Origin of the sequence: Neiella marina, from assembly GCF_002165625.1 — a bacterium.
Taxonomy (GTDB): Bacteria; Pseudomonadota; Gammaproteobacteria; order Enterobacterales; family Neiellaceae; genus Neiella; species Neiella marina.
Map to the genome: position 1 here is coordinate 57,672 of NZ_NGNS01000015.1, position 46,108 is coordinate 103,779.

Consider the following 46,108-nt stretch of genomic DNA (forward strand, 5'->3'; position numbering starts at 1 on the left):
GTACTTGTGAAAAAATTACCGGCGGCGTAGTCGCTAAGGTCAAACCGGCGAAGAGTTAAACCAACAGCAACTAGCCATGACGCTAAATCGCATTAATGGTGTGGGGCTCGGTTTGCGAGCGCCACACCTGCACCAAGTGTTACGTCAACGACCAAAGGTCGATTGGTTTGAAGCTCATTCGTGCAATTATTTGGGATTTGGCCCGGCGCGAAACTTGCTGCTCGCCATTGCCGAACACTATCCCATCAGTCTTCACGGCGTTAGCCTCAACCTCGGCAGTACCGATCCGCTCGATAATCAGTACATCCGCACGTTGAAGATGCTGGCCGATGATAGCCAAGCACTAATGGTGTCCGATCACATTTGTTTCACCGCACTCGATGGCCACCACTTTCACGACCTGTTGCCGATACCATTTCACCCACAATCGTTGAATCATTTGGTCAGTCGAGTCCAACATACTCAAGATATCTTGCAGCGACCATTGCTGTTGGAAAATGCCACCCGCTACTTTCAACACCCGCAACAGACCATGTCCGGAGGCGAATTTCTAACGCAGCTATGCCAACGCAGCGGCTGTCAATTACTGTTTGATATCAGCAATGCATTCATCAATGATCACAACGGTATGACCCTCCTGAGTGAACTATTAGATGAGCTGCCGTTAGAGCACATTACCGAGCTGCATCTGGGTGGCTACCGTCAAGGCCCGTGGGGATTGGTGGATACGCATGATACCCAAGTATCGGATTCAGTGTGGCAACTTTACCAGCAACAGTTCCGGTTTGCCGGTATCCCGCTGTTAATCGAGTGGGATAGCGAACTGCCTGAGCTAGATGAGTTGCTTTTGCAGTACCATCGGGCACAGCGCCAATTCCAGCAATTGTGTTTAGCTCCGACAGGGTTGGTCTGATGCCTAGCAATCATTACCACCAGCAACTGACAGCGATTGCCCAAGGTATCACCTCGATAGAGGAGCAGCAGAACCAACCGAAGGGCCATCTGTCGCAGTATCAAAACAACTATGCACAAAGCCACCAAAGCGCCCTTTTTACAACCTACCCAGTGACATGCCAACTGCTTGGTTTTGATATCTTTGCTGCGCTGGCAAAGGTCTATTGCCAACATTTCCCGCCAACACATTGGGACATCAATCATTACGGCGACGACTTTGCCGCATTGATTGCCAGCCAATCGAAAAGCGCCAAAGCCAAGGCATTCGATTGGCTCGCCATTGCCGCGGTAGCGCGCTTTGAGCGCTTGCTCTCAGTCATTTATTACCCAGCATTGGCAGAGCAAAGCGCCGAGCAACAAGTTCCTGTGGCGATGACGACATTGATTGAACGTGTTGATCCACAACTGCAGCTGTTACGCAGCTGCCATCGATACCTTAGAATCGACCCATCGCTAACGCTTAACTCCAACTGGCGCCTGATCAGTCGAGGGTTTCAGTTGCTGTTATTGCCGCTTACACCGTAAAGCTCTACAACTCGCCGCCATGCGCTGCTAAACTATCGCTCCTTTGCCAGTCTGACGAGATTTTGTTGCCATGCGCACCAGTCAATATCTGTTATCTACTCTTAAAGAAACACCTGCCGATGCAGAGGTGATCAGCCACCAGCTGATGCTGCGCGCGGGTATGATCCGTAAAGTTGCTGCCGGCCTTTATAACTGGTTGCCAAGCGGCTTGCGCGTGCTGCGCAAAGTCGAGCAAGTGGTTCGCGAAGAAATGAATCGCGCCGGTGCTGTTGAAGTGCTGATGCCAGTTGTACAGCCTGCCGACCTGTGGGAAGAATCAGGTCGTTGGGAAGATTACGGCCCTGAGCTATGCCGCTTGAAAGATCGCCATGAGCGACCATTTGTGTTGGGCCCGACTCACGAGGAAGTGATCACCGCTTTGGTTCGCAATGAAGTGGCAAGCTACAAACAACTGCCGCTTAACTTGTACCAAATTCAGACCAAATTCCGTGATGAAATTCGCCCTCGCTTCGGGGTTATGCGTGGCCGTGAATTCACCATGAAAGATGCCTACTCGTTCCACTTGAGCCAAGAATGTCTGGAGCAAACTTATCAAACCATGTTTGATGCCTACTGCCGGATCTTCGAGCGCTTAGGTCTAGATTACCGCCCTGTTATTGCCGACACAGGCTCGATTGGCGGTAGTGCCAGTCATGAGTTTCATGTTTTAGCTGACAGTGGTGAAGATGATATCGCTTTCTCTGACGGTTCAGATTACGCCGCCAACGTCGAAATGGCCGAAGCAGTCAGCACTACCGAACGCCCAGAAGCTAGCGAAGCGTTGACCGAGTTTGATACTCCGAATGCCAAAACGATTGCTGACCTTGCCGAGCAATTTGGTATTAAAGCTGAAAACAGCATCAAGACGCTGATTGTTAAAGCAGCTGAAGACAGCGAATACGAGCTGGTAGCGCTACTGGTTCGAGGCGATCATGAACTCAATGAAATCAAAGCTGAAAAACTAACAGCTGTTGCAACACCGCTGCAGTTTGCTTCAGACGAGGAAATCAAAGCAGCTGTTGGCGCCCTGCCAGGCTCACTTGGCCCGGTGAAACTACCACTGCCAGTATTCGCCGATAGAGCAGTTGCGGCAATGGCTGATTTTGTCGCTGGCGCCAATGTTGATGGCAAGCACTACAAAGGCATCAACTGGGGCCGTGATTTGGCAGAGCCAGAAGTTGCTGATTTACGCAATGTACAAGCGGGCGATCCAAGCCCTTGTGGACAAGGTCAACTGGATATCAAGCGCGGCATTGAGGTTGGACACATTTTCCAATTGGGTGACAAGTACTCACAAGCAATGAACGCAGGTGTGTTAGGCGAAACCGGCAAACACCAGATCATGACGATGGGTTGCTATGGTATCGGTGTATCTCGCATCGTTGCTGCTGCTATTGAGCAAAACCATGATGATCGCGGCATCATCTGGCCAGATGCTTTGGCTCCTTTCCAGGTGGTGATCATTCCGATGAACATGCACAAATCTCATCGCGTCAAGGAAGTTGCCGACAAGCTGTATGCTGATCTGCAAGCTGCAGGCATTGATGTACTGTTCGATGATCGCAAAGAGCGTCCAGGTGTGATGTTCAATGACATGGAGCTGGTTGGTATACCTCACACCATCATCATTGGTGAGCGAGGTTTGGACAAGCAAGTGGTGGAATATAAGAACCGCCGCGACGGCGAGAAGCACGAAGTTGCAATCGACGGCGCCGTTGCCCATATCCAGTCTGCACTGTCTTAATCAACGGCTAGAGACTGCAATAGCTAACGCCACCTTCGGGTGGCGTTTTTGTTATCTGACACTTCCCTGCGCAATTCAAAGTATCCGGATTAAAGCTGCATCAAACTGCGGGAAACAGCTGCACCAAGCAGCCCATATCAAAGACGCCGAGAAATCGTCCCTGCTGCAGAGACTTTGGTATAGCCGACTGGATTCCGGTCTAATTAGTTCAGGCGCTTCGAGCGTTCCGGAAACAGTCCAAGAGCTGTCAAAAGTGGCTTGGAATTGGTGGCGTCGAGCTTCTGTCGCATGGATGCGACAGTAGAGCCTATATGGGACAACTTTATTAAGTTGTCGCGAAGGCAGGAAGCCGCAGCGGGGCTTTGCAAAGGGCAGGAGCCCGTCGGCAAAGTATTTACGGCGTCTCGACGAAATCAATTGCAAGTCGCTTTCTTGCTGAATCAATTTTATACCCGTCGTTGACGTAAGAATTAGACGCCAAACACTCAAAGCGATTATCAAAGGTCGCACTACCGGCGGGTAACAGCTGCATCAAGCAGCCCATATCAAAGACGCCGTGAAATCATCCCTGATGGCTCCACTGCAGCCTCCCTGCTGCAGAGGCTTAGATATGGCCAACTTGATTCCGCTCTAATTAGTTCAGGCGCTTCGAGCGTTCTGGAAACAGTCCAAGAGCTGTCAAAAGTGGCTTGGAATTGGTGGCGTCGAGCTTCTGTCGCATGGATGCGACAGTAGAGCCTATATGGGACAACTTTATTAAGTTGTCGCGAAGGCAGGAAGCCGCAGCGGGGCTTTGCAAAGGGCAGGAGCCCGTCGGCAAAGTATTTACGGCGTCTCGATGAAATCAATTGTAAGTCGCTTTCTTGCTGAGTCAATTTTTTACCCGATTAAATCAAGGAGCTTACCGTTCGTTCTGAACATCGCCGCTCCTGTGCTTCCCTGCACCCGCGGCATACCTTTCGTCCTGAACATAAAAAAGGCCGCTGAAATCAGCGGCCAAATAAAGGAAGTGCAAGTACTTATGGTTAGAATTTGTAGCTAGCGCCAACCGCGTAGCGAGCAGAGCCTTGAGTTGCGCTTAGCATTTGCTCTTTATAGCGGCCGTGAATGCGTTGCTCTTCTTCCAGCACGTTCAAGCCTTCAAAGAAGATGCTCAACTGGTCATTCACTTCGTAGCTCACGCTGATGTCCAACTGACCATAAGATTCTGTGAACTGAGGAGCTGGACCACCGGCTTCAGCTTGACCGGTCGCTGACAAGAAGTCATCACGCCAGTTGTATGCTGCCCGCGCTTGCAGACCATCTTTGTCGTAGAACACAGAGAAGTTTGCAGAGTCACTCAAGCCAGGTAACGCGAACTGCTCATCAGTTGCTTCAACATCGTACTCAGTGTCACCGCTCACGAAAGTAGCGTTAGCCTGGAAACCAAAACCTGTATCCCAGAACCAGTGCTGCCATGCGATTTCCCAACCGTGAGTGCGGAGATCTTCAACGTTGTTCGGACGGTTAACCAACCAAGTCACAACTGGATCATCGTCACTCTGGCGAATCACAGTGTTGTCACCAACTTGCTCGCCGTAGCCATTATCAACCAACCACTGGAACACGTTTTCGTCAGTTGCTGGAACACCGTCAGCTGCTAGTTCAGAGCGAGCCAATTCAGCGCGTGGACCAATGTATGGGTCGCGCAAATCGTCATATTGAACTTCGCTGATAGTGGTTTGCAGGAAGTTTTCTACGTCTTTGTTAAACCAGCCTGCAGATACATAGCTCGCTTCGTCATAGTAGTATTCTAAAGACAAGTCGAGGTTATCAGAACTGAAAGGCTCCAACCCTGGGTTACCAGAGAAACCAGTACGAGAACCAGGCTTCGGCTGGTTAGTCAAAGAGTTAGTCGCTTTCATCTGGCCCAGCGTTGGACGTGTGATGGTCTTACTCAAAGAAACACGAGCAATTAAGTCTTCAACGATTTCCAAGTTAATATCAAGGTTCGGTAGGAACTCGCTGTAGTCACTTGTTTCGTTGGTGTAAGTCTGCTCTTCAGATTTTTGGGTAAACCACTCTTGACCAGAAATCCACTGAACTTCTTCAGCCACAGTTTGCAAGCTGCTCGCAGTGACGTCGGTTTGCTCGTAACGGCCACCCAGCAACACATTCAATGGCATTTCCATGACTTCAGTTTCAACACTCAACTGAATGTAAGCACTCGTTGTTTCTTCTTGCACCGTGTGGTCATCTTGCCATGGTGCAGCAACATACTGGACGCCAAATAGTTCTTCGGCTTTAGCCATCGAAGTCTTTTGGTTGTAGGTGTAGTAGTAAGGGATACGAATATCATTACCACCACCAGAGAAGTCACCCAAGAAGTCATTGCCTAACAGCACCAACTCCATGTCTTCTTCCCAGATACCCAAGTTGGCAGGGTCGTACCAACCAGCGCTTTGTTGGTCATAGCTACCCCAAGCGCGAGTTTCCATATCAGTGTAAGCAACACCAAATTCAATAGTATCGACGATACCTGGAATATCGATGAAGTAGCTACCATCGAACTGATACTGAGTCACATCAGTTTCGTTCTTCGCGGCAACCATACCGGCGAATAGCGAGTTGTAATGCTCTGGTAGGAGGTTGACATCAGTACCCGGAACAGGATCAGTGAATACCGCATCCAGTGTTGGGATTTCAGTGCTAGAGGCATCATAAGTCTTCTTATCGAAGTTGAAACCACCTTTAATGAAGAAGGTACGGTTGGTGCCGTTGCTGAGTGCACCGTTTGACTCAGCAGAAGAGTCATGGGCATCAAAGCTGAGTTCCAAATCATCATTGACTTGCCACTCGACATTCAAGCCCAGAGATTTGTTCTCGTTCTCTGAGGCTTCCATGCTCATGGTGCCTGAGTAGTCACCACCAAATTCAGTGACCACATCAAAGGTACCATTTTCATCAACGTGAGCAGTATCAACACTGTTATAGCCTTGGAACCAAAGACCGAAGCTATCGACGAAGCTTTCATCTTCTAACTTCGAGTAGGTGTAATCCGTAGTGATCACCAAGTTATCCATTGGTGCATATTGGAAAACAACTTGAGCATTGTAACGTTCACGCTCAACATCGGTAGAACTGAAGCCCATGTTACGAGCGTAGAAGTAGTTGCCATTTGGGTTTTGGTTTTCGTCAACCACTTCACCTGCGGCCACTTTGCCTTCTAGCCAACCGGCAAACGCTGAATCTTCAGTATTGAACTGACGCCAACCATCAATACCAGCTTTGGTAATAGTGCTATCGCGCTTTTTGTAGGAGGCAGAGACGCCAAAACCAATTTTGTCGTCCATAAATGTGTTGCTGAAGATACCGGAAACTTCAGGCGTATAGTCATCACCATTGCCATCGACGCTATCATCGACGCTAGTGTCGTGATGCACTTTACCGGTGACTGTCGCAACCAAACCGTCGTTATCAAATGGGCGTGCGGTGCGAATATCGATGGTGGCACCAATACCACCAGAAGGAAGATCGGCACGGCCAGTTTTAGAGACAGCGACCTCGGCAACACTCTCTGAAGCAATGTTGGCAAAATCGAACGAACGAGTTGATTCGCTAGCAGTACCAGAAGTCGGCATAGTCCGACCGTTGAACAAGACTAAGTTGAAGTCCGGGCCAAAACCACGAACAGTCACCTTACTACCTTCACCGTTTACACGGTCAATGGAAACACCGGTGATACGTTGGAGAGATTCAGCCAAGTTGGTATCGGGGAATTTACCGATGTCTTCTGCCGAAATGGCGTCAACAACACCCGCAGAGGTGCGTTTCAAATCCATCGCTTTCGCTTGAGAACTGCGAATACCGGTAACCTGAATAACTTCGGTATCATCCGCTGGAGCTTCCTCGGCGGCTTGAGCTGGAATCAATGCCGCAGCGCCGAGCACCAAAGACAAACTGGCTGCCAGTTTTGTTTTAGTGAACATTGTGTGTTTCATGAACTGTCTCCGTATAGACTTATTTATTCATGAGTGGCGCAAGCACTCATGATTTATAACGGGTTAAAAATCCTACTGCCCATGTGAAGCGCATTTACTTAGCTTGTAACCGCTTACGTAAGCGCTTTCATGATGATGATAAGTTTAAGCCTCGGTGAACAAACAAATCAATGTTCAACGCAGCAGTTAGATCACAAAAACAACAAGTGTGCGACACCACCTCAATAACTCCATCACAAGTACAATCAATGAATTCTCATCCATCCTCCAAATTCAGCATAAAGCACTGTTATAATTAACAATAATCAGAAAACCAAAGAACAAAACAAGTAACAAACAATGGTAACTACATGCAAAATCACAGTGCAAAGTGAGTCCATTAGAGGACGTCGGCACCATTTTTTCTGTCATAAATGAGAGCTAGATCGCTTATCAAAGACGCTCATGTAAGTGCTTACATGGGCATGAGAATAACCTTTCATTGCAGTTTCAATTGCAGCGAACAAAGCGAACCTATTGGCAAAACGTCATCGCAAGGTTATTTTTTAGCAAGCAAAAAAAGCCGCTGTTTCCAGCGGCTTGTTAGCTTCAAGTCTAACGAGTAGCGATTAGAAGGTGTAGCGCGCGCCGATGGCGTAGCGGGCGCTGTTTTCTTGGGCACGCAACATTTGCTCTTTGTAGCGACCATGGATACGCATTTCTTCTTCAAAGATGTTGATGCCTTCGGCAAAGACAGTCAGTTCCTCAGTCACATCGTAACTGATGCTGAAGTCCCACTGGCCATAAGACTCAGTGAACTGAGGCGCTGGACCGCCCGCTTCAGCTTGGCCAGTGCCTGATAAGAAGTCATCACGCCAGTTGTAAGCGATTCGCGCTTGCAAGCCGTCTTTATCGTAGAAGGCTGCGAAGTTAGCCGAATCACTCAATCCAGGCAGTGCGAACTGCTCATCGGTGCGCTCAACATCGTACTCAGTATCACCAGTCACAAAGGTGGCATTAGCAGAAACACCAAATCCAGTATCCCAGAACCAATGCTGAGCAGCGATTTCCCAACCGTGGATGTTCAAATCTTCGACATTGCTTGGTCGGCTAATATTCCATGTGATCACTGGATCGTTGGCACTTTGTGGCACGCGACCGTCAGCGTCACCATAACCATTATCAACTAACCAACCATGAACGGCCTCATCACTTGGTACACCACCGGCGGCAGTAATTTCCTCGCGAGCTTGCTGCGCGGCAGGGCCGACATATGGGTCACGCAAATTGTCATATTCGACCTCAAAGATACGGTTCTGTAAGAAGTTTTCCACTTCTTTATTGAACCAACCGGCTGACACATAGCTCGCTTCACCATAATAGTATTCAACCGAGAAATCGAGGTTGTCCGAGCTGTATGGTTTCAGCGCAGGGTTACCAGAAAACCCAACGCGGCTCCCTACTTTTGGAATAGCAGTCAACGAAGTTGCCGCACGCATCGAGCCTAGGGTCGAGCGAGTGATGGTGTTGCTGTAACTAAAGCGTACTTTTAGATCTTCAATGACTTCCAAGTCGACATCAAGACTTGGCAGAAACTCTTTGTAGTCGGCTGTTTCGCGGTTAAATGTTGAACCAGCAAACTCGGTAGCCCACTCGGTCGGATTCAACCAAACCACGCGCTCGGCATCTTGCTGCAAACTGCGAGCAGTGACATCAGTTTGCTCATAGCGAATACCGGCCAGCACATTAAGGGGCATGTCATTGAATTCACTTTCGAAGTTGAACTGCAAGTAAGCTGACTTGGTTTCTTCTTCAATGTGATGGTCATCAGTAAACGGAATGGCTTTGTATTCAACATCGTACAACTCTTCAGCACGCGCCATGGCTGCGTCTTGATCGTAGCTGTAGTAATAAGGGATCAGCATGTCACTGCCGCCGCCGGAAAAGTCACTGAGGAAGCCTCCACCGAGACTTTCATACGACATATAATCCGCCCACTGCCCTTTGTTGCCATACCAACCGGCATTGATTGGACCGGTGTAACTGGCGCCAGCATGGGTTTCCATTTTCAGGTAAGACAAACCAAAGTCAATTGAGCCCAACGCATCTGAGCTATCGTTTAGCCAGCTACCATCAAACTGAACTTGAGTGACATCGGTTTTGTTCTTGCCGGCGCGAACACCTGCAAACAAGGTAGCGTAATCTTCGGGCTGCAGGTGCGGCTCACCAGCAGGATTCAAATCGACGTAATTAGCGCCCAACAGAGGTATTTCGGTGTTGCGTGCGTCGTACGTTTTATCCGCTACGTTCAACGCACCGGCAATAAAGAACTTGTTATCTGCGCTGTCGCCCAATGTGCCTTCAGCGGTTGCTTCGGAGTCATGAGCATCCAGACGCAGTTCAAGCAGATCGTTGACCTGCCACGTAATGTTCAGGCCAAGTGATTTGTTCTCATTTTCGGACGCATTTTGCTGCATAGTACCTGAGTAGTCGCCGCCGACTTCGGTGGCGTAAACAAAAGTACCATTCTTATCAACTTCCGCTTGCGTTAAGTTTCCTAAACCTGAGAACCATAAACCGAAGGTATCGGCTGCCGATTCATCCTCGAGTTTGGAGTAGGTGTAGTCAAGGGTCACTTCCATGGTGTCCATTGGCGCATACTGCAACACTAACTGGGCATTGGTCCGCTCGCGCTCTGTATTGGTGATACCAAAGCCAATGTTACGAGCATAGAAATAGTTGCCGTATGGGTTTTCGTTCATGTCAGTAAGCGCCACGCTGCCTGCTTCCGCGCGAGCTTTTAGGTCAATGACGTCTTGCGATTCGTCGTCAAACTGACGCCAGCCATCAATCGTTGCGGCGTTAGTGGTGCTATCGCGCTTGACATAAGAGCCAGAAAAACCAACACCGAATTGACCATCCATGAAGGTATTGCTGATCAGGCCCGAAATTTCAGGAGTGTAATCATCGCCATCCTCGACACCGGTATCGTGATGAACCTTGGCACCAACTGTTGCCACCAGGCCATCGTTGTCAAATGGTCGAGCCGTTTGAATATTGATAGTGGCGCCAATGCCACCTGACGCAACATTCGCCTTGCCTGTTTTGTACACTTCAACGCCACTGACACTGTCTGATGACAAATTAGCGAATTCAAATGAGCGGGTCGATTCACCTTCAACCTGTGCAGTTGGCATCACGCGATTGTTCAGTAACACAAGGTTGAAGTCAGGCCCGAAACCTCGAACAGTAACTTTGCTGCCCTCACCATTAACTCGGTCAATCGAAACACCGGTGATACGTTGCAGCGATTCGGCCAAGTTGGTATCCGGAAACTTACCAATATCTTCCGCTGAAATAGCGTCAACAACACCTGCTGATGTGCGTTTGAGATCCATCGCTTTAGCCTGCGAGCTGCGAATACCGGTGACCTGAATGACTTCGGTGTCATCGGCAGGTACTTCTTCAACGGCTTGAGCTGGGAAAAACGTTGCGGCACCAAGAACGATAGAGAGGCTTGCAGCCAACCTAGTTTTGGTGAATTTTGTGTGTTTCATGAAGTGCTCCATTTTATTATTTTTTGTACCGCGTATCTGCGGTTACATATTTTTTTAATGCAGATAAAAATCCTGCTTCCCCCGCAAGCGCTATCTTCTGAATGCAATTACTTGACACCCAACCACCAAGTAAGCGCTTTCACGGCGAGACAAGTCTAATGCTGAAAAGTTCAGCAAAGCAACGCATAAAAAGTACTTAAGATCACACAACCAACAAAGATTCATCAAATAATTAACGAATCAAACAAATGAAAATTTAGAACAAAAACAGCTATCACCAGTCATAGAAAAGCTCACCCCAAAAAAACATAAGCAATTAATTTAATTACAAATAAACCAATTAATCCTCTATTTCCACTGGCTTCATCTGTTGATTAATTACAACATATCGATAATACCCTTACCATTTAATCGAGTAATTTTTACCCAGCAAGTATTATTGATACAAAACACAACTAAGACCCCGTGTAAGCACTTTCTTTTTAGGGCTTCTCGGGGAAGAAACCGAAGCCATTCAGCGGTACTCAATATGCTTGATAAAGACTTTGTACCAAATCAAGGTTTTGCTATTTCTTCAAACAGGTAACAGTTTGATAAGTCATACTTATCTGAGTAATAAATGTTGAACTGACTAAAAAGGAAGACGTTGAGTCTAAAATTCCGCCAACATCAAGCATCGCCACAACCAAAGCCGAATTCAGCTATTGTGCTGACTGGAGGCGGCGCTCGTGCGGCATATCAAGTCGGCGTGTTAAAAGCCATTTCTGAGTGCTTCCCTGGCAGTGGGCGGTTGCCATTTGATATTATTTGCGGCACTTCAGCAGGAGCAATCAATGGCACGGCGCTGTCCTGCTATGCCGCCAATTTCCGGTTGGGTATCAAAAAAATTGAGTGGGTTTGGCGTAACTTTGAAACCGCCAAGGTATATCACTCCGATCTGCGAGGTATATGTCGTCAGCTGTTGTTAAATTTGCTACCCGTCAAAACAGCGCAACCCGATCAAGCTCTGGCAGTGTTAAACAACGCTCCGCTAAAGCAATTATTAACCAGCCTCCTCGACTTATCGCGTATTGAACGCAACATTGACCGTGGTTTTCTCAAAGCAGTATCAGTTAGTGCTTCAAGCTATGCGACAGGGAATTCGGTGTGCTTTTTTCAGGCTGAACCTGAGATTGGAGACTGGTACCGGGTCCGTCGTCGTGGCGTACGAACCCCGTTAACTTTCCAGCATTTGATGGCATCGTCAGCCCTGCCAATGGTGTTTCCAGCAAGTAGAATCGGTAAACGCTACTATGGTGATGGTTCAATTCACCAATTGGCACCGCTAAGCCCTGCAATTCATTTAGGTGCGAGGCGAATATTGGTTGTCGGCACCAGTGACCTGCCCGATCGCCCATCAACCAGCGCGATGCCACCACCAAGTGCCGCTGATATTGCAGGCCACCTGCTTGATACTATTTTCAGTGACAGTTTAAGGGCCGACTTAGAACGGCTACAGCGCATCAACAACACCTTGGCCATGCTCTCTCGGGCTGAACAACAAAAGGTCAACTTGTTTCCTATCCACACCCACGTCATTAACCCGTCAACAGAGTTAAAAGATTTGGCAGCACCCCACTACCCCCGCCTTCCTTCATCGGTGAAAGTACTGCTCAAATTACTAGGGGCGAACCCACAGACAAATACCGCGTTACTAAGTTACTTGTTGTTTGAAAAAGAATATTGTCAACAGCTGATTGAGCTTGGTTATCGAGACGGCTTGCAGCAGCGGCAAGCTGTGCTGCATTTTTTATGTGATAAGTAAATTTTTCCGACATTTTGGCATGCGCCCTGCTTCATAGTTTTCGAAGCGACAATTTTTTGCCGGAGTGAGCCTTTTTATGGATACCATGCAGATGTCTTCATCAGCGTTCGATGCCAACATGGACCAGGCGCGCGCCTCAGTATTTAGCGTTTACTACAATGAACGCCCCAGCTCGTTATTGAGCATTTTGCAAACGGAAATTGAGTTAAAGCCTTTGTTGAGATTGTACCTTGAACAAGCTCGACAACGTGTCAGCCTTGATGGCATTAGCCTATTTTGGAACAACCAACAGTTCCATGTCGGCGATACATCAAAGAGCTACCGTCTCACGGTGGAGTGGACCATCGATGACCATGAACCGGTCAAATTGGCTTATACCAGCCGTCATAAGTTTGACAATCACAAACATCAACAACTGGATTGGCTACAACGCCAACTGCACTTTCCGCTTCGTAACGCATTGCGCTATGAAAGCATGCGACAGCAAGCGCGCACCGATCACTTAACCAACATCGGCAACCGTGGCGCATTTGACGACCATGCTTGTCGATATATGTCACAGGCCAGACGAAGCCGGCAAAACCTTGCCATTGTGTTATTGGATTTGAACGACTTTAAACAGGTCAATGACCATTACGGCCATTTGATGGGTGATCGCGTACTACAAGCCGCCGCCGAATGTTTGCAGGCCGCCATTCGAGGCTCTGATCTACCATTTCGCTTTGGCGGTGATGAGTACGCGGCGTTGCTCATCGATTGTTGCGAGGAAGCTTGCCTGCTGGTGCAACAACGGATCACGGAGCAGTTTGATCAGCACCCTCTGCTGACTAAGCTTGGGATTTCTGCCAGCATCGGTGCTGCGATGTATTCTGCCGCAGACAACATTGAAACTTGGCTAGCTCGCGCTGATGAGGCGATGTATGAAATGAAGCGGAATAAAAAATCGCTCTCAGCTTAACACTTTAACTCGATGTGCCAGCCTGACTCACCGGGTTGGCAGAGATAATCCTTAGCGATCCAATAGCCGACTGCGGCAACACACTCCTCATCGTAAAACACTAATGGGATATGCTGGCGCAACCAAGGCGCTACGGCCATCTCTTGCCAAACTTTCTTGAGCTCTCTAGAGCCGTTTCGATTTGCAGGCCTGACGCGCTTCTTAAGCTGGCCAAAGCGAATCGTCACGGATTGATCATCGGTTGGCTCCCTTAGCCTTTCCGTACCGCTGTCCGTCACAAACGCACGAAGCTTGCCGTTTGGCAGGGTCAATGGCTTCGGCCAATGCCACTCAATCTGCTCGATTGGCCGCTCAGTCTTATCGTTGAGCAAATGAAGCTCATCGCGATAACGACGCAACTGCCAGCCAGCCCAATTGAGCTGAGGCTCAGCATCCTGTTGCGCCAAAGCAACATGTAGCCAAGCTTGCTGTTGCTGAGCATGAGACCACAGCGGAGCCTGACGGAGGCGAAGCCAATGCCGCAGCACCCGATCTCGGCGGCCATGAGACAGCGATTTGAGCGCCCCAATAGACAATGCCGACGCACGTTTGCAGTTGCTGTAATCTTCGGCAGTGAGCTCTTCAAGTACCGTTCGTTCTTGGCCTAATAAACCGACACTGCGACCCGCGGCTTGATTAAAACCTGGCCAACGTTGCTGACACAAGGGCAAGAGTTGATTGCGAATGAAGTTGCGATCAAACTTATCGTCCTGATTACTCTCATCTTCAATCCAGCTCAGTTGCTGAGCTTCAGCAAACTGCTGTAATTCCGAGCGAGACAATTGCAGCATTGGTCGCGCCAGCAAACCGTTGGCAAACGGCATCAAGGCAGGCATGGCAGAGAGGCCATCCAAGCCACTGCCGCGCTTGAGTGACAAAAACAGAGTTTCAATCTGATCATCCTGATGATGGCCAGTTAATACCGCACAGTCAGCACGATCAACCAGTGATTCGAAAACGCGGTAGCGGGCCTCACGAGCCACGGCTTCAAGGCTCTGGCGATTGCCTTTGGCAACCTGAACATGTTCAAAAGTCAACGGAATTGCGAGTTGTTGACAGCTTTTTTGGCAGTGCTGCAACCACTGATCAGCATTGTCAGAAAGACCATGATGAACATGACAAGCGGAGAGTTGGAGATGAGGGTGCTGTAGCTTATAAGCGTGGCAACCATCGAGCAGCGTTTGGGAGTCCAAACCACCGCTATAGGCAATAATGAAGTGATGAACACCACGCCGCTGCAATTCATCGAGCTGGCAAAACAGCGTGGTGAGTATCATCTTGTTTAGCAGTAGCCGTAGCCCATCAAACGCTGATAACGGCGCTCTTTTAGCGCATCACCATCAAACTGCTGCAATTCCTCAAGGTCGGCGCTGATTTGCTTTTTCAACGTCTCGGCCATCAATACTGGATTACGATGAGCACCACCAAGTGGCTCCTCGACAACGTTATCAACTAACTCAAGCTCTTTTAGACGAGGCGCTGTGATCCCCATAGCCTCCGCCGCAGTCGAAGCTTTGTCGGCGCTCTTCCACAAAATAGAAGCACAACCTTCCGGAGAGATCACCGAGTAGGTGCTGTATTGCAGCATGTTGACTTTGTCACCCACGCCAATAGCCAAGGCGCCGCCTGAGCCACCTTCACCAATGACGGTACAGATCACCGGCACATTCAACTGCGCCATTTCTTTTAGATTGCGCGCAATAGCCTCGCTCTGGCCACGTTCTTCGGCACCAACACCAGGATAGGCTCCAGGGGTATCGATAAAGGTGATAATTGGCATATTGAATCGTTCTGCCATTTTCATCAGGCGCAACGCTTTACGGTAGCCTTCAGGGCGAGGCATACCAAAGTTACGTTTAATCTTTTCTTTCGTTTCGCGGCCTTTTTGATGGCCAATGACAACCACCGGCATGCCGTCCAAACGGGCGGTACCGCCAATAAGAGCCTGATCATCGGCATAGGCTCGGTCACCACACTGTTCATCAAATTCAGTGAAAATATTGTCAATGTAATCTTGGGTATATGGGCGCAACGGGTGTCGCGCAACTTGCGCCACTTGCCATGCTGACAGATCAGCGAAGATCTTCTTGGTCAGCTCATAGCTTTTGCCACGCAGCTTTTCCAGCTCTTCATCTAAGTTGACATCAACCGATGTCTCGCTGGAAACGTGCTGTAGTTCTTCAATTTGGGCCTCGAGCTCCGCAATTGGTTGCTCAAAATCCAGGAAATTCAGGTGCATAGCCATTCAATGCAGTCCTATTTTGTAATTTTTATCAGAAGGCCAGAGAGACCTGCTTCGGCCCCATTAAACTTTCTAGTTCACTCATCAGGCGATCCGTTGGCGTTACCCGCCATTGGGTCCCTAATTCTAGTTCAGCCTCAGCAGTGCCGGCATCATAACAGATCCGAACGGGTGTCGTCCCATGTTGCCATTGGCTCAAAACATTTTGTAGTTCAGCTAACCAATCTTGCCGTAAAGCATTTTTGGCCAACTTAATATTCAAACTTGAGCAATGCCGCTCTCGGGCCTGCTCAATGTCTAATATCGAATCGGCCGACATTTTAAGGCCGCCGCTGAAGTCATCAAAGCTGACCTCTCCCTCAACGATCAATATCTTATCTTTGACGCACACTGATTCAAATCGTTCGACCGAATCGCCAAATAAACCAACATCTAAACGTCCGGAGCGGTCATCGATACTCAAAATACAAATCCGCTTGCCTGATTTTTTACTTACCATCATGCGGACGCCAATCACCAAACCAGCCGCTTTCACTTTTTGACCACGATTGGTTGGAGTGACATCTTTGAGGCGATTGGAAGTATAGTTTTTCAATTCCGATAGGTATTGATTGATCGGATGCCCTGTCAAATACAAACCGAGAGTCTCGCGTTCATATTCAAGCCAAACCGATTCCGGCCAAGGGTTAACCGAGGCAAATGCTTGCTGTACTTCTTCCGGTTCTGTGGTCAACAGGCCAAACATATCGCCCTGCCCCAAAGCTTCTGCTTTGTGGTGCTGCTCAGCGGCGCGCATAGCTTCTTGTAAGGTCGCCATTAGCGCAGCCCGATGGGGGCCGAGTTTATCCATCGCGCCAGATTGAATCAGTTTTTCTAAAATTCGACGATTGACTTTTTTCAGATCGATTCGGGCGCAAAAATCGAACAAATCCCGGAATGGGCCATTCGCTTCGCGTTCCTCGATGATGGCTTCGACCGGCCCTTCACCGACGCCTTTGATTGCGCCGATGCCATAAACAATCTCACCTTGCTCGTTAACCGAAAACTTGTAATAGCCTGAGTTCAGATCCGGCGGGCTCAAGGCCAACTGCATCCGCTGGCATTCATCGACCAACGTCACGATCTTATCGGTGTTATCCATATCGGCGGACATCACCGCCGCCATAAAGTAAGCAGGATAGTGAGTTTTTAACCACAGCGTCTGGTAGGAAACCAATGCATAGGCAGCTGAGTGCGATTTATTGAATCCGTATCCGGCGAACTTTTCCACCAGATCGAAAATCTTCATTGCCAGTTCGCCATCGACCCCATTGTCCTGAGCGCCTTGCTCAAAAACGGCACGCTGCTTAGCCATTTCCTCTGGCTTCTTTTTACCCATCGCTCGACGCAACAAGTCAGCGCCACCAAGGGAGTAGCCTGCCAGTACCTGAGCAATCTGCATCACCTGCTCTTGGTACAAAATCACGCCATAAGTTGGCTCCAAAATAGGCTGTAGTGAGTCATGCTGATACTGAGCATCAGGGTAGGAAACTTCTTCACGGCCGTGCTTGCGGTCAATAAAGTTATCCACCATACCCGAGCCCAATGGGCCTGGGCGGAACAATGCCACCAATGCGATGATATCTTCAAAACAGTCGGGTTTAAGTCGCTTGATCAGCTCCTTCATACCGCGAGATTCGAGCTGGAAAACAGCTGTGGTTTCAGCCCGCTTTAACAGATCAAAGCTTACTTTGTCGTCAAGTGGAATCGACTCAATCAGAATGGCCTCTTGGCCCTCGGCCACACGCCGCGGATTGAGCATATCCAATGCCCATTGGATAATGGTCAGCGTTCGCAATCCGAGGAAGTCGAACTTCACCAAGCCGGCTTCTTCAACATCGTTTTTGTCGAACTGGGTCACCGGGTTGTTACCCTCGTCGTCACAGTAAAGTGGCGAAAAATCGGTGATCTTGGTTGGCGAAATTACCACGCCACCAGCGTGCTTACCGGCATTACGTGTCACCCCTTCGAGGGTACGCGCCATGTCGATAATTTCTCGCACTTCTTCATCAGCGTCGTAAAGCTCGGGGAGCTTAGGCTCTGCTTCAAAGGCTTTCGCCAGGGTCATGCCGGGATCAGGCGGTACTAGTTTGGAGATTCGGTCGACAAAGCCATAGGGCTGACCCAATACCCTGCCAACATCGCGAATTGCGGCTTTCGCCGCCATGGTACCAAAGGTAATGATCTGGCTTACTGCATCGCGGCCGTACAGCTCAGCAACGTGATCAATCACTTCGTCGCGCCGATCCATACAGAAGTCGACGTCAAAGTCAGGCATTGAAACCCGCTCTGGGTTCAAGAATCGTTCGAACAGCAAATCAAATTCGAGCGGATCAAGATCGGTAATTTTCTGCGCATAAGCGACCAGTGAGCCAGCACCGGATCCTCGCCCAGGACCGACAGGAATGCCATTGTCCTTGGACCATTGGATAAACTCCATCACGATCAAGAAGTAGCCGGGGAACCCCATCTGGTTAATCACGTCGAGTTCAATTTTCAACCGCTCGTCATATTCGGGTCGACGCTTCGCTCGTTCTTCTGGATCCGGAAACAGGAATTCGAGTCGTTCTTCCAAGCCATCTTCCGACACTTTGACCAGATAATCTTCGATGGTCAGATCGCCGGTAGGAAAGTTTGGCAGAAAGTATTCCCCTAAGCGCACCGATACATTACAGCGCTTAGCAATCTCAACAGTATTGGCAAGGGCTGATGGCACATCGGCAAACAGCTCACACATCTCAGCTTCGGAGCGTAAATACTGTTGTGGTGAGTAGCGTTTAGGTCGGCGTTTATCGGCAATTGCAAAGCCATCATGAATGGCAACACGAACTTCATGAGCCTCAAAGTCGTCTTGTTTTAAAAAGCACACTTCATTGGTCGCAACTACCGGCAACTGTTGTTTTGCTGCCAATTCAACCGCTGCGTGTAAGTAGTCTTCTTCTTGCGGCCGGCCGGTTCGAATCAGTTCGAGATAGTAACGGTCAGGGAAGTAATTTTTGTAAAACGCCACTAACTCTTCGACAAGTTGATGGTTATTTCGCAGCAAGGCTACGCCCATATCACCCTCGCGAGCGCCCGAGAGCACAATCAAGCCCTCGTTGAGCTCAGCGAGCCATTCTTTTTCAATGACGGGTCGGTGCTGCACATGCCCTTGCTCGTATGCTCGTGAAATCAGCAAGGTAATGTTTTTATAGCCGGTGTCATCTAAACAAATGACAGTCAAGCGAGTCAGTTCATCGCCAAACTCTGCCGAGCGCATCCACATATCGGCGCCAATAATCGGCTTAACACCTGCGCCTTGAGCCTTACCGTAAAACCGCACTAGGCCGCAGAGGTTACCTTGGTCAGTTATGGCCATCGCAGGCATGTTTTGCTCGGCAACGGCTTTGATCAAGGCTGGCACCTTATTCATGCCATCGACCATGGAGAAGTCAGAATGGATGCGCAGGTGGACAAATTTAGGGTCAAGGTTATCAGTCATTACGATTTGGCCCTTTCAGTGCTGCTCAAGCACGCGTTGCACTGGCTTGAAACTGCGGCGATGTTGAGGACAGGCGCCATACTCAACCAGCTTTTCCATGTGCAGCTTGGTTGGGTAGCCCTTGTGACGAGCAAATTCATACTGCGGATATTGTTGGTCGAGTTGCGCCATTTCGTCATCACGAGCGACTTTGGCAATGATCGATGCCGCGCTGATGGCTGCTTCAAGGCCATCACCACCAACGACCGCTTTGGCTTCCATTGGCAATTCAGGGCAACGATTACCATCAATTAACACCAACTGGGGCTGCTGTGATAGGCCTGCGACAGCGCGTTGCATGGCCACCATAGTCGCCTGCAAAATATTGATTTCATCGATTTCAGCCGCCTCAGCGCGACCAAGTGACCAACAGAGCGCTTTGCTCTTGATTTCTTCAGCAAGTAATTTGCGCTTCTTTTCCGATAATTTCTTTGAGTCATTCAAGCCTGCAATAGGCTTGGCCGGATCGAGGATCACCGCGGCTGTGACCACAGCCCCCACCAAAGGACCGCGGCCAACTTCATCGACACCTGCGATTAACTTCATGTTCATTCCTTAGCGAGGCGAGTTTGCTTGCGATGATTTAATCAATACATCAATAGCGTCGGTAGCACGGACGCTGGCATCCTGACGAATCAGCCGATGGAGCAACTCAAACTCTGCTTGCAGGTCGGCACTGGGGCTATCTAACTGGCGATTCAACTCAGTAACCAAATTTTCTATCGTCATATCGTATTGAAGATATTCTGGCACCAGTGGTTTATCGGCAAGTAAGTTTGGTAGTGATGCATACTTCACTTTGATCATTCGCTTGGCGATTTGATACGTCAACCAATGGACTTTGTAGGCAACCACCATGGGGCGTTTGACCAGCATTGCTTCAAGCGCCACTGTGCCCGATGCAAGCAATACTGCATTGGCTGCTGCCATGGCGTCTCTGGCATTGCCATCGATGACTGTCACTTTTAGCTGCGGGTAGTTCTCGAGTAATGTTTCTATTTGTTGGCGGCGCTTGCCGTTGGCGGCCGGTACAACAAACTGAAGGTGACCGCGTTGCTGTTGCAGTTGTTGCGCAACTTGTAAAAAGGTGTCGCCTAATTGCGCCACTTCGCCACCGCGACTGCCAGGGAGAATAGCCACAACTTCTTGGGCATCTATCAGGCCTATGCGTTGCCTCGCTTCTGCGCGATCCAATGACATCGGGATTTCATCGGCCAGCGGATGGCCAACAAATTCACAAGCGACGTTATGGTTGTCGTAAAACTGCTTTTCGAACGGCAGCAATGCTAAGACTAAATCGGTCGCTCGATCGATTTTGAAAATACGTTTCTGGCGCCATGCCCATACTGATGGGCTGACGTAATGGACCGTCGCTATACCGGCATCTTTTAATCGCCGCTCGACCCCAAGATTAAAGTCGGGAGCATCAATGCCAACAAATACATCCGGTTGCCAGTCAATAATTTTGGCAACGACATCTTTGCGCAGTTTTAGCAATTCTGGTAATCGGCCTAATACTTCAAACAAGCCCATAACCGACAAGGTTTCCATATCAAACCAAGAGTTAAAGCCAGCTTGAGTCATCTTAGGTCCGCCAATACCAGCAAATTCGGCATTGGGGTAACGGTGTTTGAGCGCCTGTAACAACGAAGCCCCCAGCACATCGCCGGAGGCTTCACCTGCTAATAACGCAATTCGAATCGGACGGTCTACGCCTGCAGTCATATTGTCGTGTTCTACCGAAAAATTAGCGAACAATGCCGCGTGATGATTTCGCCAGGTAATCGACAATGACTTGTACTGCTGGCGATTCCTTGCCCTGCTCTGCAAGAACTGGCAGAGCTTGTTCCGTGGTTAAACCGTCGCGATAGAGCGTCTTATAAGCCTTTCGCAAGGCTTGTATGGCAGGCTTATCAAAGCCACGGCGTTTAAGCCCTTCGTAGTTCATGCCGAAAGCTTCGTTGTGACGCGCCATGACATAAGGTGGAATGTCCTTAAGTACGATAGAGCCAGCGGCGGTAAAGCTATGAGCGCCAACACGGCAAAACTGGTGATAACCACTCATAGCGCCGGCAATAGCCCAGTCTTCAACATGAACATGGCCCGCCAAACCGACGTAATTAGCGAGGATAATATTGTCACCAACGACGCAATCATGGGCAATGTGAACATATGCCATGAATAGGTTATTGCTGCCAACAACGGTTTTTCCTTCGTCTTGAGTGGTGCCGCGGTGGACAGTGACACACTCTCGAAAAATGTTGTTATCACCAATAATTGTTTCGGTTGGCTCGCCGGCATACTTTTTGTCTTGGTTTTCTTCACCAATTGAGACAAATTGAAAAATCCGGTTTCCTTTGCCGATTTTGGTCCGTCCTTTGATCACCACATGCGACGCGACTTCTGTGTCGTCGCCGATCTCTACATCGGCATCAATATAAGTCCATGGACCAATACTGACGTTACTACCAATGCGAGCATTTTCATGAACAAATGCTAGAGGACTAATCAAAACTAAGCTTCCCGTTGTGCACACATAATTTCAGCCGTACAAACAACGGCGCCATCGACCTTGGCAGTCGCATTGAATTTACCCATGCCACGGCGAATCTTAATGAGTTCGACTTCCAAAACTATGGTGTCACCTGGGCCAACCGGCCGTTTAAAACGTGCATTGTCGACACTAGCGAAATAGTACAAGGTGTTTTTGCCCGGCTCTTCCTCGGCTGACTTATAGCTGAGAATGCCCGTTGCTTGGGCCAAGGCTTCGAGCATCAATACACCCGGGAATACCGGTTTCTGTGGAAAGTGGCCGGTAAAAAACGGTTCATTGAAAGTGACGTTTTTGATCGCGTGGAGCCATTTGCCAGGCTCGTAATCGGTGACTTTGTCCACGAGTAAAAACGGGTAGCGATGGGGCAGACAGTTGAGGATCTCCTCAATGTCCAACTGCTTGAGTTCTCTAGTCAAGACTCAATTCCTTATTCTTGTTAAATATCAATCATCTTGGTTCAACTGAGACTCAAGCGCTTTGACACGCGCGAACAAATCTCCCAGTTGATTATAACGGTTCACTCCTCGGCGCCACTCTCTGTTGCCGGTGGCAGGAATACCGCTTGAATATACGCCAGGTTCAGTGATGCTCTTGACGATCATCGAATCACCGGTGACATGAACTCCATCACAAATTTCGATGTGACCATTAATACCCACGCCGCCGCCAATGATGCAGTACTTGCCAATTTTGGTACTACCGGCAACTCCAGACGCTCCGGCAATCGCGGTATAGTCACCAACCTGACAGTTGTGACCAATCTGTACCTGATTATCAATAATAGCGCCTTTACCGATGATGGTGTCATCAAGAGCGCCGCGATCGATGGTCACGCTGGCGCCAATATCGGCTCCTTCGCCGATAATGACTCGGCCCATTTGTGGGATTTTTTCCCAACGCCCCTGGTCATTGGCAAAGCCAAAACCGTCACTACCTAACACGGTATTGCTGTGGACCATCACTTCATCACCGAGCACTGTGTGATGATAAAGCGTCACATTGGGCTTGATGGTGACGCGATGGCCTATTTCAACGCCCACGCCGATATAACTACCGGCGCCAATACTGACATCGTCGCCAACTCGGACATCTGCTTCGATGACCACATTGGGACCGATATGCGCATTGTTGCCAATCGAAGCGGTTGGGTCGATCGTGACGGAAGGGTGAATGCCAGCTTCTGATACTGGGCTATCATCGAGTAATTGCGCCGCTTTAGCGTAACCCAAGTATGGGTTGTCCATTACCAAAGCTCGGCCTGCAACTAATGATTGCTCTTTGGGGCTAACAATCACTGCGAGCGCGTGACAATCTTCGAGTTGCGATTTGTATTTTTTATTGGCTAGAAAGCTAACTTGTTGCCCGTCGGCGTTTTCTAAGGTGTTTAAACCGACAACGACGGCAGAGCCGTCGCCATCGAGAGTTGCACCGATATGTTCTGCAAGCGCAGCGAGTGTAATGCTAGTCATTAAAAGCCAATTACTTTTTGCTCAAGTGTTCGACAACTTTAGCTGAAATATCTGATTCTGGCTTAGCATATAGAATCGATTGGCGATCCAATACAGCTTCGTAGCCTTCTTTCTGGGCAATTTCGCTAATTGCTTTTTGCACAATAACAAAGATTTTCTTGTTTTCTTCGGCTTGACGGCGTTGGCCATCTTGCTGCAGCGCTTTGGCTTTCAATTTCAATGAAGCGTCCATTTCTTGTAACTCACGGCCCACTTTCATTTTCTGCTCTTCAGTCAACAGCGCTTCGTTGCGGCGTGCCTCTTCTTGCTTATCGGCCATTTGCTTTTCCAAACGCTGTATTTCATCAAGACGATCGGCAAATTCACCCTGCAACAATTTGGCAGTTGCTTCGCTTTGTGGAATGTTTTTCACGATGCGGCCTAAATCAACAACCGCGATACCTTTGGCTTGTACTGCGCCAGCCAACATGGCCATTCCTAAAGCAGCAACGGCAACCAATTTTTTCACAATAAACTCCTTAGAGATTAGGACGCCACTTGGTTAGAAGGTTTGTCCGACATTAAACGAGAAAGTTTCTGTTTTATCGCCAGTGTAATCTTCAAGCGGCTTAGCAAAACTGAAGATCATCGGTCCCATTGGTGACAACCATTGAACCGTCAAACCAACTGACGCACGAATTTTACTTGGGTCTGAATAATCGTAAATCTTATCAAGCTGATCACGATGCAAATCTTTATAGCTGTCGTAATCAAACTCAGTATCCCAGAGGTTACCAACATCTAAAAACATACTGGTACGAACCGAGTTTTTATAGGCCTCGTCCATAAATGGAGTTGGTACGATCAATTCCAGCGATGCAACTGCCAACGCATTACCACCAATCGAGCCACTGCTCACCTCAAGAAAATCATCTTCAGGTGGTGATGGAATCACTGCACCGCCGCCAGGGCCTGGACTTGGTGGGATGCTGCCAACCGCTACCCGACGAACACCTCGAGGACCAACACCACGAGACTCAAAGCCGCGCAGACTAGAGCTACCACCGGCACGGAAGTTCTTAAAGAACGGCATGATGTGATCGTGACCATTATTGGAACCATAACCATTGCCGTAGCCAAGTTGAGCAGAGGTAGCAATAACCCAATCATGTCGACGATCGAGCGGCCAGTACTGTCGATAGTTGTAGTTAAGAGTAAAGTAATTCAGGTCACTATTAGGCGTTGTGATCATAGCATTAGCGCTATTCGATGAACCGCTCGTTGGGAACGTTCCTCGGTTCAACGTAATGCGTGACCAACCGGCGTTGAAATCAAAGGTATTGAAGTTCACCTGACCATCAGGATTCGACTCATCACCATAGATCAGGTAGAACTTACGAACTTGGTCGTAATCATCAAGATTCGATAGTTCGTTGTAATTGTAACCAACACCTAAGTTAATTCGATTGTATTCATCGAGCGGGAAACCAAGGCTAGTTGACAAGCCATAGGTAGTATTGTCATAGCTAATCAAGTTAGCGCTACCTGCATCAAATTCCGAGTAGAAGATACGACCGCCAAATGATACCCCGTCCTTGGTAAAGTAAGGGTCAGAGTAACTAAAGTCAGCACGGCGGTTATAGCGGTTGGTGTTGACTTGAGCACCGATCTTATTACCTGTTCCCAAGAAGTTGTTTTGCTGCACACCGGCCTGCAAACTCAGGCCAGAATCAGTACCATAACCCAAACCGGCCGTGAAGGAACCTGAAGGTTGCTCTTTGACGGTGAACTCCAAGTCGACCATATCGTCTTGCTGAGGCAAGCGATTAGTTTCGGACTCAGCAGTCTCGAAGTAACCCAATCGATTGAGTCGATTTTCCGACAGCTCAACGGCTGAATTCGATAACCAAGCACCTTCGAGCTGACGCATTTCTCGACGCAACACCTCATCCTTGGTAATGGTATTACCAGCGAAGTTAATCCGGCGAACATAGATACGCTTGCCTGGGTTGATGTTGACGTTTAGCGTTACTTCGTTGGTCTCGTCATCCAGTTCTGGGAATGTCGTTACTTCTGGGTAGGCATAACCAAAACGACCTAAGTACTTGCTAATTCGCTCTTCAGAGAAAGTGACTTCGGCGGCGTTGTACAAGTCGCCCGGACGTTGGGTAAATAAAGCCTGCATGAGCTCTTTGCGGTTCAACAAGTTACCCGACAACTTCACTTCTTTAACGTGGTAAGGCTCACCTTCCTTAACGTTAATGGAAATGTAAATCGACTTTTTATTCGGCGTCATCGCCACCTGAGTCGATTCAACCTCGAAACGGATGTAACCGCGGTCACGGTAGTAACTGGTTAGAGTTTCTAAATCGCCTTCTAGGGTTTGCTTCTGATAGCGACGATTCCCCATGATATCCCACCATGGCAAGGTATCGCGCAGCTCAAGGGTTTCGAGTAACTCTTGGTCTGAATAGATGGTGTTACCGACAATGTTAATTTGGTCGATTTCAGCCGCATCGCCTTCAGTGAAAACAAACTGGACGCTGACTCGGTTGCGCGGCAGCGGTGTCACAATCGCCTGTACTTTGGCGTTGTATTTACCGATCGAGTAATAGAAATCTGCGAGGCCTTTTTCTACATCAGCGATAACACTACGTTCGAGTGATTCACCGACTTGAATCTTTGATGAGTCGAGGCTTTCTTGAAGTTGCTCATCTTTGATGTCTTTGTTGCCGCTAAACTCAATACTGCTGATGGTTGGCTTTTCGCGAACCTGAATCAACAAGGTGGTTTCGTCTTGAAAGATACGAATATCTTCAAAGTGGTTTGAAGCGTTCAAGCTACGCAGAATGATAGCGGCAGTTTCTGCATCAACCGTATCGCCAACTTGAACAGGTACACTGAGCAAGGCTGCACCGAGTGCAACCCTTTGAAGCCCCTCAATTCGGATATCTTCTACGACAAAAGTATCCTGAGCCTGCACTGAGGCACTGGCAAAGAGCGCTATAGAAGCGATAAGTGCAGATCGAATAGCCATGTTTTCTTATGTTGTCCTTTATACCGCCAAGAGCATTAAAACCGGGAAAAATCATTAAAGAGCGCTAAGCCCATCAACAGCATTAAGGCTGCAGATCCAATACGAAATCCGATCTCCTGAACCTTTTCCGGTACGGGTCGCCCCGATAGAAGCTCAATAAAGTAATAGAGAAGGTGGCCGCCATCAAGCACTGGTAGTGGTAATAAGTTGATTATTCCAATATTGACCGAAATTAGCGCCACAAATCCCAAAAAATAAACAAAGCCGAATGATGCACTGGCACCGGCTCCCTGTGCAATGGAAATTGGCCCACTTAAGTTCTTAACTGAGACATCGCCCGTGATTAGCTTACCAATCATACTGACGCTCAGCGTAACCAGCTGCCAAGTCTTATCCATTGCTTTGCCTATCGCCTCGATCGGGCCATAAGCTAATTCGAACACATAGTGCTCCGGCCAAGGCTCAACGGTTGGCGCTATTCCTAAATAGCCGCGTCCGCCTTTGTCGCCCGGAGTAGCCGAAAGTGTCACGGTGTCGTTATGACGTACGACATCAAATGTCATCACTTGGTTCGGCGATTGTTGAATTAATTTTGCAATATCGATCCATTCAGTTGCAGATTCACCGTTTACCGCAACAATTTGATCGCCAACTTCAAAGCCTGCTTTATGCGCCGGAGTAGCTTCCTCAACTTGCTGAATAACTAATTGGATCTGAGGTCGAAATGGCACCAATCCAAGACTACGGACGGCAGACTCTTTGTCGGGGTCAAATTGCCAATCACGTAGATCGAGTTGATAGGTTATGGGCCGCCCTGCACCAGGATCTTCTGCCTTTAATGTCATAGAATCGCGGCCGATATGAGCGACAAATACGAGATTGACTGCTTCCCAATCTGGCGTCGCGCGACCATCAACTTCGACAATTTGCTGTCGGCCATCAATCCCAGCAAGTGCCGCAGGAGAGTCAGCAACGACACCGTCAATAATTGGCTTAACGGTAGTCACGCCAACCAAGAACATTAACCAATAGGCCGCAACTGCCAGCAACAGGTTTGCTAGGGGCCCTGCAGCGACGATGGCAATGCGTTGCCAAACCGATTTATTGTTGAAAGCCAGATGAGCTTCCTCGGATGACACTTCGTCAACTCGCTCATCGAGCATTTTGACGTAGCCGCCCAAAGGAATCGCTGCAATCACATATTCTGTGCCTGTTTTGCCATGGCGGGTATACAGGGGTTTACCAAAACCGACCGAAAAACGCAGCACCTTGACGCCACAACGTCGTGCCACCCAAAAGTGACCAAACTCGTGAAATGTGATCAGCACGCCAAGTGCCACCACAAAGAAAATTAGATTCCAGAAAAACTCAAACATCACAAGCCTTCGCGTTATCGCTGAGCACAAAACTGCTCGGCTAGCGCTCGCCCATGTTGATCAATCGCCAACACGTCATCGAGCACAGTAATTCGTATATCAGTGCCTGTAGCCATCACTTCGCCATTAACGGCAGCGATATCGGTAAACCCGATTTGTCCCGCCAGAAAACGTGCGACAGAAACTTCGTTCGCTGCATTGAGCAAGGTACAGGATTCCTGATCTTGCTGACAAGCTTCTATCGCAAGTCGCAAGCAAGGGTAACGGTTAAAATCCGGTGGTAAAAATTCCAGTTTAGCGATGTCAGCAAAGTTAAGTGGCTCGACACCGGATTGGCCGCGCTCCGGGAACATCATGGCATGAGCGATTGGTGTACGCATATCGGGCTGGCCAAGCTGCGCCAATACCGAACCATCGCTGTATTGCACCATAGAATGAATCACCGATTGTGGGTGAATCACAACTTCAATTTGCTCAGGTTTAGCATCAAACAAACGGCATGCTTCGATGAACTCGAGGCCTTTGTTCATCATCGTCGCCGAATCGACCGAGATCTTCTGTCCCATCGACCAATTGGGGTGAGCGACTGCCTGCGCCGGTGTTTTGTTAGCAAGTTCTGCAATCGGAGTTTCTCTAAACGGGCCTCCCGATCCGGTCAACAATATTTTGCTCACGCCTTTGCTAAACAGTGGGCCCCGTTGTTTAGCCTGCCATTGTGCTGGCAAGCATTGAAAGATGGCATTGTGCTCACTATCAATCGGCAACAGTTCCGCGCCATTATCACGCACCGCATCCATGAACAACTTACCCGCCGATACCAGCGATTCTTTATTTGCCAACAGTACCCGTTTGCCGGCTTGAGCAGCGGCAAGAGTGGGTAATAACCCGGCGGCGCCAACAATAGCCGCCATAACTTGATCGACTTCACTGGCCGAGGCAACTGCCACCAGACCTTCAGGGCCGGCCAGTATTTGTGTCTGACAACCTTGGCTGGCCACTTGTGCTTGCAGCTTTTGAGCCTGCTGTGGTGTCGCAACCACTGCATATTTAGGCTCAAACGTTAAAATCTGATGATAGAGTTTTTCGACTCGCGAATGACTCGACAAGGCAAATACGGAAAAACGATCAGGGTGACGTTGAATGACATCAAGGGTGCTAACCCCAATTGAGCCGGTTGCACCTAGGATCGTCACTTGTTGCAAAGGCATCATTAAACCGCCCAGTAGATTGCGCCAAGGGTAAAGACCGGAACTGCCGCAGTCAGGCTATCGACACGATCGAGGATGCCGCCATGACCAGGCAAGATTTTCCCGCTGTCTTTAATCCCCGCATCGCGCTTGAGCATGCTTTCGACCAAATCACCAAGCACGCCAGCAATCACGCTGAGGTAACAAAACAACAGATAGATTGCTAAGTTATCTGATGCCGCAGGGAAGTACCATAGTCCGCCAACGACAATCAAACTAGCCAACGCTAACCCACCGAGTAGCCCTTCAACGGTTTTGCCCGGGCTAACTTTAGGTAATAGCTTAGTTTTACCAAAGCGCTTACCGAACATGTAGCCGCCAGTGTCCGCAGCCCATACCAGCAACAAGGACATCAATAACAAAGCAATACCGGCATGGGCTTGTTCTGAAGGTATCGAGCGCAACGCGATCATAGCCAATCCCCAAGGGATTAGGGTCAACCAACCAATCAGAGCCTTCGCAGGCCAACTTCGCCACAAGGGTTGCGCCGAGGGGTAAATCAACACTAAAGCAAGTGCGATGCTCCACCACCCCATGGCCGCCCACAGCGCAATAACAAACCAATCGGTTAATTGTGCACCTTGCCAGTGATTGCCCGAAAGGCTTGGCGCCATCACGGCAGCAACAATAGCAATCGACACGACACCATAGATGGTCCGTAATCGGCGCTTCAAACCACCCATGAGAGTTCCCCACTCCCACGCAGACAGCATTAGTAAGCCACAAATAACAACTTCAAAAGCCGTATCTGAGAGTAGAAAAATTGCCGCTAACGCGACAGGGAGAAGTACCAAAGCGGTAAGAATTCGTAACTTTAACATGGACTCTTCTCCGTGTGATTAAGCATCGGTGCCTTGCACCTGTTCGCCCGTACAGCCAAAGCGCCGCTCACGCTGCATAAAGGACTGAATTGCTTGTTCAAACACGGTTTCATCAAAATCGGGCCATAGAGTATCGGTGAAATAGAACTCAGTATAGGCAGCTTGCCAGATAAGAAAGTTGCTAATGCGGTGATCGCCACCGGTGCGAATCATCAAGTCCGGGTCGGGAACACCGGCCAAGCAAGTGGCATTGGTAAACATTGTCTCATCAATGTCGTTGACATCAAGTTCACCATTTTTAACCTGCTGAGCCAGTCGTTTAGCCGTATCAACTACGTCCCAGCGACCGCCATAGTTGGCAGCAATATTCAGCAGCAACCCCTTGTTGTCAGCCGTTTTGGCTTCCGCTTCCCGGATCTTATGTTGGAGTTTATCGCTAAAGCGAGAAATGTCGCCAATAATGCGCAGGCGAACGTTGTTTTTGTGCAGGCGCTTCACTTCACTAGTCAACACCGTCATGAAGAGTTCCATCAGCACACCAACTTCGGCTTCTGGTCGACGCCAGTTCTCGCTGCTAAAGGCGTATAGAGTGAGCGCCTGTATACCTAGTTGACCTGCATAGCGGACTGCCCGCCGGACAGATTGAACACCGGATTTATGACCAAATACGCGAGGTTTGTTGCGTTGCTGAGCCCAGCGACCATTACCATCCATGATAATTGCAACGTGTTTTATCGGATGCGGTTTATCAGCTTGATCCGGATCTGCCATTCTTATTCCATTTTATTTAACGCACGATATAAAAACGCCGCGCCTTCGGGGTTAGCCATCGAGGTGCGGCGTAGTGGTCAAGTTAACCAAGCAGACAATTAAATTTCAAGCAGTTCCGCTTCTTTCGCCTTAAGCATTTCATCAACTGTCTTGATGAAGCCATCGGTAATCTTTTGAATATCGTCTGCAGCATTACGTTCTTCGTCTTCAGAAATCTCTTTTTCTTTCAACAAAGATTTAAAGTCGCTGTTAGCGTCACGGCGAATATTGCGAATCGCAATTCGGCCACCTTCAGCTTCACCGCGAACCACTTTAATCAGGTCCTTACGACGCTCTTCGGTCAGCGGCGGCAGAGGAATACGAATCACTGTGCCAGCAGAGTTTGGGTTTAGGCCCAAGTCAGAACTCATAATGGCTTTCTCAACGGCTTGGATCATACTCTTATCAAACACAGTCACAGCAAGGGTACGAGAATCCTGAACCGTCACATTACCGACTTGGTTCAGTGGAGTGTCGGCACCGTAGTATGACACGCTAATGTTATCGAGTAGGCTTGGGTGAGCACGACCAGTGCGAATCTTCGCCATTTGCCCTTTCAGCGACTCAATGCTTTTTTCCATGCGAGTTTTCGCATCAGCTTTAATATCGTCAATCACGTTATTGCACCTCTATCCGATAAATTTTCAAGCCACCGCTTATTGCTGGTGGCAAATGAGCGTACCTTCAGGTTCGCCCATCACAATCTGTTTCAGCACACCCGGTTTGTTCATATTGAACACCCGAATTGGCAAGCTGTGGTCACGGGCCAGGGTAAATGCCGCTAGGTCCATCACCTTTAATTCTTTTTCCAGAACGTCGTTGTAGTCCAACGTACTGTATAGCTCAGCGTCTGGATTGGTCACTGGGTCAGCAGAAAACACGCCATCGACCTTAGTGCCTTTTAGTACCACGTCTGCTTCAATCTCAATGCCGCGTAAACAAGCTGCAGAGTCTGTGGTGAAGAACGGGTTGCCGGTACCGGCAGAGAAAATAACAACCCGGCCAGAGCGCAGCAAGCTGATTGCTTCAGCCCAGTTGTATGTGTCACAAACACCGTTGAGCGGAATTGCCGACATCAAACGGGTGGTAACATGATTTCGTGCCAGCGCATCGCGCATCGCCAAACCATTCATCAGCGTCGCAAGCATCCCCATGTGGTCGCCGACAACGCGGTTCATGCCCGCTTTGGCTAGCTTTTCGCCTCGGAACAAGTTGCCACCGCCAATCACTAGGCCGACTTGAATGCCCATTTCAATCAGATCTTTGATTTCCAGAGCCATGCGGTCTAGTACCAGCGGATCAATACCAAAACCTTCCTCTCCCATCAGTGCTTCACCGGAGAGCTTAAGAAGAATGCGACGATAATTGAATTTAGGATTGGTGGTCATGTTTGCTTCCTGTGCGAAGAATGAAGGTGTATCACCGAGGACCGACGATACACCTGAGCAGCTAGAGTATATAGGCTTCCGAGAGAAGCTATAAACTTTATCTTATTTTTTAGAAGCTTCGATTTGCGCAGCTACTTCAGCGGCAAAGTCTTCTTCTTTCTTCTCGATACCTTCACCTACTTCTAAGCGGATGAATGCAGCAACAGAAGCTGACTTTTCTTTCAGCATTTCGCCAACAGACTTCTTAGGCTCCATGATGAAGGCTTGACCAGTAAGAGCGATCTCACCAGTGAACTTCTTCATACGGCCAATAACCATTTTCTCTGCGATTTCTTGAGGCTTGCCTTCGTTCATCGCAATTTCAACCTGAATGGCTTTCTCTTTTTCAACAACGTCAGCTGGAACGTCATCTGGAGTCAAGAAATCAGGCTTAGAGTTACACACGTGCATCGCAACGTGCTTCAGTGTTTCGGCGTCGCCTTCACCAGCAACAACAACACCGATACGGCCGCCGTGCGTGTATGAAGCCAAGTTAGCACCGTCAACGTACTCTAAACGACGAACGTTGATGTTTTCACCGATTTTTGCAACCAGCTGTACACGCTCTTCTTCGAACTTAGCCGCTAAATCTGCAATAGTAGTTTTTGCTTCTGCTGCAGCTGCAGCAACTTTGTTAGCAAAACCTAAGAAGTTTTCGTCTTTAGCAACGAAGTCTGTTTGACAGTTCACTTCAACCAGTGCAGCAAAACCTGCACCTTCAGCGATAAGAATGGTACCTTCAGCCGCGATGTTACCAGCTTTCTTAGCTGCTTTCGCTTGACCGTTCTTACGCATGTTTTCGATTGCTAAATCAATGTCACCGTTAGTTTCAGTTAACGCTTTTTTACAATCCATCATGCCCGCGCCAGTGCGTTCGCGGAGCTCTTTTACCAGGGCAGCAGTAATTGCCATCTCAGTTTTCCTCAGAATTTGGACTATGCAAGGTTATTGCATGGAAAAGGGGTCAGTTCACTGACCCCTTTCACCAAAACAATACGTCTGCTTGGATTAATAAGGCCTTTATCCAGCACTACTTAAGGCGTCTATATCGTTAGCTGCCTCAAGTAGCTTGGCTAGGGAATTAAGCCTTATTTACTCCGCGGCTTCTTCTACGAAGTCGCCTTCTTTAGCAGCAACAGTGTTGCTATCACGACCTTCAATTGCAGCAGCAGCAACAGAGCTGGTGTACAACTGAATAGCACGGATCGCATCATCGTTACCTGGAACAACGTAATCAACACCGGCTGGTGAAGAGTTAGTATCAACCACAGCTACAACTGGGATACCCAGGTTGTTTGCTTCTTTAATGGCGATGTGTTCGTGTTCTGCGTCGATGATGAAGATCGCGTCTGGCAGGCCGCCCATATCTTTGATACCGCCAAGGCTTTTCTCAAGCTTTTCCATTTCACGAGCACGCATCAGCGCCTCTTTCTTGGTGAGCTTTTCGAAAGTACCGTCTTGGCTTTGCGCTTCCAGATCTTTTAGACGCTTGATGGACTGACGAACAGTTTTCCAGTTAGTCAGCATGCCACCCAACCAACGGTGGTTAACATAGTACTGACCAGCACTCAGAGCAGCTTCTTTGATCGCTTCGCCAGCAGCACGCTTGGTGCCAACGAACAGGATCTTGCCGCGCTTAGCTGCAACACCAGAAAGGAAGTTCAAAGCGTCATTGAACATTGGAACAGTTTGCTCAAGGTTGATGATGTGAACCTTGTTGCGAGCACCAAAGATGAAAGGCTTCATCTGTGGGTTCCAGTAGCGAGTTTGGTGACCAAAGTGCACGCCAGCTTTGAGCATGTCGCGCATAGATACGTTTGCCATAATTACCTCTTCATTCGGGTTAGGCCTCCACGCACCCCATATAGCCGACCTCAAAGAGGCACCCCGGTATATGTGTCGATACGTGTGTGTTATTTAAAGCCCATTTAACCTGCATTATCATCAAGCCAAACGGGCAACTCGTTCGATCAATTCACATGATGCGAATCACATTTGCGAATTGTCGGCGCGCTTTATAACATAGTCAGCCATTTTGAACAATCTACTGCCGCTGATTTCAGTGAATTGTTAGCTTGTTCTTGTAAAGAAACCGAACCAGCACCAACCACCCGAGAGTGGCACTCAGTTGGTCGACAACAGGCTTGTGAATGAATATCAAAATAAAGACCGAAGAAGAAATCGAGAAAATGCGCATTGCTGGGCGCTTGGCAGCCGAAGTGCTTGAGATGATCGAGCCCCATGTCAAGGCCGGTATAAGCACAGGTGAGCTGGATCGGATCTGCCATGACTATATCGTCAATGAGCAACAAGCCATCCCTGCGCCTCTCGACTATCACGGTTTTCCCAAGTCTATTTGCACCTCAGTAAATGAAGTGGTTTGTCACGGTATCCCTGATAACGAGCACATCCTAGCGGACGGGGATATCATCAATATCGACATTACCGTGATTAAAGACGGTTACCACGGCGATACCAGCAAGATGTTCTACGTCGGCGAGATATCGCCAGCAGACCGCCGTTTGTGTTTGGCAACTCAGGAGTTTATGTATGAAGCCATTCGCAAAGTGCGCCCAGGGGCATTTTTGGGAGAGATCGGCACCACCATTGAAAACTTAGTGAAGAAAAAGAAAAAAAGTGGCGCTCGCTATACCATTGTTGAGGAATACTGTGGCCATGGTATCGGGGCGACTTTTCACGAAGACCCGCAAGTGGTTCACTACAAGAACAATAGTAAAGTCGAATTGAAGGCCGGCATGTGTTTTACCATTGAGCCAATGATTAATGCAGGCCGCAAACAAACCCGATTAGACAAGGACGATGGTTGGACCGTTTCCACCATTGATGGCAAAAAATCAGCCCAGTGGGAACACACCCTTTTGGTGACTGATACCGGCTGTGAAGTGTTGACTCTTCGCAGCGATGACACCATTGAGCGTGTACTCCACAACCGCTAACACAAGGACATAGAGAATCCGACATGCCGCAGTTTGAAGTCGATTTCAGCCAATACCCCAAAACCGAGCGAGTCATGACGTTTCGGGCCCTTCACGACCAATGCCTTGATTGGCTGAGCTCTCAGTATCATCGAGGGACATCGGTTATTCATTTGGTCAAAGCCCGCAGCCGCTTTATTGATCAACTACTGACCCAACTTTGGTGGCAACTCGATCTGCATGATGTCAGTGATTTATCACTGGTTGCAGTCGGCGGCTATGGTCGAGGAGAATTACACCCTCATTCCGACGTTGATTTGTTGATCCTGAGCCAACGTCCAATAAATGCGGATACTGAAAGCAAGCTTAGCCAGTTTATTACCAACTTATGGGATATTCGATTAGAGGTCGGACATAGCGTCCGTTCGGTGAAGGAATGCTTGTCGCTGGGCAAAGAAGATATCACTATTGCCACCAATTTGATGGAGTCCCGACTCATCTCCGGTGATGAAGTCCCCTATCAACAGCTTGCGCAAGAAGTGAAGTCGCAAAAATTCTGGCCTTCGGACACTTTCTTTCAAGCCAAAATGGCAGAGCAAGTCGCTCGTCATGAGCAATACCACGACACCGCATATAACCTCGAGCCAAACGTCAAAGCGAATCCCGGCGGGCTTCGCGACATTCAAAACATTGGTTGGGTCGTGAAGAACCATTTCGGTGCCGATGAATTGTCTCAGCTAGTAGAGCACGGCTTTCTGACCGTCGACGAGCATGACGAACTCGAGCAATGTCAAAAGTTTCTGTGGCAAGTTCGGTTTGTGCTGCATACGGTCACTAAGCGAGCCGAAGACAGATTACTGTTTGATTATCAAGCCGAAGTAGCAAGAGGGTTAGGCTACTGTGACGATGGTAACCTAGCTGTAGAGAAGATGATGAAGCGGTTGTATCAAACCATTCGTCGTGTCATCGAGCTCAATCAAATGCTGCTGCAACTGTTTGCTGATGCTTTCCTTGACACCTATTACTCTGCTGAAGTCACCGAATTAGACAATGACTTTTTGATGCGCGGCAACAACATTGGCTTGCGTCACCCCAATGTCTTTGACACCCCAGCAAACTTCATTCGCCTGCTGCTACATATTGCAGATCACAGAAATGTTACCGGCGTATCAGCTCACGCAATTCGTCGGCTGCGGGTTAGCCGTCGCCAGCTACGTGGCTACCTGCAAGATGTATCTCAGTGCCGCGAGCTATTTGTGCGTCTGATGCGTCACCCACGCGGACCCGGTCGACCAATTGCGATCATGCACCGTCATGGCATTTTGGCCGCTTACATGCCAGCTTGGGAGCACATTGTTGGTCAAATGCAATTCGACTTGTTCCATGCTTTCACCGTCGATGAGCACACCTACCGAGTGACCAAAAACCTCTATCGCCTAACTCGCTCAGAGTTTGCCGAGCAATTCCCCCATGTCCGCGGGGTAATGGCTCAGATCGAAGAGCCTGATTTACTGTTTCTCGCCGCGCTGTTTCATGACATCGCGAAGGGTCGTGGAGGCGATCACTCAGAGCTCGGCGCGGTTGATGCCATTGAGTTCTGTAAACATCATGGTTACAGCAAAGAGCAAGGTGAATTGGTGGCATGGCTAGTTGAAAAACACTTGTTGATGTCGGTCACCGCTCAGAAACGAGATATTCAAGATCCACAGGTGGTATCAACTTTTGCTCAAAAAGTTGGGTCTCCTGTTCGGTTAAAATACCTCTACTGTCTAACCATTGCCGATATTCGTGCCACCAATGACAACCTTTGGAATGGCTGGAAAGGCTCGCTGTTAAGAGAATTGTACAAGGCAACCTACAATGCCTTGGTTGAGGGTGTTGAACAGAATCTTGATATCGCCAGCCACATTGAATTTACCCAAAGCAAAGCGTTAGAGCTGCTCGATCAAAATATCGAACGCGAGCAAATTGATATCTTGTGGCAACGGTTCAAGCCAGAATATTTCGTTCGCCACACGCCTGAGCAGGTTGCTTGGCACACCATGCGAATTATTGCCCATGGAGATAGTCACGAGCCGCTATTGGCGCTATCAGAAATTGCCGACCGAGATAGCTCAGAACTCTTCATCTATGCGCGCGACAAGGCCAACTTGTTCCTCCATACGGTGAACATTTTGGACCGTAAGAATTTGGACGTATTTGACGCCCAGATTTTGAACACCAAAGACGGCATGACCATGGACACTTTCGTTGTGCTTGAACGCGATGGCTCGCCATTGTCCGGTCAGGCCCGAATCGATGAAGTAACTGGCGCCCTCGCACAAAGCCTCAAACAAGATTTGTCAGATAAAGGGCCGGCTCCTAAGTTATCGCGACAGTTGAAGAATTTTAATATTCAACCTAAGGTCAAGTACATACCTAGCGAGAAGCCAAACCGGACTATGCTAGAGTTGGTCGCTTTGGATCGGCCCGGACTATTGGCCGATGTAGCAACACTGTTCCACTCGATGGAGCTAAGCTTGCACTCAGCAAAGATTTCGACTGTTGGCGAGCGCGCTGAAGACTTTTTCAGTCTCTCAACCAAGCTCGGTGAAGCACTTGACGAAGATACCAAAGAGCTGTTGCAGTGCCGCTTGATGAAAGAAGCATCTTTAGAGGACTCAGCTGTTTGTAGCTAACCAGGAGACTTGATGACCAACTTGCAAGTCATCATCGAATCGGCGTTCCAACAAAGAGAGCTGCAACTGTTGGGTTGCGCCGATGAGAATCTTACTGATGCTATCAAGCAAACGATAGTTCAGCTTGGCGAAGGCTCCTTGCGGATTGCTGACAAAGTTGCTGGTGAATGGGTAGTTCACCAGTGGCTGAAAAAAGCCATTCTGTTGTCGTTTGACTTGCCAGACTTCAATAAACCAAACCAGTCGATACACCAACACGTTGAATCTGCATCTGCGTCGATTTGTAAAAGCGCATACGTCGCGCCAACTGCGACTATGATGCCCTGCTATATTGGTCAGGGTGCTCACATTGATCATGACTGCAGGATAGGCTCTTGGGTGACCGTGGGGTGCGGCGTACAATTAGGTAAGAAAGTTCAACTGTGCGATGGTGTGGTGATTAGCAACAGGCTAGAGCCGCTAGCAGCCAAACCCACCATTATTGAAGACCATTGTTACATCGGCGCTCGTTCAGTTATTGCTGATGGTGTTGTGATTGAGCAAGGTTCAATTATTGCGACAGGCGTGAACATAGACCAAAGCACTCGCATTTACGATCGACAAAGCAATGCAACCTATCACGGCCGAGTTCCTGCTGGTTCTGTGGTAGTTGCTGGCAGCCTGCCAGACCCTACCGGTACATACAGCATCAATGCAGCGATTATCGTTCGGACCGTAGATGCAAATACGCGAATGGCACTAGGCGTTGCCGCCCTGCTCCACGCCGCACTGTAATGCATCCGGCAATAAAAAAGCGCCTCCAGTGGAAGCGCTCTTAGCCAGGCTAACGCCAACCGCTAGCCAACCCAACAAAGTTAACAATTAGTCGTTGGAGTGCAACGCCGCGTTAAGGCCGCCCCACGATGTGCCATCGGTAGTGACGGCTTGTACTTCACCAGTTTGGCTATGACGGCGGAACAGTAGCTTCGACTGACCAGACAATTCACGAGCTGAGACGATTGAGCCATCAGGCAGTTTTACCTTAGTACCGGCAGTCAGGTACAAGCCAGATTCAACAATACAGTCATCACCCAGAGAGATGCCCAAGCCAGCGTTTGCACCCAGCAAATTGCGCTGGCCCATTGAGATCACCTGCTTACCACCACCAGAGAGAGTGCCCATAATAGAAGCACCACCACCGATATCAGTATCTTCAGCGACAACGACGCCGGCGCTAATGCGGCCTTCGACCATAGAGTTGCCTAAAGTACCAGCATTGAAGTTGACAAAACCTTCATGCATCACTGTGGTACCAGCAGCAAGGTGAGCGCCCAAGCGAACACGGTCAGCATCGCCAATACGCACGCCCTCTGGAATGACATAATCGGTCATGCGCGGGAACTTGTCGATGGAAGTAACATTGAATTGCAGGGCTTCTTCGGCAATAGCCTCGCGCAGGTTTTCGACTTCGCTCGGCAGCACTGGGCCAGCAGAAGTCCAGGCAACATTGGTCAACAGACCAAACACACCATCGAGATTGATTTCATGCGGGCGGAAAGCTCGCTCAGAGATCAAGTGAAGGCGCAGGTAAGCTTCTTCTGCAGACTGCGGCGCATCATCAACGGAAGCAATTTCCACCGTGACAAAATCACCTTTGATAATGCCAGCTTTAGCAGCCAAACAGTGACGTGCAATCTCTTTGTTGGATTTTGGGAACCACACATCTAAAGTGGCACCTGTTTTAGCATCGCTGTAACGGTGTCCAATACGCTTGATTGTCATAACGCTATTTTTCATCCATCAGTTAAAAATTTAGCGCCGTAGTATAACTGGCTACGTGGCAAGTTTTAATCGAAAGTTTTTGAAAACTGCTCGTATCACTAGCTTGACAGGACAAGATCGGCAACTCACATACCAAAAGAGCTTACGCTTGGCCTCTACTAGGTGTTTCGGCATCTCATTGCCGATTGCTTTGGATTAAACCTGACCATGAACTACTGCGCGGTATTTTTCTTCAAACTGTGTCACATGCATCATTGCAGTTGACCATAACGACTATCTTAATCAGTGGTTACTGTTCAGTCCCCAGAGGGTTTAATTATGTCCGATTCAAATCATGCGCTAACCCATGACTTTCCTGAGTTTTACAATCGTATTCGTTCTCTTCACATTGAGGACTCAGATTTTCGTCAACAAAATGAGCGCTATCATGCCCTTGACCGCCAAATAAACGCTCTGGAAGCGCGGGGGGTTCCCATTGATGACCAAACATTCGTCGATATGAAGATGGAGCGTGCCAATCTAAAAGATGCCTTGTATCAACGTCTCATTGAACGCTAAAGCAGTGGCTAAATTACGAATTAATACATTGTTATCAGAGCGTTAAAAGGCGCAAGACCGTTTAGAAAACACTCAACAATACCAAACCAAATCAATTATTGAACAATCAGTCAAAATATAAATAACTCAAGTAGTCAAACAACAGCTAAACTTCGGCAACAGTCATTTGGTTTGAGGTCTTTTTGCATGTTTAACGCGCTTGTGATTCGTGAGCTTGATGGTCAACAACAGGTTGCTGTAGAGCAACTTAGCGACGATCAACTCCCCGATGGTGATGTCACTATCGCCGTTTCCCACTCATCTATTAATTACAAAGACGGCCTTGCCATCACAGGTAAAGGTAAGATCGTTCGTTCGTTTCCAATGGTGCCGGGCATCGACTTGGTTGGTACGGTATTGGAATCGGAATCGCCAAAATACCAAGCCGGCGATGAAGTCGTCCTTACCGGTTGGGGCGTAGGAGAAGGCCACTGGGGCGGTTTAGCGCAAAAAGCCAGATTAAAAAGTGATTGGTTGGTGCCACTGCCGACCGGCTTGTCGGCTGAACAAACGATGATTATTGGTACCGCAGGCTTAACCGCTATGCTTTGTGTGATGGCGCTTGAACACAATGGTGTCAGTAAAGAGCGTGGCGAGATCCTAGTTACCGGAGCTTCTGGCGGTGTTGGTTCAACGGCCATTGCACTGTTGGCCGCGCTAGGTTACTCAGTTACCGCAGTTACCGGACGCGAACAAAACTCCGATTATTTGCGGTCTATTGGGGCCAGCAATATCATTCTTCGCAGTGAGTTAGAAGACCGAGCGAAGCCATTGGATAAACAGCGCTGGGCGGGTGTTGTTGACACCACCGGTGGCAACATCCTTGCCAATGCCATCGCTCAAACTCAGTATGGTGGTTGTGTCGCGGCTTGCGGCTTGGCTGCAGATTTTAAGCTGCCATCGACCGTGATGCCATTTATTCTCAGAAACGTCACCCTAGCGGGAGTTGACTCGGTGATGTGCCCTTTCGACAAGCGGCAACAAGCTTGGCAACGCTTAGAACAGCTCCTGACTCAGTCGTTTTACCAACAAGCCAGTGAAGAAATATCTTTGCAGCAGGTGCCAGAATGGGCCGATAAGATTGTTGCAGGTCAGGTGACCGGAAGAACGTTGGTCAAACTCTAACTGCTAAAGTGTCGTTGCCAATAGCAAAGAGCGACCTAGTGTCGCTCTTTTTTACGTTATTAATGACAGCCGAACAACTTAAAGGCGGCAAGATAACCTTGGCATGACCACCCTTGCGTCCAACAAACGTTGATCATGACGATAGCTCTGATCGACGTCTATCTTCCAGCCTGCGTTGAGCTTGTTATTCAGGCGCTTGACTATCTCAGCAAAATTCAATGACGCCACAGCATTTGAGTCCAAATGGAACAACCCTCGCTGTCCCTGCAGCAACAAAGCCATCAACGTCTCGGCAGTATCAGACATCAACGAAGTTGCCGGTATCCAAGTTTCGCTGGCAGTCACCTTGCCGTTTTGCTCCATTTGTTGTGACAAAGCTTCGAACATATGGTTACCGCCTCGACGATCATGTATCTGCCAACCTATTCTGGCGATCAACGCATCCGGACAAGCACTAACCACCGCTTGCTCGCTCGCTAATTTCATTCGACCGTAATCATCTTGCGGATTTGCTGGTGATGTTGTTTGGTAAGGACCGTCGGAGCTGGCATCAAACACCATCGCTGTGGAAGTAAACAACAATGGCAACTCGTAGCGATGACACATTGTCGCAAGCTGTCCCGCCCAATTTGGGCTTCCCATACCAAGATGACAACAGGCATCGGGTTGATGCTCCGACCAAAATTGTTCAACGGTTGCAAAATTGTCGGTGGGGTAGCGGCTTCGATCCCAGCCGATGACCGTCAAGCCAACGGTGTTTAAAGCATCAGCGAGAGCTGGGGCCAAAGTGCCATTTAACCCCGTAATCAATATCCGCTTGGGTGTTTTATTCAAGATTAATCTTCCAACGTAAATCCAACCTTGATAGTAACCTGCCAATGGGCAACCGCGCCATCGTCTATATGACCGCGTATTTCCTTCACTTCAAACCAGCGCATATTGCGAATGCTTTGACTGGCTCGGGCAACCGCATTGTTCACCGCGGCATCAACTCCATCCGGCGAACTGCCAACAAGTTCGGTAAGCTTGTAAGTGTGATCAGACATAGTTAGCCTCCTGTTATGGGCATCAATAAGCTCAATTAGGTTTAGCTGCCATTTCAGTCCCGAGCAAGTTTCTCGGTATCCGGTAGCGCAGTAAACACTTTGCAATTTGATTGGGCACACACGGAAAAATAATGATGCAACCGACTATTGCCATTAGTGATTCGATGCTGCTGTTGTTTGCTCTGAGCCTAATGATACCAGTTGCGATTAACTGGCTTTATCAGTTAGAGCTTGGTCGAGATATGGCTTGGGCATTGATTAGAATGACTGTGCAGTTGGCTCTTGTTGGCTTGTACTTGCAACAGTTGTTCACGTTGAATTATTGGTGGCTGAATAGCCTTTGGCTGCTAGTGATGCTCATTGTTGGGGCCAGCGCTATTGTTGACAAGGCAAAACTACCCAAACGCCAACTGTTGTTGCCTGCAATTTGCGGCTTAACCCTGGGTCTGCTGCCGATGTTGATTCTAATGTTATGGCTGGTGTTGCAACCCGAACCGCGATACGGTGCACAGTATATGATCCCATTGGCGGGCATGTTGCTGGGCAATAGCCTAAGCGGCAACATTGTCGCGCTACAACGACTTTTCGGCGCGCTCAAAGACCAGCAGCAAGACTACCAAAATGCCCTCGTGTTGGGAGCTTCTCCGGCGCAAGCCGCGCAGCCTTTTATTCGCTCGGCAATGCAACAAGCGTTCGCGCCAATACTGGCATCAATGGCAACAACAGGATTGGTGACTCTTCCAGGTATGATGACGGGACAAATTCTCGGCGGTACCGATCCGCTCATCGCGGTCCGCTATCAATGGCTGATCTTCATCGCCATTTTTGTCATGTTATCAGTGTCAGTGATGCTAACACTGATACTAGCAAGTCGTTCGACCTTTCATCGCCCCGGGCGAATATTGATAAGCGAGATCAACTGATCTCGTTTATGGCTGCATGTTTGTCGTTAAAACCGATAGCTCATGCCGACCCCAAGGCTCCACAATTGAACCTCATCGCCAAAGCGGTCATACGACAAACTAACGCGAGAGCCAAATCCATTATCAAACTCGTGATCCCAGCCAACTCCAACGCCAAAGCCAACCCCATCAGTGGACGAGAAGGTATCGCCATCAACCACTAAATCGTTGTCATAACGGGACAGGCTAGCCTCTGCAAACAGGAAGTTGCGTTGCGATACCGGCATTCGACCTTGAGCAAACAATTGAACGGCCTGATATTCAACCTCGACTTTATCGTTCAATAAGCCATCAAATATGTTTTCAGCAGTATTCGATGTGCCGTTTAAATAGCCAATACCTGCCGACCAACGCTCAGACAGGTCATATTGATAACGAAGGGTATAATGAACTGCTCCCTCATGATTAGAGTAGCGCTCGGCCAACTCGCGGTTATCGAACTCATAGTCAAATAGTGCAACGTAACCACTGGCAGACAGTTTATGTTGAGCATGGCAGGTGCTCGCGATCGACAAGCAGACGGCCGCAAGCCCACAGAGTATTCGACTCATAGCAAATTCCCTTTTTTAAGAGATAAATTTATTCCATTAATAACTAACAGGTCAGTCTAGTCAGGTTCGATTAAACTGACAATAACCCAGTCGGCCTTCACTTCCACCAACGCTTGCGCCGTATAAAAATGACATTTACCAGTTGCTGAAATAGCGCATAGCTTCAATGCCCGCTGCCCATATTCCTTATCATAATCATCAATGGTAAACGCTTCTGAAAGCTTGGTGGTTTTTATGATCGCTCCGCGACTCACCGAGCTAGCAAGCTGACCATAGGAAACACCAGCCCCAAACAAGCCTAAAGTGTCTGAGTAATGGCCGGCTACTTGATGGCTAGCGCGATTGTCTTGTTCTGCATTACTTAATCCGAGCACCGCGCCGCGTCCAAGCGAGTACTCAAAATGGTAGGTTACCAGCGGATTCAATTGGCGATATGGTGACAGAATCAACACTTGGCCAAATTTTGCCAGATCGAGCGTACGCTCGGCATGCTCAGAAATAGGGTTGCCGTAGTAAGTTGGAATGTTAGCCATCCGAGCGCGCCTAATAGCATCCCAGTTGGTATCGGCTACTTGCACTGGAACGTTTTTGGCAATTAACTCCTTGGCAAGCTGGCGAGAGAAATCCTGGCTGCCGAAAATAAGCACTCCTCTGGGACTCGATTCGCGGACTTGCAATAACTTAGCGACTGGCACCGATGTCAGGCTTTGAAATATTACCGTAGCAATAATGACCAGAAACACCATTGGCACCAGTTGCTCAGCTTGAGCAAAGCCCAGATGCTCTAGTTTGATGGCGAATAATGCCGACACTGCAGCCGCGACGATACCGCGTGGCGCTATCCAGCTGAGCAAAGCTTTCTCTCGCCAGTTAAGGTCTGTGCCAATAGCAGAAATCCAAACAGAAACCGGCCGAGCAACAAACATAATGCCCAAAACCACGATAACAGCGCCAAACCCGAGCTGTTTAATGGCGCTCAATTCTAGGCGCGCGGCAAGTAAAATAAACAGCGCCGAGATCAACAGAACACTGAGCGTCTCTTTAAACTCGAGAATGTCATCAACCTCAACATTTTTCATATTGGCCAACAACATGCCCATCACAGTTACAGCTAATAGCCCGGATTCATGGGCAAAGTGGTTAGAGGTGGCAAAAGCGCCGAGCATGATAGTTAGTACTGCGGTATTTTCAAGATAGGGCGGTATCCAATGACGCCGCAGCACGATACCGAGTAAATAGCCAACAGCGAAGCCGATGCCAAATCCGGATATTAATGTCAGGCCAAAGGCTTCAACCGTGTGTAACAAAGGGTTTTGCGCCGACACGACAAATTCATAGACAAGCACTGCAGCTAAAGCGCCTATCGGGTCGATGACAATGCCTTCCCAACGAAGGATATTGGACAATTTACTACTAGGTCGAACCGTGCGCAGCATGGGTACAATGACGGTTGGCCCTGTGACTGTCACGATAGCGCCAAACAGGCAAGCTATCTCCCAGCTCATTCCCAAGCCAAAATGAGCAATCGGCGAGGCAATAGCCCATGTTACTAATGCGCCAACCGAACACAAGTTTCGCACCATAGCGCCATGGGAGCCGAGATCACTCATCTTCAGCGTGAGCGCCCCTTCAAACAAAATGACCGCGACAGAAAGCGAGACAATGGGAAAGAGTAAATCACCAAATAGATCGTCAGGCTCCAACATGCCTGTTAGAGGGCCGACGACTAAACCAACGAGTAGCAAAGGCAGAATTGCCGGTAGATGAATGCGATAAGCTATGTATTGACAACTAATCGATAGTAAACCTACCGCCACTAAAATCATCAGGGGATCAGTCACAAGATCGCAGTCCTTCGAGTATGTGAAACTGAATTTAGTGTATTAGATATCGCTCAACACGCTAATCAATGTTGCGGCAAAATTCGCGCCCTTGCTTGGAGCCTGCGGCGCGCTGTCGTTAAGCAGAGGGATAGGTTGGAGCCTGCGGCACTTCACCGCGAGATTAGCGCGCCGTTAGGCGCTTAAACGACAAAAGGCCACCCTAATGGGTGGCCTTCTGACGTTTTATTAGGTGCCTGGCGGTGACCTACTTTACTCCGGGCATCCTGCCCTCCGCCCTTCGGGCCAGCCTAACGGCTGTTCAAATCTGTTCCCGACAGATTTGTCACTCCGTTCGAGTAGGTCTATCAACAACAACGCATAGAAAATAAAAAAGCCCCTCGCTTACGCGAAGGGCTTTTCTATTTTATTAGGTGCCTGGCGGTGACCTACTCTCACATGGGGCTGAACGCGGATACAGACAAAGCGCAGCTTTGGCCCGCGTGAAGGCGAAGAAAGCTGTGCTTTCGAG

Annotated in this window: 37 protein-coding genes (1 of these 37 running past the window's edge); 12 read left to right on the plus strand and 25 right to left on the minus strand. The window is 48.8% G+C overall.

The genetic code is table 11. The annotated features are described in order from the left end of the window. The 4 genes from CBE68_RS12170 to CBE68_RS12185 form a co-directional block, all read left to right on the plus strand. Nucleotides 1-59, plus strand: the 3' portion of a protein-coding gene (locus CBE68_RS12170; RefSeq protein ID WP_087506364.1) for a BufA1 family periplasmic bufferin-type metallophore. The gene continues 232 nt to the left of window position 1, outside the view; only the last 59 of its 291 coding nucleotides appear in the window; its start codon lies off the left edge, out of view; the stop codon is at nt 57-59. A gap of 17 nt (nt 60-76) precedes the next feature. Next, complete coding sequence (locus tag CBE68_RS12175; RefSeq protein ID WP_087506365.1) at nt 77-913, plus strand: DUF692 domain-containing protein; 837 nt, start codon at nt 77-79, stop codon at nt 911-913. Next, nucleotides 913-1,479: an HvfC/BufC N-terminal domain-containing protein gene (locus CBE68_RS12180; protein WP_087506366.1), complete on the plus strand. Its 567-nt coding sequence runs from the start codon at nt 913-915 to the stop codon at nt 1,477-1,479. The genes CBE68_RS12175 and CBE68_RS12180 overlap by 1 nt, the downstream gene beginning before the upstream one ends. A 70-nt stretch (nt 1,480-1,549) precedes the next feature. After that, nucleotides 1,550-3,262 (plus strand): proline--tRNA ligase, encoded by a 1,713-nt coding sequence (locus tag CBE68_RS12185; RefSeq protein WP_087506367.1) that lies wholly within the window; start codon nt 1,550-1,552, stop codon nt 3,260-3,262. 1,025 nt (nt 3,263-4,287) lie between these two features. Here the strand turns inward: CBE68_RS12185 and CBE68_RS12195 are convergent. Both CBE68_RS12195 and CBE68_RS12200 read right to left on the minus strand, forming a co-directional pair. After that, the gene (locus CBE68_RS12195) at nt 4,288-7,242 is read right to left on the minus strand and encodes a TonB-dependent receptor (protein ID WP_229744802.1); all 2,955 of its coding nucleotides are present in this window, start codon (nt 7,240-7,242) and stop codon (nt 4,288-4,290) included. Nucleotides 7,243-7,850: 608 nt separating this feature from the next. Next, nucleotides 7,851-10,778 (minus strand): TonB-dependent receptor, encoded by a 2,928-nt coding sequence (locus tag CBE68_RS12200; RefSeq protein WP_158100594.1) that lies wholly within the window; start codon nt 10,776-10,778, stop codon nt 7,851-7,853. Between the two features lie 646 nt (nt 10,779-11,424). Here CBE68_RS12200 and CBE68_RS12205 point away from each other — a divergent pair. Further along, on the plus strand, nt 11,425-12,582 hold the full coding sequence (locus tag CBE68_RS12205) for a patatin-like phospholipase family protein (protein ID WP_087506370.1): 1,158 nt from the start codon (nt 11,425-11,427) through the stop codon (nt 12,580-12,582). A 76-nt stretch (nt 12,583-12,658) separates the two neighbouring features. Beyond that, complete coding sequence (locus CBE68_RS12210) at nt 12,659-13,540, plus strand: GGDEF domain-containing protein (RefSeq protein ID WP_087506371.1); 882 nt, start codon at nt 12,659-12,661, stop codon at nt 13,538-13,540. On the opposite strand, the gene tilS is transcribed toward CBE68_RS12210, so the two are convergent. The 18 genes from tilS to rpsB form a co-directional block, all read right to left on the minus strand. Next, nucleotides 13,537-14,856 (minus strand): tRNA lysidine(34) synthetase TilS, encoded by a 1,320-nt coding sequence (gene tilS / locus CBE68_RS12215; protein ID WP_087506372.1) that lies wholly within the window; start codon nt 14,854-14,856, stop codon nt 13,537-13,539. The two genes, CBE68_RS12210 and tilS, sit on opposite strands and share 4 nt — an antisense overlap. A 5-nt stretch (nt 14,857-14,861) precedes the next feature. After that, complete coding sequence (gene accA / locus CBE68_RS12220; protein WP_087506373.1) at nt 14,862-15,818, minus strand: acetyl-CoA carboxylase carboxyl transferase subunit alpha; 957 nt, start codon at nt 15,816-15,818, stop codon at nt 14,862-14,864. Nucleotides 15,819-15,852: 34 nt separating this feature from the next. Further along, complete coding sequence (dnaE, locus tag CBE68_RS12225; protein ID WP_087506374.1) at nt 15,853-19,341, minus strand: DNA polymerase III subunit alpha; 3,489 nt, start codon at nt 19,339-19,341, stop codon at nt 15,853-15,855. Between the two features lie 15 nt (nt 19,342-19,356). Beyond that, nucleotides 19,357-19,932: a ribonuclease HII gene (rnhB, locus tag CBE68_RS12230; protein ID WP_087506375.1), complete on the minus strand. Its 576-nt coding sequence runs from the start codon at nt 19,930-19,932 to the stop codon at nt 19,357-19,359. Between the two features lie 3 nt (nt 19,933-19,935). Further along, the gene (gene lpxB / locus CBE68_RS12235; protein WP_087506376.1) at nt 19,936-21,105 is read right to left on the minus strand and encodes a lipid-A-disaccharide synthase; all 1,170 of its coding nucleotides are present in this window, start codon (nt 21,103-21,105) and stop codon (nt 19,936-19,938) included. A gap of 22 nt (nt 21,106-21,127) precedes the next feature. Next, a complete protein-coding gene (lpxA, locus tag CBE68_RS12240; RefSeq protein WP_229744803.1) occupies nt 21,128-21,892 on the minus strand; it encodes an acyl-ACP--UDP-N-acetylglucosamine O-acyltransferase in 765 nt (254 codons plus the stop codon). Between the two features lie 2 nt (nt 21,893-21,894). Continuing rightward, the gene (gene fabZ, locus CBE68_RS12245; RefSeq protein WP_087506378.1) at nt 21,895-22,350 is read right to left on the minus strand and encodes a 3-hydroxyacyl-ACP dehydratase FabZ; all 456 of its coding nucleotides are present in this window, start codon (nt 22,348-22,350) and stop codon (nt 21,895-21,897) included. Between the two features lie 27 nt (nt 22,351-22,377). Next, nucleotides 22,378-23,403, minus strand: coding sequence for a UDP-3-O-(3-hydroxymyristoyl)glucosamine N-acyltransferase (lpxD, locus tag CBE68_RS12250; protein WP_087506379.1), 1,026 nt, complete (start codon nt 23,401-23,403; stop codon nt 22,378-22,380). 10 nt (nt 23,404-23,413) lie between these two features. Continuing rightward, entirely contained in the window at nt 23,414-23,911 is a 498-nt protein-coding gene (locus CBE68_RS12255) for an OmpH family outer membrane protein (RefSeq protein WP_087506380.1), read from the minus strand. 33 nt (nt 23,912-23,944) lie between these two features. Continuing rightward, nucleotides 23,945-26,419, minus strand: coding sequence for an outer membrane protein assembly factor BamA (bamA, locus tag CBE68_RS12260; protein ID WP_087506381.1), 2,475 nt, complete (start codon nt 26,417-26,419; stop codon nt 23,945-23,947). Nucleotides 26,420-26,454: 35 nt separating this feature from the next. Further along, nucleotides 26,455-27,795 carry a sigma E protease regulator RseP gene (gene rseP / locus CBE68_RS12265; RefSeq protein WP_087506382.1) on the minus strand — a complete coding sequence of 447 codons (1,341 nt, stop codon included), beginning with the start codon at nt 27,793-27,795 and terminating at the stop codon, nt 26,455-26,457. A gap of 14 nt (nt 27,796-27,809) precedes the next feature. Further along, nucleotides 27,810-28,997, minus strand: coding sequence for a 1-deoxy-D-xylulose-5-phosphate reductoisomerase (ispC, locus tag CBE68_RS12270; RefSeq protein ID WP_087506405.1), 1,188 nt, complete (start codon nt 28,995-28,997; stop codon nt 27,810-27,812). 8 nt (nt 28,998-29,005) lie between these two features. After that, a complete protein-coding gene (locus CBE68_RS12275; RefSeq protein ID WP_087506383.1) occupies nt 29,006-29,863 on the minus strand; it encodes a phosphatidate cytidylyltransferase in 858 nt (285 codons plus the stop codon). A gap of 18 nt (nt 29,864-29,881) precedes the next feature. Next, nucleotides 29,882-30,634 carry a polyprenyl diphosphate synthase gene (gene uppS / locus CBE68_RS12280; protein ID WP_087506384.1) on the minus strand — a complete coding sequence of 251 codons (753 nt, stop codon included), beginning with the start codon at nt 30,632-30,634 and terminating at the stop codon, nt 29,882-29,884. Nucleotides 30,635-30,732: 98 nt separating this feature from the next. Then, nucleotides 30,733-31,290, minus strand: coding sequence for a ribosome recycling factor (gene frr, locus CBE68_RS12285; RefSeq protein ID WP_087506385.1), 558 nt, complete (start codon nt 31,288-31,290; stop codon nt 30,733-30,735). A gap of 39 nt (nt 31,291-31,329) precedes the next feature. Beyond that, nucleotides 31,330-32,061 carry a UMP kinase gene (gene pyrH, locus CBE68_RS12290; RefSeq protein ID WP_087506386.1) on the minus strand — a complete coding sequence of 244 codons (732 nt, stop codon included), beginning with the start codon at nt 32,059-32,061 and terminating at the stop codon, nt 31,330-31,332. A 102-nt stretch (nt 32,062-32,163) separates the two neighbouring features. Continuing rightward, complete coding sequence (gene tsf, locus CBE68_RS12295) at nt 32,164-33,012, minus strand: translation elongation factor Ts (protein ID WP_087506387.1); 849 nt, start codon at nt 33,010-33,012, stop codon at nt 32,164-32,166. 180 nt (nt 33,013-33,192) lie between these two features. Then, nucleotides 33,193-33,924 carry a 30S ribosomal protein S2 gene (gene rpsB / locus CBE68_RS12300; protein ID WP_087506388.1) on the minus strand — a complete coding sequence of 244 codons (732 nt, stop codon included), beginning with the start codon at nt 33,922-33,924 and terminating at the stop codon, nt 33,193-33,195. A gap of 326 nt (nt 33,925-34,250) precedes the next feature. Here rpsB and map point away from each other — a divergent pair, with 326 nt between their 5' ends. Genes map through CBE68_RS12315 form a run of 3 tightly spaced genes read left to right on the plus strand, consistent with a single transcriptional unit; the run spans nt 34,251 to nt 38,488 of the window. Further along, complete coding sequence (gene map / locus CBE68_RS12305) at nt 34,251-35,057, plus strand: type I methionyl aminopeptidase (protein WP_087506389.1); 807 nt, start codon at nt 34,251-34,253, stop codon at nt 35,055-35,057. Between the two features lie 23 nt (nt 35,058-35,080). Then, the gene (gene glnD / locus CBE68_RS12310; RefSeq protein ID WP_087506390.1) at nt 35,081-37,714 is read left to right on the plus strand and encodes a [protein-PII] uridylyltransferase; all 2,634 of its coding nucleotides are present in this window, start codon (nt 35,081-35,083) and stop codon (nt 37,712-37,714) included. Nucleotides 37,715-37,726: 12 nt separating this feature from the next. Further along, entirely contained in the window at nt 37,727-38,488 is a 762-nt protein-coding gene (locus CBE68_RS12315) for a DapH/DapD/GlmU-related protein (RefSeq protein WP_087506391.1), read from the plus strand. An 87-nt stretch (nt 38,489-38,575) separates the two neighbouring features. Here the strand turns inward: CBE68_RS12315 and CBE68_RS12320 are convergent, their stop codons facing one another. Then, entirely contained in the window at nt 38,576-39,475 is a 900-nt protein-coding gene (locus tag CBE68_RS12320; protein ID WP_087506406.1) for a DapH/DapD/GlmU-related protein, read from the minus strand. A gap of 318 nt (nt 39,476-39,793) precedes the next feature. Here CBE68_RS12320 and CBE68_RS12325 point away from each other — a divergent pair, with 318 nt between their 5' ends. Together CBE68_RS12325 and acuI are read left to right on the plus strand one after the other, a co-directional pair. Beyond that, nucleotides 39,794-40,033 (plus strand): YdcH family protein, encoded by a 240-nt coding sequence (locus CBE68_RS12325; protein ID WP_087506392.1) that lies wholly within the window; start codon nt 39,794-39,796, stop codon nt 40,031-40,033. A gap of 186 nt (nt 40,034-40,219) precedes the next feature. Further along, nucleotides 40,220-41,197 (plus strand): acrylyl-CoA reductase (NADPH), encoded by a 978-nt coding sequence (gene acuI / locus CBE68_RS12330; RefSeq protein WP_087506393.1) that lies wholly within the window; start codon nt 40,220-40,222, stop codon nt 41,195-41,197. A 78-nt stretch (nt 41,198-41,275) separates the two neighbouring features. Here the strand turns inward: acuI and CBE68_RS12335 are convergent, their stop codons facing one another. Both CBE68_RS12335 and CBE68_RS12340 read right to left on the minus strand, forming a co-directional pair. Continuing rightward, nucleotides 41,276-42,031 (minus strand): sugar nucleotide-binding protein, encoded by a 756-nt coding sequence (locus CBE68_RS12335; RefSeq protein WP_158100595.1) that lies wholly within the window; start codon nt 42,029-42,031, stop codon nt 41,276-41,278. 2 nt (nt 42,032-42,033) lie between these two features. After that, nucleotides 42,034-42,243 carry a dodecin gene (locus CBE68_RS12340; protein ID WP_087506395.1) on the minus strand — a complete coding sequence of 70 codons (210 nt, stop codon included), beginning with the start codon at nt 42,241-42,243 and terminating at the stop codon, nt 42,034-42,036. A gap of 131 nt (nt 42,244-42,374) precedes the next feature. Here CBE68_RS12340 and CBE68_RS12345 point away from each other — a divergent pair, with 131 nt between their 5' ends. Beyond that, the gene (locus CBE68_RS12345; RefSeq protein ID WP_308477813.1) at nt 42,375-43,166 is read left to right on the plus strand and encodes an ABC transporter permease; all 792 of its coding nucleotides are present in this window, start codon (nt 42,375-42,377) and stop codon (nt 43,164-43,166) included. Nucleotides 43,167-43,192: 26 nt separating this feature from the next. Here CBE68_RS12345 and CBE68_RS12350 read toward each other — a convergent pair whose 3' ends face one another. Beyond that, nucleotides 43,193-43,756: an outer membrane beta-barrel protein gene (locus CBE68_RS12350; RefSeq protein WP_087506396.1), complete on the minus strand. Its 564-nt coding sequence runs from the start codon at nt 43,754-43,756 to the stop codon at nt 43,193-43,195. A gap of 56 nt (nt 43,757-43,812) precedes the next feature. Further along, on the minus strand, nt 43,813-45,597 hold the full coding sequence (locus tag CBE68_RS12355) for a cation:proton antiporter (RefSeq protein ID WP_087506397.1): 1,785 nt from the start codon (nt 45,595-45,597) through the stop codon (nt 43,813-43,815). Between the last annotated feature and the right edge of the window lie 511 nt (nt 45,598-46,108).

Coding starts and splice junctions, on each gene's coding strand:
- CBE68_RS12175 (WP_087506365.1), top strand. CDS start 77: ATGACGCTAAATCGCATTAATGGTGTGGGGCTCGGTTTGCGAGCGCCA.
- CBE68_RS12180 (WP_087506366.1), top strand. CDS start 913: ATGCCTAGCAATCATTACCACCAGCAACTGACAGCGATTGCCCAAGGT.
- CBE68_RS12185 (WP_087506367.1), top strand. CDS start 1,550: ATGCGCACCAGTCAATATCTGTTATCTACTCTTAAAGAAACACCTGCC.
- CBE68_RS12195 (WP_229744802.1), bottom strand. CDS start 7,242: ATGAAACACACAATGTTCACTAAAACAAAACTGGCAGCCAGTTTGTCT.
- CBE68_RS12200 (WP_158100594.1), bottom strand. CDS start 10,778: ATGAAACACACAAAATTCACCAAAACTAGGTTGGCTGCAAGCCTCTCT.
- CBE68_RS12210 (WP_087506371.1), top strand. CDS start 12,659: ATGGATACCATGCAGATGTCTTCATCAGCGTTCGATGCCAACATGGAC.
- tilS (WP_087506372.1), bottom strand. CDS start 14,856: ATGATACTCACCACGCTGTTTTGCCAGCTCGATGAATTGCAGCGGCGT.
- accA (WP_087506373.1), bottom strand. CDS start 15,818: ATGCACCTGAATTTCCTGGATTTTGAGCAACCAATTGCGGAGCTCGAG.
- dnaE (WP_087506374.1), bottom strand. CDS start 19,341: ATGACTGATAACCTTGACCCTAAATTTGTCCACCTGCGCATCCATTCT.
- rnhB (WP_087506375.1), bottom strand. CDS start 19,932: ATGAACATGAAGTTAATCGCAGGTGTCGATGAAGTTGGCCGCGGTCCT.
- lpxB (WP_087506376.1), bottom strand. CDS start 21,105: ATGACTGCAGGCGTAGACCGTCCGATTCGAATTGCGTTATTAGCAGGT.
- lpxD (WP_087506379.1), bottom strand. CDS start 23,403: ATGACTAGCATTACACTCGCTGCGCTTGCAGAACATATCGGTGCAACT.
- bamA (WP_087506381.1), bottom strand. CDS start 26,419: ATGGCTATTCGATCTGCACTTATCGCTTCTATAGCGCTCTTTGCCAGT.
- rseP (WP_087506382.1), bottom strand. CDS start 27,795: ATGTTTGAGTTTTTCTGGAATCTAATTTTCTTTGTGGTGGCACTTGGC.
- CBE68_RS12275 (WP_087506383.1), bottom strand. CDS start 29,863: ATGTTAAAGTTACGAATTCTTACCGCTTTGGTACTTCTCCCTGTCGCG.
- uppS (WP_087506384.1), bottom strand. CDS start 30,634: ATGGCAGATCCGGATCAAGCTGATAAACCGCATCCGATAAAACACGTT.
- pyrH (WP_087506386.1), bottom strand. CDS start 32,061: ATGACCACCAATCCTAAATTCAATTATCGTCGCATTCTTCTTAAGCTC.
- tsf (WP_087506387.1), bottom strand. CDS start 33,012: ATGGCAATTACTGCTGCCCTGGTAAAAGAGCTCCGCGAACGCACTGGC.
- rpsB (WP_087506388.1), bottom strand. CDS start 33,924: ATGGCAAACGTATCTATGCGCGACATGCTCAAAGCTGGCGTGCACTTT.
- map (WP_087506389.1), top strand. CDS start 34,251: ATGAATATCAAAATAAAGACCGAAGAAGAAATCGAGAAAATGCGCATT.
- glnD (WP_087506390.1), top strand. CDS start 35,081: ATGCCGCAGTTTGAAGTCGATTTCAGCCAATACCCCAAAACCGAGCGA.
- CBE68_RS12315 (WP_087506391.1), top strand. CDS start 37,727: ATGACCAACTTGCAAGTCATCATCGAATCGGCGTTCCAACAAAGAGAG.
- CBE68_RS12320 (WP_087506406.1), bottom strand. CDS start 39,475: ATGACAATCAAGCGTATTGGACACCGTTACAGCGATGCTAAAACAGGT.
- CBE68_RS12325 (WP_087506392.1), top strand. CDS start 39,794: ATGTCCGATTCAAATCATGCGCTAACCCATGACTTTCCTGAGTTTTAC.
- acuI (WP_087506393.1), top strand. CDS start 40,220: ATGTTTAACGCGCTTGTGATTCGTGAGCTTGATGGTCAACAACAGGTT.
- CBE68_RS12340 (WP_087506395.1), bottom strand. CDS start 42,243: ATGTCTGATCACACTTACAAGCTTACCGAACTTGTTGGCAGTTCGCCG.
- CBE68_RS12345 (WP_308477813.1), top strand. CDS start 42,375: ATGATGCAACCGACTATTGCCATTAGTGATTCGATGCTGCTGTTGTTT.
- CBE68_RS12350 (WP_087506396.1), bottom strand. CDS start 43,756: ATGAGTCGAATACTCTGTGGGCTTGCGGCCGTCTGCTTGTCGATCGCG.